Annotated in this window: 51 protein-coding genes and 1 pseudogene (1 of these 52 running past the window's edge); 38 read left to right on the top strand and 14 right to left on the bottom strand. The window is 71.8% G+C overall.

The features are described from left to right. On the top strand, positions 1–371 hold the end of the coding sequence (locus tag DOO78_RS19810) for an outer membrane beta-barrel protein (RefSeq protein WP_165838992.1). 856 nt of this gene lie to the left of the window's left edge; 371 of the gene's 1,227 nt are visible here — the last part of the coding sequence; its start codon lies off the left edge, out of view; its stop codon occupies positions 369–371. Positions 372–407: 36 nt separating this feature from the next. Here DOO78_RS19810 and DOO78_RS19805 read toward each other — a convergent pair whose 3' ends face one another. Next, complete coding sequence (locus DOO78_RS19805) at positions 408–1,406, bottom strand: glycosyltransferase family 2 protein (RefSeq protein ID WP_207802983.1); 999 nt, start codon at positions 1,404–1,406, stop codon at positions 408–410. A gap of 122 nt (positions 1,407–1,528) precedes the next feature. Beyond that, complete coding sequence (locus tag DOO78_RS19800) at positions 1,529–2,002, bottom strand: GtrA family protein (protein WP_165838991.1); 474 nt, start codon at positions 2,000–2,002, stop codon at positions 1,529–1,531. 168 nt (positions 2,003–2,170) lie between these two features. On the opposite strand from DOO78_RS19800, the gene DOO78_RS19795 reads away from it, so the two are divergent. The 16 genes and pseudogenes from DOO78_RS19795 to DOO78_RS19720 all read left to right on the top strand — a co-directional run bounded on the left by DOO78_RS19795 (position 2,171) and on the right by DOO78_RS19720 (position 20,703). Then, positions 2,171–3,760, top strand: coding sequence for an ABC transporter substrate-binding protein (locus DOO78_RS19795; protein WP_111471601.1), 1,590 nt, complete (start codon positions 2,171–2,173; stop codon positions 3,758–3,760). A 143-nt stretch (positions 3,761–3,903) separates the two neighbouring features. Next, a complete protein-coding gene (locus DOO78_RS19790; protein ID WP_111471600.1) occupies positions 3,904–5,499 on the top strand; it encodes an ABC transporter substrate-binding protein in 1,596 nt (531 codons plus the stop codon). 23 nt (positions 5,500–5,522) lie between these two features. Next, a complete protein-coding gene (locus DOO78_RS19785; RefSeq protein WP_111471599.1) occupies positions 5,523–7,103 on the top strand; it encodes an ABC transporter substrate-binding protein in 1,581 nt (526 codons plus the stop codon). Next, positions 7,100–8,677, top strand: coding sequence for an ABC transporter substrate-binding protein (locus tag DOO78_RS19780; RefSeq protein ID WP_111471598.1), 1,578 nt, complete (start codon positions 7,100–7,102; stop codon positions 8,675–8,677). The genes DOO78_RS19785 and DOO78_RS19780 overlap by 4 nt, the downstream gene beginning before the upstream one ends. Before the next feature lie 3 nt (positions 8,678–8,680). Then, positions 8,681–9,034: pseudogene (locus DOO78_RS28245) on the top strand (ABC transporter substrate-binding protein); the annotation flags it as partial. A 43-nt stretch (positions 9,035–9,077) separates the two neighbouring features. Then, a complete protein-coding gene (locus tag DOO78_RS28240; RefSeq protein ID WP_111471596.1) occupies positions 9,078–9,626 on the top strand; it encodes a periplasmic substrate-binding domain-containing protein in 549 nt (182 codons plus the stop codon). A 181-nt stretch (positions 9,627–9,807) separates the two neighbouring features. Continuing rightward, positions 9,808–11,409 (top strand): ABC transporter substrate-binding protein, encoded by a 1,602-nt coding sequence (locus DOO78_RS19765; protein ID WP_111471595.1) that lies wholly within the window; start codon positions 9,808–9,810, stop codon positions 11,407–11,409. 19 nt (positions 11,410–11,428) lie between these two features. Then, the gene (locus DOO78_RS19760) at positions 11,429–12,370 is read left to right on the top strand and encodes an ABC transporter permease (RefSeq protein WP_111471594.1); all 942 of its coding nucleotides are present in this window, start codon (positions 11,429–11,431) and stop codon (positions 12,368–12,370) included. Continuing rightward, positions 12,370–13,302 (top strand): ABC transporter permease, encoded by a 933-nt coding sequence (locus DOO78_RS19755; RefSeq protein ID WP_111471593.1) that lies wholly within the window; start codon positions 12,370–12,372, stop codon positions 13,300–13,302. Before DOO78_RS19760 ends, DOO78_RS19755 begins: the two co-directional genes overlap by 1 nt. A 3-nt stretch (positions 13,303–13,305) precedes the next feature. Then, positions 13,306–14,298 (top strand): ABC transporter ATP-binding protein, encoded by a 993-nt coding sequence (locus DOO78_RS19750; protein WP_111471592.1) that lies wholly within the window; start codon positions 13,306–13,308, stop codon positions 14,296–14,298. Beyond that, a complete protein-coding gene (locus DOO78_RS19745; protein ID WP_111471591.1) occupies positions 14,295–15,335 on the top strand; it encodes an ABC transporter ATP-binding protein in 1,041 nt (346 codons plus the stop codon). Before DOO78_RS19750 ends, DOO78_RS19745 begins: the two co-directional genes overlap by 4 nt. Positions 15,336–15,348: 13 nt before the next feature. Then, positions 15,349–15,666 carry a hypothetical protein gene (locus DOO78_RS19740; protein ID WP_111471590.1) on the top strand — a complete coding sequence of 106 codons (318 nt, stop codon included), beginning with the start codon at positions 15,349–15,351 and terminating at the stop codon, positions 15,664–15,666. 124 nt (positions 15,667–15,790) lie between these two features. Then, positions 15,791–16,294 carry a (2Fe-2S)-binding protein gene (locus tag DOO78_RS19735; RefSeq protein WP_111471589.1) on the top strand — a complete coding sequence of 168 codons (504 nt, stop codon included), beginning with the start codon at positions 15,791–15,793 and terminating at the stop codon, positions 16,292–16,294. Positions 16,295–16,409: 115 nt separating this feature from the next. After that, complete coding sequence (locus DOO78_RS19730) at positions 16,410–18,794, top strand: xanthine dehydrogenase family protein molybdopterin-binding subunit (RefSeq protein ID WP_111471588.1); 2,385 nt, start codon at positions 16,410–16,412, stop codon at positions 18,792–18,794. Positions 18,795–18,889: 95 nt separating this feature from the next. After that, positions 18,890–19,684 (top strand): FAD binding domain-containing protein, encoded by a 795-nt coding sequence (locus tag DOO78_RS19725; protein ID WP_111471587.1) that lies wholly within the window; start codon positions 18,890–18,892, stop codon positions 19,682–19,684. Positions 19,685–19,722: 38 nt separating this feature from the next. Beyond that, positions 19,723–20,703 carry a Bug family tripartite tricarboxylate transporter substrate binding protein gene (locus DOO78_RS19720; RefSeq protein WP_111471586.1) on the top strand — a complete coding sequence of 327 codons (981 nt, stop codon included), beginning with the start codon at positions 19,723–19,725 and terminating at the stop codon, positions 20,701–20,703. A gap of 16 nt (positions 20,704–20,719) precedes the next feature. Here DOO78_RS19720 and fliP read toward each other — a convergent pair whose 3' ends face one another. Genes fliP through DOO78_RS19705 form a run of 3 tightly spaced genes read right to left on the bottom strand, consistent with a single transcriptional unit; the run spans position 20,720 to position 21,996 of the window. After that, on the bottom strand, positions 20,720–21,460 hold the full coding sequence (gene fliP, locus DOO78_RS19715) for a flagellar type III secretion system pore protein FliP (RefSeq protein WP_111471585.1): 741 nt from the start codon (positions 21,458–21,460) through the stop codon (positions 20,720–20,722). Continuing rightward, positions 21,457–21,717 carry a flagellar biosynthetic protein FliO gene (locus DOO78_RS19710; RefSeq protein WP_243634630.1) on the bottom strand — a complete coding sequence of 87 codons (261 nt, stop codon included), beginning with the start codon at positions 21,715–21,717 and terminating at the stop codon, positions 21,457–21,459. The genes fliP and DOO78_RS19710 overlap by 4 nt, the downstream gene beginning before the upstream one ends. 33 nt (positions 21,718–21,750) lie before the next feature. Continuing rightward, a complete protein-coding gene (locus DOO78_RS19705) occupies positions 21,751–21,996 on the bottom strand; it encodes a hypothetical protein (RefSeq protein ID WP_111471584.1) in 246 nt (81 codons plus the stop codon). Positions 21,997–22,177: 181 nt separating this feature from the next. Between DOO78_RS19705 and flgB the strand changes: the two genes are divergently transcribed. The 10 genes from flgB (at position 22,178) to DOO78_RS19655 (ending at position 31,765) form a co-directional block, all read left to right on the top strand. Further along, entirely contained in the window at positions 22,178–22,570 is a 393-nt protein-coding gene (flgB, locus tag DOO78_RS19700; RefSeq protein WP_111471583.1) for a flagellar basal body rod protein FlgB, read from the top strand. Positions 22,571–22,583: 13 nt separating this feature from the next. Beyond that, positions 22,584–22,991, top strand: a complete 408-nt coding sequence (gene flgC, locus DOO78_RS19695; protein WP_111471582.1) for a flagellar basal body rod protein FlgC — start codon at positions 22,584–22,586, stop codon at positions 22,989–22,991. Continuing rightward, positions 22,991–23,287 (top strand): flagellar hook-basal body complex protein FliE, encoded by a 297-nt coding sequence (locus DOO78_RS19690; RefSeq protein WP_111471581.1) that lies wholly within the window; start codon positions 22,991–22,993, stop codon positions 23,285–23,287. The genes flgC and DOO78_RS19690 overlap by 1 nt, the downstream gene beginning before the upstream one ends. Before the next feature lie 3 nt (positions 23,288–23,290). After that, on the top strand, positions 23,291–23,566 hold the full coding sequence (locus tag DOO78_RS19685; RefSeq protein WP_111471580.1) for a flagellar biosynthetic protein FliQ: 276 nt from the start codon (positions 23,291–23,293) through the stop codon (positions 23,564–23,566). Then, positions 23,563–24,324, top strand: a complete 762-nt coding sequence (locus DOO78_RS19680) for a flagellar biosynthetic protein FliR (RefSeq protein ID WP_243634627.1) — start codon at positions 23,563–23,565, stop codon at positions 24,322–24,324. The genes DOO78_RS19685 and DOO78_RS19680 overlap by 4 nt, the downstream gene beginning before the upstream one ends. A 3-nt stretch (positions 24,325–24,327) precedes the next feature. Next, entirely contained in the window at positions 24,328–25,377 is a 1,050-nt protein-coding gene (locus tag DOO78_RS19675; RefSeq protein ID WP_111471579.1) for an EscU/YscU/HrcU family type III secretion system export apparatus switch protein, read from the top strand. Positions 25,378–25,438: 61 nt separating this feature from the next. Continuing rightward, on the top strand, positions 25,439–26,881 hold the full coding sequence (locus DOO78_RS19670) for an ATP-binding protein (protein WP_128080102.1): 1,443 nt from the start codon (positions 25,439–25,441) through the stop codon (positions 26,879–26,881). Positions 26,882–27,087: 206 nt separating this feature from the next. Then, positions 27,088–28,137 (top strand): recombinase RecA, encoded by a 1,050-nt coding sequence (gene recA, locus DOO78_RS19665; RefSeq protein WP_111471577.1) that lies wholly within the window; start codon positions 27,088–27,090, stop codon positions 28,135–28,137. Positions 28,138–28,601: 464 nt separating this feature from the next. Then, on the top strand, positions 28,602–31,250 hold the full coding sequence (gene alaS / locus DOO78_RS19660; protein ID WP_111471576.1) for an alanine--tRNA ligase: 2,649 nt from the start codon (positions 28,602–28,604) through the stop codon (positions 31,248–31,250). Between the two features lie 83 nt (positions 31,251–31,333). Further along, entirely contained in the window at positions 31,334–31,765 is a 432-nt protein-coding gene (locus DOO78_RS19655; protein WP_111471575.1) for a hypothetical protein, read from the top strand. A 189-nt stretch (positions 31,766–31,954) separates the two neighbouring features. Here DOO78_RS19655 and DOO78_RS19650 read toward each other — a convergent pair whose 3' ends face one another. After that, entirely contained in the window at positions 31,955–32,635 is a 681-nt protein-coding gene (locus DOO78_RS19650) for a DUF599 domain-containing protein (protein WP_111471574.1), read from the bottom strand. 147 nt (positions 32,636–32,782) lie between these two features. Here DOO78_RS19650 and DOO78_RS27650 point away from each other — a divergent pair, with 147 nt between their 5' ends. The 6 genes from DOO78_RS27650 (at position 32,783) to DOO78_RS19620 (ending at position 40,062) form a co-directional block, all read left to right on the top strand. Continuing rightward, complete coding sequence (locus tag DOO78_RS27650; RefSeq protein ID WP_165838990.1) at positions 32,783–33,403, top strand: antibiotic biosynthesis monooxygenase; 621 nt, start codon at positions 32,783–32,785, stop codon at positions 33,401–33,403. Positions 33,404–33,505: 102 nt separating this feature from the next. Further along, positions 33,506–35,518 carry a flavin-containing monooxygenase gene (locus DOO78_RS19640; RefSeq protein ID WP_111471573.1) on the top strand — a complete coding sequence of 671 codons (2,013 nt, stop codon included), beginning with the start codon at positions 33,506–33,508 and terminating at the stop codon, positions 35,516–35,518. Continuing rightward, entirely contained in the window at positions 35,428–36,747 is a 1,320-nt protein-coding gene (locus DOO78_RS19635) for an NAD(P)H-dependent flavin oxidoreductase (protein WP_279387816.1), read from the top strand. Before DOO78_RS19640 ends, DOO78_RS19635 begins: the two co-directional genes overlap by 91 nt. Before the next feature lie 3 nt (positions 36,748–36,750). Continuing rightward, positions 36,751–37,965 carry an acyl-CoA dehydrogenase family protein gene (locus tag DOO78_RS19630; RefSeq protein WP_111471571.1) on the top strand — a complete coding sequence of 405 codons (1,215 nt, stop codon included), beginning with the start codon at positions 36,751–36,753 and terminating at the stop codon, positions 37,963–37,965. A gap of 1 nt (position 37,966) precedes the next feature. Beyond that, the gene (locus tag DOO78_RS19625; protein WP_111471570.1) at positions 37,967–39,082 is read left to right on the top strand and encodes an acyl-CoA dehydrogenase family protein; all 1,116 of its coding nucleotides are present in this window, start codon (positions 37,967–37,969) and stop codon (positions 39,080–39,082) included. Then, entirely contained in the window at positions 39,079–40,062 is a 984-nt protein-coding gene (locus DOO78_RS19620) for a Bug family tripartite tricarboxylate transporter substrate binding protein (protein ID WP_111471569.1), read from the top strand. Before DOO78_RS19625 ends, DOO78_RS19620 begins: the two co-directional genes overlap by 4 nt. Before the next feature lie 44 nt (positions 40,063–40,106). Here DOO78_RS19620 and DOO78_RS19615 read toward each other — a convergent pair whose 3' ends face one another. The 6 genes from DOO78_RS19615 to DOO78_RS19590 form a co-directional block, all read right to left on the bottom strand. Continuing rightward, positions 40,107–41,771 (bottom strand): thiamine pyrophosphate-binding protein, encoded by a 1,665-nt coding sequence (locus tag DOO78_RS19615; protein ID WP_111471568.1) that lies wholly within the window; start codon positions 41,769–41,771, stop codon positions 40,107–40,109. A gap of 2 nt (positions 41,772–41,773) precedes the next feature. Beyond that, positions 41,774–42,562: an SRPBCC family protein gene (locus DOO78_RS28465; RefSeq protein ID WP_111471567.1), complete on the bottom strand. Its 789-nt coding sequence runs from the start codon at positions 42,560–42,562 to the stop codon at positions 41,774–41,776. A 360-nt stretch (positions 42,563–42,922) separates the two neighbouring features. Next, positions 42,923–44,401 (bottom strand): protein adenylyltransferase SelO, encoded by a 1,479-nt coding sequence (locus DOO78_RS19605; RefSeq protein WP_111471566.1) that lies wholly within the window; start codon positions 44,399–44,401, stop codon positions 42,923–42,925. A gap of 103 nt (positions 44,402–44,504) precedes the next feature. Then, on the bottom strand, positions 44,505–45,236 hold the full coding sequence (locus DOO78_RS19600; RefSeq protein WP_111471565.1) for an MlaA family lipoprotein: 732 nt from the start codon (positions 45,234–45,236) through the stop codon (positions 44,505–44,507). A 95-nt stretch (positions 45,237–45,331) separates the two neighbouring features. After that, positions 45,332–46,750, bottom strand: a complete 1,419-nt coding sequence (locus tag DOO78_RS19595; protein ID WP_111471564.1) for a phospholipase D-like domain-containing protein — start codon at positions 46,748–46,750, stop codon at positions 45,332–45,334. A 125-nt stretch (positions 46,751–46,875) separates the two neighbouring features. Beyond that, entirely contained in the window at positions 46,876–47,463 is a 588-nt protein-coding gene (locus tag DOO78_RS19590; RefSeq protein ID WP_111471563.1) for a hypothetical protein, read from the bottom strand. Between the two features lie 504 nt (positions 47,464–47,967). Between DOO78_RS19590 and DOO78_RS27645 the strand changes: the two genes are divergently transcribed. Continuing rightward, positions 47,968–48,138, top strand: coding sequence for a hypothetical protein (locus tag DOO78_RS27645; protein WP_165838989.1), 171 nt, complete (start codon positions 47,968–47,970; stop codon positions 48,136–48,138). A gap of 399 nt (positions 48,139–48,537) precedes the next feature. On the opposite strand, the gene DOO78_RS19580 is transcribed toward DOO78_RS27645, so the two are convergent. Continuing rightward, a complete protein-coding gene (locus tag DOO78_RS19580; protein ID WP_207802979.1) occupies positions 48,538–49,788 on the bottom strand; it encodes an alpha/beta hydrolase family protein in 1,251 nt (416 codons plus the stop codon). 650 nt (positions 49,789–50,438) lie between these two features. Here DOO78_RS19580 and DOO78_RS27135 point away from each other — a divergent pair. Further along, positions 50,439–50,795: a hypothetical protein gene (locus DOO78_RS27135; protein ID WP_128080101.1), complete on the top strand. Its 357-nt coding sequence runs from the start codon at positions 50,439–50,441 to the stop codon at positions 50,793–50,795. Continuing rightward, positions 50,792–51,316, top strand: a complete 525-nt coding sequence (locus tag DOO78_RS19570) for an RES family NAD+ phosphorylase (protein ID WP_111471560.1) — start codon at positions 50,792–50,794, stop codon at positions 51,314–51,316. The genes DOO78_RS27135 and DOO78_RS19570 overlap by 4 nt, the downstream gene beginning before the upstream one ends. Here the strand turns inward: DOO78_RS19570 and DOO78_RS19565 are convergent. Next, a protein-coding gene (locus DOO78_RS19565) for an IS630 family transposase (protein ID WP_111471559.1) occupies positions 51,296–52,235 on the bottom strand; the annotation gives its coding sequence in 2 pieces (ribosomal slippage) (positions 51,296–51,901 and positions 51,903–52,235; 939 coding nt in all). The genes DOO78_RS19570 and DOO78_RS19565 overlap by 21 nt on opposite strands. A 365-nt stretch (positions 52,236–52,600) precedes the next feature. Between DOO78_RS19565 and DOO78_RS28530 the strand changes: the two genes are divergently transcribed. Then, positions 52,601–53,272: a recombinase family protein gene (locus DOO78_RS28530; protein WP_341538245.1), complete on the top strand. Its 672-nt coding sequence runs from the start codon at positions 52,601–52,603 to the stop codon at positions 53,270–53,272. A gap of 137 nt (positions 53,273–53,409) precedes the next feature. Then, positions 53,410–56,127: a hypothetical protein gene (locus DOO78_RS19555; RefSeq protein WP_165838987.1), complete on the top strand. Its 2,718-nt coding sequence runs from the start codon at positions 53,410–53,412 to the stop codon at positions 56,125–56,127. Positions 56,128–56,213: the final 86 nt, after the last annotated feature.

Below are 56,213 nucleotides of genomic sequence, written 5' to 3'. Positions count from 1 at the left end.
CGGTCGATGCCCAGGTCACCTGGGCGCCGACCCTGCTCACCACGGTCCGCTTCAACGTGGCGCGGACGATCGAGGAATCGATCCGGCAGAATGCCGTCAGCTACACCCGCACCTATGGCGGCATCTCGGTCGATCACGAGTTCCGCCGCAACCTCATCTTCGGCGGCCAGTTCCGCATCGACTACCGAGAGTATCCGAGCCCGAACGAAACCGCGCTCGACGGCGTCTTCATCGCCTCGGCGCGCTATCTCCTCAATCGCAGCATGTCGCTGCTCGGCACCTACTCCTATATCCAGCGCTTCCAGGCGACTGGCGGATTCGAGGAGTTCGACCGCAACCTGATCCAGCTGCGGCTCCGCATCGCTCTCTGACGGCGCGGGCCGCGGGTCGGCGGGCGCCGGCGCGGCTCAGCCCGCCCGCCTGGCCTCGGCTGGCGCCGCCACGGCGAAATCGGGACCCGGGATGGCGAGGTAGGCAGTCCGCTTCGCCTCCATCCGCCCCCGCGTCACCGTGTCGAGGATCAACCCGCAGGCGAAGGCGAGGAAGGACAGCAGGACCAGCCCCATCGCCAGCACCGCGGTCGGCAGCCGTGGCACCAGCCCGGTCTCGAGGAAGGTCCAGACCACCGGCAGGCCGAGGCCAAGCCCGAGCAGCAGCAGCCCGGCGCCGATCCAGGAGAAGAAGGGCAGGGGCTTCTCCCGCTTCACCAGGCCGAGGATGGCCTGCAGGATCCGCCAGCCATCCTGGATGGTGCGCAGCTTGCTCGCCGAGCCGGCCGGCCGCTCCTTGTAGGCGGTCGGCACCTCGCCGACCGGCAGCATCAGCTCGAGCGCATGCACGGTGAACTCGGTCTCCGTCTCGAACCCCGCGGCGAGCGCCGGGAAGCTCTTGACGAAGCGCCGCGAGAAGACGCGGTAGCCCGACAGCATGTCGGTGATGCGGTTGCCGAAGATGGCGCGGACCATGCCGGTAAGCAGCCGGTTGCCGAGCCGGTGCCCCGGCCGGTAGGCCGCCTCGATCTCGCTGAGGCGGGTGCCCGTCACCATGTCGAGCCGCTCCTCGACCAGCTTCGCCACCATGCGCGGCGCCGCGGCGGCCTCATAGGTGTCGTCGCCATCGACCAGCACATAGATGTCCGCCTCGATATCGGCGAACATCCGGCGGACGACATGGCCCTTGCCCTGCAGCGTCTCGGTGCGCACCAGGGCGCCCGCGGCGCGCGCCATCTCCCGCGTCCGGTCCTGCGAGTTGTTGTCGTAGACGAAGACGCTGGCCCCCGGCAGCGCGGCCCGGAAGCTGGCGACCACCCGGCCGATCGCGACCTCCTCGTTGTAGCAGGGGATGAGGACGGCGATGCGCGGCGCATCCGGTGCTGGCGCGAGGCCCGGCAGGGCGGGGGCAGGCAGGTCGGGCACGGATCGGCTCCAGCGGCACGGAAGGCTTGGTCGCCCGGGCGGGGCGGCGGTTCGGCCATGGTGCTAGGGCATCACCATGGCGGAAGCGGGGCGACCCGGCGCGGTGCCGCGGCTCAGCTCCGGGCCGGGGCGAGCGATGCCGGGGCCGCGCGGAAGACGAGCCGCCGCGAGAGCACGAAATTGCCGGCCATCCCGGCCAGCGATCCCGCGGCGACGCCGAGCACCGGATGCGCCGCAACCAGGGGGAGGCTGGCGAGCAGCGCGGCATAGGTGCCGTAATTCGCCGCGAAGCCGACCAGGTTGACCAGCAGGAACAGCGCCCATTGCCGCAGGGGCGCGGCGCGCGGCGCGGCGCGGAAGGTCCAGGCGCGGTTGAGGGCGAAGGTGGTGGTGGCGGCGGCGAGGTAGGACAGCACCCGCCCAAGCCAGGGCCCGAGGCCGAGCCACAGCCCGCCATACAGCACCGTGGCATCGACGAGGAAACCGACCACCCCGACGATGCCGAAGCGCAGCAGCGCCCGGAGCAGCGACAGATGCGCCCGGCCGGCGGCCGCGAGGCGGGCGAGGTGGTGGCGCCCGAGGGTCATGGCGCGGGACTCGATCCAGGCATGCCGGGGGGCGATAGTCCGCCGCCTGCCCGAGGTCCAGACAAAGCCCTGCCAGCGCCGCCCGGCTGGCCCGGCCCGCGGACCCCCTTGCACCGGCGCGACGATCGGGCTTGCCTTACCGCGGCTTCACCTGACGGGAATGGGATCATGGATCGTCGCAGCTTCCTCCTCGGCACGGCCGGGGCGGCCGCCCTGCCGCTCGCCGCGCCGGCGCTGGCCCAGCCCGCCGGGGCGCGGGTGATGAAATTCATCCCGCAGGGCGATGTCGCGGTGATCGACCCCATCGTCACCACCGCCTATGTCACGCGCAACCACGGCTTCGTCATCTACGACACGCTCTACGGCATGGATGCGGCCTACAAGCCGCAACCGCAGATGGCCGAGGGCCATACGGTCGAGGAGGAGGGCCGCCGCGTCACCATCACCCTGCGGCCGGGGCTCAAATTCCATGACGGCGCGCCGGTGCTGGCGAAGGATGCGGTGGCCAGCATCAAGCGCTGGTGGCAGCGCGACGCCATGGGACAGGCCCTCGCCGCGGCGACCGAGGAGCTCGTGGCGGCCGACGACCGCCGGCTGACCTTCCGCCTGAAGAAGCCCTTCGCGCTGCTCTTCGATGCGCTGGCCAAGCCCGGCAGCCCGGTCTGCTTCATCATGCCCGAGCGCATCGCGCAGACCGACGCCAACACGCCGATCAAGGAGAATATCGGCTCCGGCCCCTTCCGCTTCAAAGGCGATGAGCGCGTGCCCGGCAGCCTCGTGGTTTATGAGCGCAACCCGGACTACCTGCCGCGCGAGGGCGGCAGCGTCGAATGGACCGCCGGGCCGAAGCGGGCGAATTTCGACCGCGTCGAATGGCATGTGATCCCGGACGCCTCGACCGCCGCCGGCGCGCTGCAATCCGGCGAGATGGACTGGTGGGAGCAGCCGACCGCCGACCTGCTGCCGCTGCTCAAGCGCAACCGCAACATCAAGGTCGAGGCCTATGACCCGACTGGGCTGATGGCGCTCTGCCGCTTCAACCACCTGCATCCGCCCTTCAACAACCCCGGCATCCGCCGCGCCCTGCTCGGCGCCACCAACCAGGCGGACTACATGACGGCGGTGATCGGCACCGATCCCAGCATGTGGCGCGACAATGTCGGCTTCTTCCCGCCCGGCACGCCCTTCGCCTCCGATGCCGGGATGGCGCCGCTGCAGGGGAAGCGCGACTACGAGCAGGTCAAGCGCGACCTCGCCGCCGCCGGCTACAAGGGCGAGAAGGTGGTGCTGCTCTGCGCCTCCGACTTCCCCTCGCTCAACGCGCTCGGGCAGGTCTGCCTCGACATGCTGCAGAAGTCGGGCATGAATGTCGACTTCGTCGCCACCGACTGGGGCAGCGTCGTCACCCGTCGCGCCAACCGCAACCCGCCCGACCAGGGCGGCTGGAGCATCTTCCTCACCTTCTTCACCGGGCTCGACTTCTTCACCCCGGCCGGGCATCTCGGCCTGCGCGGCAACGGGCAGAATGCCTGGTTCGGCTGGCCGACCATGCCGAAGGTCGAGGCGCTGCGGGGCGAATGGCTCGACGCCCCGAACCTCGGCGAGCAGCAGCGGCTCGCCCGCGCGATCCAGGAGGAGGGCATGCGCGAGGTGCCCTACATCCCGACCGGCCAGTATTTCCAGCCCTGGAGCTACCGGACCAACATCAGCGGCGTGCTGAACGGCCTGCCGATGTTCTGGAACGTGAAGAAGGGCTGAGCCGGCGGGGCGGCGCGCCAGGGCGGCGCGTCGCCCGGCAATGATCCGGATAGGGGAAAGGCGCGGCGCGCCGCCTGGAACGGCGGCGCGCCGCATGGTCTAGTGCGCCGCACGGACCAGGTGACGAAGGCGGAGGCCGGGCAATGCAGCGACGCGATCTTTTCATCGGCGGCGCCGGGCTGGCGCTGGGCGGCGTCCTCGCGGCGCCGGCCCTGGCGCAGCCGGCGGCGGCCAGGCTGCTGAAATTCATCCCGCAATCGGATCTCGGCATCCTCGACCCGCACATCACCACCGCCTATGTCACCCGCCACCACGGCTTCATGGTCTTCGACACGCTCTACGGCATGGATGCGGAGTTCCGCGTCACGCCGCAGATGGCCGAGGGCCATGTGGTCGAGGAGGACGGGCTGCGCTGGACGATCACGCTGCGGCCCGGGCTGCAATTCCACGACGGCTCGCCGGTGCGGGCGCAGGATTGCGTCGCCTCGATCCGCCGCTGGGCGGGGCGGCATCCGCTCGGGCAGGAGCTGAACGCGCGGCTGGCCGAGATGACCGCGGCCGACGACCGCCGCATCGTCTTCCGCCTCAAGCGCCCCTACGCCATGCTGGCCGAGGCGCTGGGCAGCCTGGTGACGCCCTGCTGCTTCATCATGCCCGAGCGGCTGGCGAAGACCGATGCCACGAAGCCGGTCTCCGAGATGATCGGGAGCGGCCCCTTCCGCTTCAAGGCGGATGAGCGGATCCAGGGCAGCCGCTTCGTCTATGAGCGCTTCGCCGAGTACCGCCCGCGCGAGCAGGGCACGCCGAGCTGGACCGCCGGGCCGAAGCGGGTGAACCTCGACCGGGTCGAGTGGATCGTGACGCCGGATGCGGCAACCGCTGGCGCGGCGCTGCAGAGCGGCGAGACGGATTGGTGGGAGGTGCCGACCTCGGACCTGCTGCCCGTGCTGCAGGCCAACCGCAACATCCGCATCGACAACCCGAACCCGACCGGGCTGGTCGGCTGGGGCCGCTTCAACCACTTGCATCCGCCCTTCGACAATCCGGGCATCCGCCGGGCGCTGATGGGGGCGGTGAGCCAGGAGGACTACATGGTGGCGGTGACCGGCACCGATCGCAGCCTCTGGCGCGAGGGCGTCGGCTTCTTCCCGCCGGAGACGCCGCTGGCGAGCGATGCCGGGCTGGAGGTGCTGAAGGGCCCGCGCGACTTCGACAAGGTGAAGCGCGAGATCGCCGCCGCCGGCTACAAGGGCGAGAAGGTGGTGCTGCTCGCCGCGACCGATTTCCCGACGCTGAACGCGCTCGGCCAGGTGGGCAACGACATGCTCCGCCGCTGCGGCATGAATGTCGAGTTCGTCGCCATGGACTGGGCCAGCGTCGTCGCCCGCCGCGCCAGCCGCGAGCCGCCGGAGAAGGGTGGCTGGAGCATGTTCTTCACCTTCTGGACCGGGCTCGACGTCATCAATCCCGGCGTCAACCAGCCGATCCGCGGCAATGGCAAGGATGGCTGGTGGGGCTGGTCGAGCTCGGAGCGGCTGGAGGCGCTGCGGCAGCGCTGGTTCGACGCGCCCGACCTCGCCGCCCAGAAAGCCCTGGCACGCGAGATGCAACTCGCGGCCTTCGAGGAAGCGCCGACCCTGCCGCTCGGCCAGTATTTCCAGGCCACGGCCTATCGGCGCAGCCTCAGCGACGTGCCGAAGGGCATGCCGCTCTTCTGGAGCGTGAAGAAAGCCGCCTGAAGCCGGGCGGGGCGGAGTGGGCGATGCAACGACGCGATTTCCTGGCCGGCGCGGCTGCGGCCGCTGCCCTGCCACGCCTGGCCATTGGCCAGCCCGCGGGCAGCAGCGTGCTGAAATTCGTGCCACAGGCCAACCTGACCAGCCTGGACCCGATCTGGACCACGGCCAATGTCACCCGCAACCATGCCTGGCTCGTCTACGACGTGCTCTACGGCATGGATGCGCAGTTCCGGCCGCAACCGCAGATGGCGGCCGGCCAGGTCTTCGAGGATGACGACCGGCTCTGCACCATCACGCTGCGCGAGGGGCTGCGCTTCCATGACGGCGCGCCGGTGCGGGCGGCGGATTGCGTCGCCTCGCTCCGGCGCTGGATGAAGCGCAGCAGCATCGGCCAGAAGCTGGAACCGGCGATCGAGGAGCTCTCGGCGCTCGACGACCGGCGCCTCCGGTTCCGGCTGAAGCGGCGCTTCCCGATGCTGCTGCAGGCGCTGGCGACGCCCTCCAACCCGGCCGCCTTCATCATGCCGGAGCGCATCGCCCGCACCGATCCCTATCAGCAGATCCAGGAGACGGTGGGCAGCGGGCCCTTCCGCTTCCTGGCGCGGGAATACAATTCCGGCAGCTTCGTCGCCTATCAGCGCAACCCGGACTACGTGCCGGTCAGCAGCGGCGAGCCGAGCCTGACGGCCGGGCCGAAGCGGGCGCATTTCGACCGCATCGAGTGGCACATCATCGTCGATGCAGCGACCGCCTCGGCGGCGCTGCAGGCCGGCGAGATCGACTGGTACGAGCAACCGCCGCCGGAGATCCAGCAGCTCTTCCGCCGCAACCGGCAGATCACCGTCGAGCCGATCGACCGGCTGCGCAACCCGGCGATCCTGCGCTTCAACCACCTGCACCCGCCCTTCAACGACAAGAAGATGCGCCAGGCCCTGCTGCCGGCGATCGACCAGGCGGACTACATGACGGCGATCGTCGGGCCCGATCCGGCGCTCTTCGCCCCCATGGGCGTCTTCACCCCGGATACGCCGCTGGCCAACGATGCCGGGATGGGGGCGCTGACCGGGCCGCGCAGCATCGACCGCGCCAAGGCGCTGCTGAAGGAGGCGGGCTACACCGATCAGCTCATCCGCCTGATCGGCCCGACCGACATCCTGGCGCCGGCGGCGATGACCCAGGTGGCGGGCGACATGTTCCGCCGGCTTGGCGTCAACCTCGATTTCGTGCTGACCGACTGGGGCAGCGTCATCCAGCGCCGGGCCAGCCGCGAGCCGGTGGAGAAGGGCGGCTGGAGCGTCTTCCTCACCGCCTTCGCCTCCTTCGAATTCGCCGATCCCGCCGGCAATTTCCCGCTGCGCGGCAACGGCACCGGCGCCTGGTTCGGCTGGCCGACCATGCCGCGGCTGGAGGAATTGCGCGATGCCTGGTTCGAGGCGCCCGACCTTGAGGCGCAGCAGCGCATCGCCCGCGACATCCAGCGCACCGCGCTGGACGAGCTGCCCTATATCCCGGTCGGCTCCTACACCTCGCTCACCTCGCTGCGGCGCGACCTGACAGGGCGGGTGCCAGGCTTCGCCCTGTTCTGGAACCTGCGGCGGGCATGATCGCGCGCCGCACGCTGCTCGCCGCCGGCGCCGCGCTGCCGGCGGCGCCGGCCTTCTCGCAAAGCTCTGCCCGCGTGCTGCGCTTCGTGCCGCAGGCCGATCTCGGTGGGCTGGATCCTGTCGCGGTCACCTCCAACGTCATCCGCAACCACGGCTACATGGTCTACGACACGCTCTACGGCGTGGACCTGGCCTTCCGGGTGCATCCGCAAATGGCAGCCGGCCATCTCGAGGAGGAGGAGGGCCGCAGCGTCACCATCACCCTGCGCGAGGGGCTGCGCTTCCATGACGGCGCGCCGGTGCGGGCCGAGGACTGCGTCGTCTCGCTGCGCCGCTGGATGGCGCGCAGCGCCATGGGCCAGGCGCTGGCGGCGCGCACCGAGGAACTCGCCGCGCTCGACGACAGGCGCTTCCGCTTCCGACTGCGCGCGCGCTTCCCGCTGCTGATCGAGGCGCTGGCGATGCCGGCCAATCCGCAGCCCTTCATCATGCCGGCGCGCATCGCCGCGACCGATCCCTTCCAGCAGATCCGCGACCCGACCGGCAGCGGCCCCTTCCGCTTCCGCATGGACGAGTTCCGCCAGGGCAGCCGCGCGGTCTGGGACCGCAACGCCGACTACGTGCCGACGCCCGCCGGCGGCAGCGGCCTCACCGCCGGGCCGAAGCTGGTGCATTTCGACCGCGTCGAATGGTCGATCATCCCCGATGCCGGCACCGCCGCCGCGGCGCTGAGCGCGGGCGAGGTGGACTGGCTGGAGCAGATGCCGGCCGAGATCCAGACCCTGCTCGGCCGCAACCGCGGCCTGCTGCTCGAGCCGATCGACCCGCTGCCGCTGCCCGGGCAGTTCCGCTTCAACCACCGCCAGCCGCCCTTCGACAACCCGGCGATCCGCCGCGCCCTCCTGCCGGCGATCAGCCAGGAGGATTTCATGACCGCGATCGTCGGCCCCGAGCCGACGAAATACGAGACGGGCGTCGGCTTCTTCACCCCCGGCGGCCCCTTCGCCAACGATGCCGGGCTGGCGCCGCTGACCGGGCCACGCAGCATCGCCGCGGCGCGACAGGCGCTGAAGGAGGCGGGCTATCGCGGCGAGAGGGTGCGTCTGCTCGGCACCACCGACATCGTCTCCACCACCGCCCAGGCGCAGGTGGCGGCCGATCTGCTGCGGCAGCTCGACATCAATCTCGAGGTGGTGCTGACCGACTGGGGCACGCTGGCGCAGCGGCGGATGAATCGCGGACCGCTCGATCAGGGCGGCTGGTCCATCGCCTGCTTCGCCTCCTCCGGCATGGATTTCATCAATCCCGTCACCCATGCGCAGCTCCGCGCCGATGGCGACAAGGCGGCGCCGGGCTGGCCCGACCTGCCGGAGGTGGAGCGGCTGCGCGCCGCCTGGCTGGATGCGCCGGACCTGCCGGCGCGCCGGGAACTGGCGCGGCGGATCCAGGTCGCGGCGATGCAGGGGCTGCCCTACATCCCGACGGGCGCCTATTATTCGATCACCGCCCATCGCCGCACGCTGGTCGACCGGGTGAAGGGCTTCGCCATCTTCTGGGGCATCCGGAGGGCCTGAGCCATGCGCCGTCGCGGCCTGTTGCAGGCGCCTTTCGCCTTGGGCCTGACGGCGCCCGCGCTCGCCGCGACGCCGGGAGCAGGCCGGCTGCGCGTCGTGCCGCAGGCCAACCTCACCAGCCTCGACCCGGTCTGGACCACCGCCGTCGTCACCCGCAACCACGCCTTCATGGTCTACGACCAGATCTGCGCCCAGGACGCGCAAGGCACGATCCGGCCGCAGATGGCCGAGGGCTGGGTGGTGGAGGCGGATGGCCTCGCCTGGACCTTCACCCTGCGCGAGGGCTTGCGCTTCCATGACGGCGAGCCGGTGCGGGCGCGGGACTGCGCCGCGAGCATCCGGCGCTGGGCGCGGCGCGTTCGCCTGCCACGGCCCGCTGGCGAACGAGGCCGGCAGCGAGGTGCTGAAGACGCACAGCCTCGACCGGGCCCGGGCGGCGCTGCGCGCGGCCGGCTATGCCAATGAGAAGGTCGTGCTCGTCGCGCCCGGCGACTATCCGCAAATCAACGCCCTCTCGCTCGTCACCGCCGACCTGTTGCAGCGCATGGGGATGAATTTCGAGCTCGTCTCGACCGATTGGGGCACGCTGGTGCAGCGCCGGACGAGCCGCGAGCCGGTGGAGCGGGGCGGCTGGAGCCTGATTCACACCACCGCCTCCGGCCAGTCCCTCAGCCTGCCGGTGTTCCACCTGTTCCTGCGGACGAATGGCGATGCCGCCTGGTTCGGCTGGCCGAAGGATGCCGAGATCGAGCGGCTGCGGGCCGCCTGGGTGGAGGCGCCGGATCTGGCGGTGCAACGCCAGGTGGCGGAGGCGCTGAACCGTCGGGCGATGGAGATGCTGCCCTATATCCCGCTCGGTTTCTACTGGCAGCCTTCCGCCTGGAATCGCCGGGTCACCGGTGCCTTCCGCGCGCCCGTGACGGTCTTCTGGGGCATGCGCAAGGACTGATGGCAGCGGGCCTGCCACGATTGCTGGCATGGCGCGTGCAAGTCTGCCCTCCCGAGAGCGAGCCGGCTGTCGCCGGGCCGGGGCGGCGGGCGATGGATGCTGGCGCCCTGCCTAAGCCTGAGGCAGGCTGGTTCGAAACCGGGCGCAGCGGGAGTGCCCGGGCCGGAACTGGGAGACGACAATGGACCGCAGGACCTTCCTGAAGACCGGCGTTGCGGCCGGCGGCGCCGGCCTGCTCGGTGGTCTGCCGGCGCCGGCGCTGTCCCAGGGCGCGGCGTCCCGGACCCTGCGCTTCGTGCCGCAGGCCAACCTGGCGAATTTCGACCCGATCTGGGGCACGCAATATGTCGTCCGCAACGCCGCGGCGATGGTCTGGGACACGCTCTACGGCTTCGACGAGGAGCTGCGACCGCAGCGGCAGATGGTGGAATCCGAGGCGGTCTCGGCCGATGGCCTGACCTGGACCTTCCGGCTGCGCGAGGGGCTGAAATTCCACGATGGCAGCCCGGTCCTGGCGAAGGACGCGGTGGCGAGCCTCACCCGCTGGTCGGCGCGCGACCCGATGGGGCTGATGCTGAAGGCGCTGCAGCAAGAGTTGGTCGCGGTCGACGACCGCAGCTTCCGCTGGGTGCTGAAGAAGCCCTATCCGAAGATGCTGATGGCGCTCGGCAAGAACTCCACGCCGATGGCCTTCATCATGCCGGAGCGCATCGCCCGGACCGATCCCTTCCAGCAGATCAACGAGTATGTCGGCTCCGGCCCCATGCGCTTCCTGCGCAACGAGTGGGTGCCGGGCGCCAAGGCGGTGTTCGAGCGATTCGCCGACTACCAGCCGCGGCAGGAGAAGGCGAGCTGGCTCGCCGGCGGCAAGGCGGTGCAGATCGAGCGCGTCGAATGGGTCATCATGCCGGATCCCGCGACCGCCGCCGCGGCCTTGCAGAACGGCGAGATCGACTGGTGGGAGAACCCGATCACCGATCTGGTGCCGACGCTCAAGCGCAACCGCAACATCCGCGCCGACATCGCCGACCCGCTCGGCAATATCGGCACCTTCCGCATGAACCACCTGACCACGCCCTTCAATTCGCTGAAGGCGCGGCAGGCGGTGATGGTGGCCCTGTCGCAGGAAGACTACATGCGCGCCCTGGTGGGCGATGACGACAAGCTGTGGAAGCCGCTGCCCGGCTATTTCACGCCCGGCACTCCGCTCTACACCGAGGAGGGCGGCGAGGTCCTGAAGGGACCGCGCAATTTCGACCTCGCCAAGCGCCTGCTGGCCGAGAGCGGCTACAAGGGCGAGCCGGTGCCCTGCATCGTCGCGCAGGACCAGCCGATCACCAAGTCGCAGGGCGACGTGACGGCCGACCTGCTGAAGCGCATCGGCTTCAACGTCGATTTCGTCGCCACGGACTGGGGCACCACCGGCCAGCGCCGCGCCATGAAGAACCCGGTGGGCCAGGGCGGCTGGAGCATGTTCCACTCCTGGCATGCCGGCGCCGACTGCATCAACCCGGCCGTCTACACCGCCATCCGCGCCAGCGGCGACGGCGCCTGGTTCGGCTGGCCGAAGGTGCCGGAGGTGGAGGCGGAGGTGACGAACTGGTTCGACGCCACCGACCTCGATGGCGAGAAGGCGGCGATCCGGCGCCTGAACAAGGCGGCGATCGAGAACGTCGTCTACGCACCGACCGGCTTCTTCCTGTCCTACCAGGCCTGGCGCTCCAATCTCTCCGGCATCCAGAAGGGGCCGTTGCCCATCTTCTGGGGCGTGACGAAATCCTGACGGATCGGTACACCGCAGCATGTTCGCCTATGTGATCCGCCGCGTCCTGCAGACCATCCCGGTGATGGCGCTGGTCGCCCTCTTCGTCTTCTCCCTCCTCTACATCTCGCCCGGCGACCCGGCGGCGGTGATCGCCGGCGACCAGGCGACTCCGCAGGACGTGGAGCGCATCCGCGCCTCGCTCGGCCTCGACCGGCCCTACCTCGTGCGCTTCGGCACCTGGCTCTGGGCCATCCTGCATGGCGACATGGGGACCTCGATCTTCACCAACCTGCCGGTCACCACCATGATCGCGCAGCGGATCGAGCCGACCCTGTCGCTGATGGCGCTGACGCTGGTGCTCGCCATCTGCATCGCCGTGCCGATGGGCGTGGTCGCGGCCTGGAAGCAGGGCACGCTGATCGACCGCGCGGTGATGGGCTTCGCGGTGCTCGGCTTCTCGGTGCCGGTCTTCGTCGTCGGCTACCTGCTCGCCTATGTCTTCGCGCTCGAGCTCGACTGGCTGCCGGTGCAGGGCTACACCTCGCTCAGCAACGGCGTCCTGCCCTGGCTCGAGAACCTGGTGCTGCCGGCGATCGCGCTCGGCGGCGTCTACATCGCGCTGATCGCCCGCATCACCCGCGCCACCATGCTCGAGGTGCTGCAGCAGGACTACATCCGCACCGCGCGCGCCAAAGGGGCAGGGCAGGGCAGCATCCTGTTCGTGCATGCGCTGAAGAACGCCGCGGTGCCCATCGTCACCGTCATCGGCATCGGCATCGCGCTGCTGATCGGCGGCGCGGTGGTGACCGAGAGCGTCTTCGCCATCCCCGGCCTCGGCCGCCTCACGGTGGATGCCATCCTGCGGCGCGACTATCCGGTGATCCAGGGCGTCGTGCTGCTCTTCAGCTTCGTCTATGTGCTGGTCAATCTGCTGATCGACCTCGCCTATACCCTCTTCGATCCGAGGATCCGCTACTGATGGCCTCCGCGAGCGTCCTCTCCCCCATCGAGGCCGCGCCGCCCTCGGGCGTCGCCGCCGCCGCGCCGCTGCCGGACGTGCTGCCGCCGGTGAAGCCGAAGAAGGGCTTCATCGGCTTCGTCCGACGCAACCCGACCATGGCCTTCGGCGCCGCGCTGCTGCTGCTGATGGTGCTGGTCGCCATCTTCGCGCCGCTGCTCGGGACCGTCGACCCGACGGCGCTGGCGCCGGCGAAGCGGACGCGCGAGCCCTCGGCGCTCTACTGGTTCGGCACCGACATGCTGGGCCGGGACGTCTATTCCCGCGTGCTCTACGGCGCCCGGGTCTCGCTGATCGTCGGCTTCTCGGTCGCCATCCTCGCCTCCGTCGCCGGCATGGCGATCGGCATGGTCTCGGGTTATGTCCGCCTGCTCGACAGCGTCATCATGCGGGTGATGGACGGGCTGATGTCGATCCCGCCGATCCTGCTGGCCATCGCCCTGATGGCGCTGACCCGCGGCTCGGTGCAGAACGTCATCATTGCCATCACCATCGCCGAGATCCCGCGCGTCTCGCGCCTGGTGCGCGGCGTGGTGCTGTCGCTGCGCGAGCAGCCCTATGTCGAGGCGGCGGTCGCCGCCGGCACCCGGACGCCGGCGATCATCCTGCGCCACATCCTGCCCAACACCCTGGCGCCGATCACCGTGCAGGCCACCTATATCTGCGCCGCGGCGATGATCACCGAGGCCATCCTCTCCTTCATCGGCGCCGGCACGCCGCCGATCATCCCCTCCTGGGGCAACATCATGGCCGAGGGGCGGGCGCTCTGGCAGGTCAAGCCCTACATCGTCTTCTTCCCCGCCGTCTTCCTCTCCATCACCGTCCTCGCCGTGAACCTCCTCGGCGATGGCCTGCGCGATGCGCTCGATCCGCGCATGGCCAAGAGGCTCTGATCCATGGCGCTCCTCGAAGTCGAGAACCTGCAGACCCATTTCCGCACGCCGGACGGGATCAACCGCGCCGTCGACGGCGTCACCTTCCACGTCAATGCCGGCGAGACGGTGGCGATCGTCGGCGAGAGCGGCTGCGGCAAGTCGGTCACCTCCATGTCGATCCTGCGGCTCATCCCCGAGCCGCCGGGCAAGATCGCCGGCGCCATCCGCTTCCAGGGCCGCGACCTGCTGACCCTCTCCGACCGCGAGATGCGCGCCATCCGCGGCAACGAGATCAGCATGATCTTCCAGGAGCCGATGACCAGCCTGAACCCGGTGCTGACCGTGGGGCGGCAGATCGGCGAGACGCTGCGCCTGCACCAGGGCCTCTCGGCCCGGCAGGCGGAGGAGAAGGCGGTGGAGATGCTGACGCTCGTCGGCATCCCGGAGCCGCGGCGGCGGGTGCGGGAATACCCGCACCAGCTCTCGGGCGGCATGCGGCAGCGGGTGATGATCGCCATCGCGCTGGCCTGCAACCCGAAGCTGCTGATCGCCGACGAGCCGACCACCGCGCTCGACGTCACCATCCAGGCGCAGATCCTCGAGCTGATGCGCGACCTGAAGCGGCGCGTCGGCGCGGCGATCGTGCTCATCACCCATGACCTCGGCGTGGTCGCCGAGGTCGCCGAGCGCGTCATCGTCATGTATGCCGGGCGGAAGGTGGAGGAGGCGGCGGTCGGCCCGCTCTTCAACCACCCGAAGCACCCCTACACCCAGGGGCTGCTCGGCTCCATGCCGAAGCTCGGCTCCTCGCTGCATGGCGACGAGGGGCGGCTGGCCGAGATCCCCGGCCTGGTGCCGAGCCTGAAGCAGAAGATCCCGGGCTGCGTCTTCGCCGGCCGCTGCCCGCAGGTCACCGATCTCTGCCACAAGGTGGCGCCGGCCCTCGAGGAGAAGGCGCCCGGCCATGTCGCCGCCTGCCACTACGCCCTGAAAGACGAGGCCCTCGCGGCATGAGCGCAGCCCTTCTCGACGTCACCGACCTCAAGAAGCACTACCCGCTGAAGGGCGGGCTGCTCGGCGGCACCACGGGCTATGTCTACGCGGTGGATGGCGTCTCCTTCCAGATCGCCCGCGCCGAGACCCTCTCGCTGGTCGGCGAAAGCGGCTGCGGCAAGTCCACGGTCGGCAAGGCGGTGCTGCGCCTCTTCGACATCACCTCGGGCCAGGTGGTGCTGGACGGCAAGCGGATCGACGACCTCTCGACCGGCGCGCTGCGGGCGGTGCGCCGGCGCGTGCAGGTGGTGTTCCAGGACCCCTTCTCCTCGCTCAACCCGCGGATGCGGGTGCGCGACATCCTGGCCGAGCCGATCCGCAATTTCGGCCTGGCGAAGGACGGCCGGGATCTCGAGGCGCGGGTCGCGGCGCTGATGGACAAGGTGCGCCTGCCGCGCGACGCGGTGAACCGCTGGCCGCACGAGTTCAGCGGCGGCCAGCGCCAGCGCATCGGCATCGCCCGGGCCCTGGCGGCGGAGCCCGACCTCATCGTCTGCGACGAGGCGGTCTCGGCCCTCGACGTCTCGGTCAAGGCGCAGATCGTCAACCTGCTGCAGGACCTGCAGCAGGAGCTCGGCCTGGCGCTGCTCTTCATCTCGCACGACCTCGCCATCGTCGAGCACATGACGCACCGGGTCGCCGTCATGTATCTCGGCAAGATCGTCGAGGTGGCGCCGAAGCGGAGCCTCTTCGCGGCGCCGAAGCATCCCTATACCGAGGCGCTGCTCTCCGCCGTGCCGGTGCCGATGCCCGGCAAGGCGCGGGAGCGGATCCTGCTCAAGGGCGACGTGCCGAGCCCCATCAACCCGCCCAAGGGCTGCCGCTTCCACACCCGCTGCCCCTACGCCTTCGACCGCTGCCGGGCCGAGGAGCCGCGGCTCAACCATGTGGCGACGGCGCTCGATCCCGGCCATGTCGCCGCCTGCCACCTGCACGACCTCCCGGCCGCGGAGAACCCGCTGGCGGTGGCCAAGGGCGCGGCGCTGGTTGCCGCCTGAGGCGGGTCCTGCCATGCCAGGGCCGGTGCTGCTGGAGGTCAGGGAGCGCCGCGGCCGGGTGGGCCGGGTGGTGCGGGGGACCTTCTGGACCTTCCAGGCGCTGATGCTGCTGGGCAGCCTCGGCACCTGCGCCGCGGTCGGTCCCTTCCTGTCGCGGCCGGACCCGGAGGTCGCCCTGGGCGCCGGCATGTTCGGCGCCATGGCGCTCGGCACGATCTGGCTGCTGTGGCCGCTCGGCACCCTGGTGCTGGGCGTGCTGCTGCTTCTCACCCGCGGCCGCAAGCGGCTGATCGAGGCGCCGCCGCCGGGCGCCGCCGGGCCGCGGCCCTGATCCCCCCGCCGGGCGGGCGTCCCGGGCCGGTCTTCACGGTGCCAGCGCTTGACGGAAGCCCGGGCCGGGGCAACCTTTGAGACGATACGCGGCCGGTCGGCCGCTGGAATCGGGGAGGTGCGGGATGCCGCAAGTCACACTGACCGTGAATGGGGCCTCCCATACGGTCGAGGTCGAGGGCCGGACCCTGCTGGTCGAGCTCTTGCGGGAGAAGCTGCGCCTGACCGGCACGCATGTGGGCTGCGACACCAGCCAGTGCGGGGCCTGCGTCGTGCATGTGAACGGCGACAGCGTGAAGTCCTGCACCCTGCTCGCGCTGCAGGCCGACGGCGCCGAGATCACGACGATCGAGGGCCTGGCCAAGCCGGACGGCACGCTGCACCCGATGCAGGAGGCGTTCCGGGAGTATCACGCGCTGCAATGCGGGTTCTGCACCCCCGGCATGGTCATGTCGGCCATCGACCTGGTGCAGAAGCACCCGCAGGGGCTCTCCGAGAAGGAGATCCGCGAGGGGCTGGAAGGCAATCTCTGCCGCTGCACCGGCTACCACAACATCGTCAAGGCGATCGCCGCGGCGCAGGACGTGATGCACGGCCGCCGCGCCGAGCTCGCGCCCGCCGCCGAATAGGCCTCGCGGCGCGCCCGGCGCGCCGGGCCCGTCCGCGGAGTGACTGACGGGAGTGTCCGACCGCGCGGGCTGGCACCGCCGGCGAGGCAGTCCTGCTGCGTTGGGAGGCGTGGCGATGACGGTGGTGACGCCCTTCGAGGGCATCGGGGCAAGCGTGAAGCGCAAGGAGGATCTGCGCTTCCTCTCCGGCCGCGGCCGGTACACGGACGACATCAACCGTCCGGGGCAGGCCTATGCCCATATCCTGCGCAGCCCGCATGCGCATGCCGCGATCCGGGGGATCGACCTCGCGGCGGCGCGGGCCATGCCCGGGGTGGTGGCGGTCTTCACCGGCGCCGACATGGTGGGCCTAGGCGGCCTGCCCTGCGGCTGGCAGATCCACAACAAGGACGGCTCGCCCATGGCCGAGCCGCCGCATCCGGTGCTCGCCCAGGGCAAGGTGCGCTTCGTCGGCGATGCCGTCGCGGTGGTGATCGCCTCGACCCGGGCGGCGGCGCGCGACGCGGCGGAGGCGATCGAGGTCGAGTACGAGGTCCTGCCCGCGGTCGCCACCATGGAGGCGGCGCTCGCCCCCGGCGCGCCCGCGGTGCATGACGGCGTCGCCGGCAATCTCTGCTACGACTGGCATATCGGCGACCCGGCGGTGAACGCCGCGGCCTTCCAGGGCGCGCACAAGGTCGTCGAGTTCGAGCTGGTCAACAACCGGCTGGTGCCGAACGCCATGGAGCCGCGCGCGGCGATCGGCGATTTCGACCCGACGACCGGTGACTACACCCTCTACACCACCAGCCAGAACCCGCATGTCATCCGGCTGCTGATGGGCGCCTTCGTCCTGCAGCTGCCCGAGCACAAGCTGCGGGTGGTGGCGCCCGATGTCGGCGGCGGCTTCGGCAGCAAGATCTTCCATTATGCCGAGGAGGCGATCGTCACCTGGGCGGCCGGCAAGATCGCCCGGCCGGTGAAATGGACCGCCGACCGCAGCGAGAGCTTCATCACCGACGCGCATGGCCGCGACCACGTGACGAAGGCGCGGCTCGCCCTCGATGCCGAGGGGCGGTTCCTGGCGCTGCACGTGCAGACGCTGGCCAATATGGGCGCCTATCTCTCCACCTTCTCGACCAGCGTGCCGACCTATCTCTACGCGACGCTGCTGGCCGGCGTGTACACCACGCCGACCGTCTATGCCGAGGTGAAGGCGGTCTTCACCAACACCGTGCCGGTCGATGCCTATCGTGGCGCCGGGCGGCCGGAGGCGACCTTCCTGCTCGAGCGGCTGGTCGATGTCGCGGCGCGCGAGATGGGCATGGACCGCATCGAGATCCGCCGGCGCAACTTCATCCCGAACGACGCCTTCCCCTACCAGACGCCGGTCGCGCTGCAATACGACAGCGGCGACTACGTGGCGACGCTGGAGGAGGCGCTGAAGGTCGCGGACTGGGCCGGGTTCGAGCAGCGCCGGCAGGCGGCGAAGGCAGCCGGGAAGCTGCGCGGCATCGGCATCTCCACCTATCTCGAGGCCTGCGGCATCGCCCCCTCGGCGGTGGTCGGTGCGCTCGGCGCCCGCGCCGGGCTCTACGAGGTGGGCACGATCCGGGTGCACCCGACCGGCAGCGTCACGGTGCTGACCGGCACCCACAGCCACGGCCAGGGGCATGAGACGACGCTGGCCCAGCTGGTGACGGACCGGCTCGGCGTGCCGCTGGCGCAGGTCGACATCGTCCATGGCGACACGGCGAAGATCCCCTTCGGCATGGGCACCTATGGCTCGCGCAGCCTCGCCGTCGGCGGCAGCGCCATGGTGAAGGCGATGGACAAGATCGTCGCCAAGGCGCGGCGGATCGCGGCGCACCTGATGGAGGCCTCGGTCGAGGACGTCGAGTTCGACCGCGGCACCTTCCGCGTCGCCGGCACCGACAAGACGAAAAGCTGGGGCGAGATCTGCCTGACCGCCTATGTGCCGCACAACTACCCGATCGAGGAGATCGAGCCCGGCCTCGACGAGACCGCCTTCTACGACCCGAAGAACTTCACCTATCCCGGCGGCTGCCATATCTGCGAGATCGAGATCGATCCCGATACCTGCCAGGTGGCGGTGGTGAACTTCACCGCCGTCGACGATGTCGGACGGGTCATCAACCCGATGATCGTCGAGGGCCAGGTGCAGGGCGGCGTCGCCCAGGGCATCGGCCAGGCGCTGCTCGAGACCGCGGTCTATGACGAGAACGGCCAGCTGCTCTCGGCCAGCTTCATGGACTACCAGATGCCGCGGGCGAACGACCTGCCGCCGGTCAGCGTCGCCACCCACACCACGCTCTGCACCCACAACCCGCTCGGGGTGAAGGGCTGCGGCGAGGTGGGGGCCATCGGCTCGCCGCCCGCGGTCATCAACGCCGTGGTCGATGCGCTGCGCGACTACGATGTCCGCCATATCGAGATGCCGGCGACGCCGGCCAAGATCTGGGGCATCATCCATGCCGGCCAGAGGCTGGCGGCGGAGTAGGAGATCACCCGCCCGGTCGCCGGAGGGAGGCGCGGCGGCGCGCCGGCCTCCCGGAGGTGCGGACCGGGCGGCCCGTGCGAGGAGGAGCCTTTCCCATGTATGATTTCGCCTATCACAAGCCCACCACCGTCGCGGATGCCGTCAAGATCCTCTCGGCCGATCCGGAGGCGCGGCCGATCTCCGGCGGCCAGACCCTGCTGCCGGCGCTCAAGCACCGGCTCAACAAGCCGACCGCGGTGGTCGACCTCTCCGGCATCGCCGAGCTGAAGGGCATCCGGCGCGAGGGCGACAGGCTCGTCATCGGCGCGCTCGCCAAGCATGGCGAGGTGGCGAACAGCCCCGAGGTCAAGGCGGCGATCCCGGCGCTGGCCCAGATGGCCTCCACCATCGGCGACACCCAGGTGCGCAACCGCGGCACCATCGGCGGCAGCGTCTCGAACAACGACCCGGCCGCCGACTACCCGGCGGCGGTGCTCGGCCTCGATGCGACGGTCGTCACCGACAAGCGCCGCATCGCGGCCGACGACTTCTTCCAGGGCATGTTCACCACGGCGCTGGAGCCGGGCGAGCTGCTGGTGGCGATCGAGTTCCCGATCCCCGAGAAGGCCGGCTACGCCAAGATGCGCAACCCGGCCAGCCGCTACGTCATGGCCGGCGTCTTCGTCGCCAGGACCAAATCCGGCACGCGCGTCGTCGTCAACGGCGCCGGCCCGGGCGTCTTCCGCCAGGCGGAGATGGAGACGGCGCTCGCGGCCAACTGGTCGGCGGATGCGGTGGCCGGCGTCAAGCAGTCGCCCGACGGGCTGAACGGCGACATCCACGGCAGCGCCGAATACCGCGCGCATCTGGTCACCGTCATGGCGAAGCGGGCGGTGGCGAACGCGGGCTGAGGCGGGCCGGAGGCAGGGCGGGGGGCGGCCCGGTGGCGATGCGCCGGCGCCCGATGCTGCTCGGCGGGGCCGCGCTCGCCCTGCCGGCGCTCGCGCGCGCCCAATCAGGCAATCAGGCGGACTGGCCGCAGCGGCCGGTCCGCATGGTCATCCCCTATCCGCCGGGCGGGGCGAGCGACATCATCGCCCGCCTCCTCGCCCCGCAGCTGACCGAATCCCTCGGCCAGACCCTGGTGGTGGAGAACCGGCCGGGCGCCAACGGCTTCATCGCCGCCGAGCTGGTCGCCCGCAGCGCGCCCGATGGCTACACCCTGCTGATGGGCAATGCCGGGCCGAACGGCATGGGGCCGGCGCTCTATGGCAGCCGCACCCCCTTCGACGCGATGCACGACTTCGCCCCGGTCATGGCGGTCTCCATCGTGCCGCAGATCATGGCGGTGCATCCCTCGGTGCCGGTGCGGGACATGCCGGGCTTCCTTGCTTATGCCCGGGCGCAGGATGGGCGGATGAGCTACGGCTCGGCCGGCGTCGGCTCGGCCGGCCACATGGCGATGGAGCTGCTGAAGAGCCTCACCGACATCCAGCTCACGCATGTGCCCTATCGCGGCAGCGCGCCCTCGACGGCGGATCTCATCGCCGGGGTGATCCCGGTGAATTTCGACACCGTCCCGGTCCTGCTGCCGCATGTGCGGGCCGGCCGGGTGCGCGGCATCGCCGTCTCCTCGCTCCAGCGGGTGCCCGAGGCGCCGGAGCTCGCCGCCATCGCCGAGACCGTGCCGGGCTTCGAGACCGTGAGCTGGGGCGGCGTCCTGGCCCCGGCCGGCACGCCGGCGCCGATCATCGCCCGGCTGAATGCCGCGCTGCAGCTCGCCATGGCGCGCCCCGAGGTCGGCGGCGCCCTGGCACGCCAGGGCATCCAGCCGCAGAGCGGCTCGCCGGCCGCCTTCGGGGCCTATCTGGCGGCCGAGATCACCAAATGGACCGGCGTGGTGCAGCGGATGGGCCTGACGCCGGACTGAGCGGCGGCCGTCGCCGTCAGGGGCCGAAGCCCTGCACCAGGCTGCCCGCCACCAGCCGCCAGCCATCGATCAGCACGAAGAAGATCAGCTTGAAGGGCAGCGCCACGACGTTCGGTGGCAGCATCATCATGCCGAGCGACATCAGCAGGCTGGCCACCACCATGTCGAGCACGAGGAAGGGCAGGAAGAGCAGGAAGCCGATCTCGAAGGCGCGCTTCAGCTCGCTCACCAGGAAGGCCGGCAGCAGCGCCCGCCAGGGGATCTGATCCGCCGCCGCGCCCTCGGGCACCGGCGGCAGCCTGGCGAGGTCGAGGAAGAGCGAGAGATCGGGCTCCGTCACCTGCCCGGCCATGAAGCGGCGGAAGGGCTCGGCCGCGGCGGCGAGGCCGTCGAGCTCGCCGATGCGGCCTTCCATCAGCGGCTGGAGGCCGCCGGTCCAGCTCTGGTCCAGCACCGGCTGCATGACGAAGAGGGTGAGGAACAGGGCGAGCCCGATCAGCACCGGGTTGGGCGGCACGCCCTGCGCGCCGATGGCGCTGCGCAGCAGCGAGAGCACGATGACGATGCGGGTGAAGGCCGTCGCCATCACCAGCAGGGAGGGGGCGAGGGAGAGCAGGCCGACCAGCGCCGTGAGCTGCACCAGGCGCGAGGTGGCGCCCGGCTGCCCAGCGGCGCCGAGGTCGATGGCGACGCTCTGGGCCGCCGCGGGCAATGCCAGGGCGCAGAGCGGCAGCGCGATCCAGCCGAGCCGCCTCATCGGGCGCCGGGCCCCGGCAGCCAGCCGATGACGGCATCCTGGCTGCCGCCGGTCAGCAGCAGCAGCTCCCGCCCGTCGCAGCGCACCAGCAGGAGGCGGCGACGGGGGTCGAGGGCCAGCGACTCCGCGAGGGCGAGGCGATGGCCGGGGCGGCTCCGCCGGCGGCCGCGCAGCGCCCGCGTCGCCAGCCAGAGCGGGACGACCAGCACGGCGAGGGCGCCGCCCGCACGCAGCATCAGGTCGGTATCGGGGATCACGCCGTGGCCTCCTGCCGCGGTGGGGGTGGATGCTCAGCCCGGCTGCAGGGCGCAGCGCAGCCCGTCGATCTCGGCGACCAGGGAGAGCAGGGCGGGCAGCATCGTCCGGCCCTGCTCGCGCGGCAGCAGGCTGATGGCGGCGCAGAGCGCGGCCGCGCCGCCATCGAGCCCGACGAGATCGACCTGACGGCCGGAATCGACCAGGGCGCGGGCCATGGCGAGGGTGCCGCGCATCGACTCGATGGCGGTGAGGGTGGGGACGGCTTCGGGCATGCTCATGCCGGCAGCTTTTGCCGGGAAGGGTTAAGAACTCCCCCCACACACCCGCTGCGCGGCTTTGCGGGGACCCCATGGAATCCCCTCCTGCGCAGGGAGCATCACCGCCAGCCGCGGCGGGGCCATGGCCAGCGCCGCGCCCGGGTTTACCGAATCTTCGCCTGGCGCCGGCGAGGATCGCGGCATGGACCCGTCGCAGAGCCCGACCCTCGACCTCGCCGAACGCCGGCTCGCCTGGCTCGATGCCCGGCAGCGCGTGCTGGCGCAGAACATCGCCAATGCCGACACGCCGGGCTACCGCCCGCGCGACCTGCCGGATTTCGCGCGGCTGCTGGCCCGCCAGGGCGGCGCCGGGGTGGACATGGCCCGCACCGATGCCCGCCATCTCGGCAAGGCGGGAACGGACCGGGCAGTGGCGGACCGGCACCTGGCCGAGGTGGCGCCGAACGGCAACGCCGTCTCGCTCGATGTCGAGGCGATGCGGGTCGCCGATACCGACAATGCCCATGCGCTGGCCATCGGCCTGCACCGGCGCTGGCTCGGCCTGTTCCGCACCGCCCTCGGCCGCGGGCAATAGGAGCTGACCCGGCATGGATCTCGAACGGGCGTTGCGCATCTCCGCTGCCGGCATGGCGGCGCAATCCACCCGGCTGCGGGTGGTGGCGGAGAACCTCGCCAACCAGGACAGCACCGGCGAGGCGCCGGGGGCCGATCCCTACCGGCGCCGGACGGTCACCTTCGGCAGCCATCTCGACCGCGCCCTCGGCGCCGAGACGGTGGAGGTGCGGCGCATCGGCACCGCGCCCGGCGATTTCCCGGAGGTGCACGATCCGGGGCATCCCGCCGCCGACGCACGCGGCTACGTCAAGCGGCCGAATGTCGACAGCATGGTCGAGATGATGGACATGCGGGAGGCGCAGCGCAGCTACAGCGCCAACCTCTCGGTGCTCGAGGTCACGCGCGGCATGCTGACCCGCACCATCGAGGCGCTGCGCTGATGCCGGCCGCGCTCGCGCCGGCGCAGGCGGCCGCCGCCTATCGCAGCGTGCAGGCGCAGGCCGGCGGCGGGGAGGGGGCGGGCAGCTTCGGCGAGACGTTGCGCCGCGCCGCCGAGGGGGCCGTCGAGGTCGGCCACGCCGCTGATGCCGCCAGCACCCAGGCGCTGCTCGGCCAGGGCAGCGTCACCGAGGTCGTCCTCGCCGTGTCGCGGGCCGAGCTGGCGCTGCAGACCGCGACGACGCTGCGCGACAAGGTGGTCTCCGCCTACCAGGACGTCATGCGGATGCCGATCTAGCCGATGGAGAGCGACCCGACCGCGCTGGCGCTGCGCGAGGCGCTGTGGCTGGCGCTGCACCTGGCCTGGCCGCCCCTGCTGGCGATGCTCGGCATTGGCCTCGTGGTCTCGGTGCTGCAGGCGATGACGCAGATCCAGGAGCAGACCCTCGCCTTCCTGCCGAAGCTCGCCGCCATGGCGGTGGTGCTGATGCTGCTCGCGCCGCGCATGACGCTGGCGGTGCAGGGCTATGCCGGCCAGCTCTTCGAGCGGATGGTCGAGCTCGGGACGATGCGGTGAGCGAGGCGCTGCCGCTTCTCGCCTTCCAGGCCATGCTGGTGCTCGCGCGCATCGGCGGGGCAGTGATGCTGCTGCCGGGCCTCGGCGCCGCCGAGGTGCCGGCGACGATCCGTCTCGCCCTCGTCCTCGGCCTGACCGCGCTGGTCCTGCCGCTGGCGCAGCCGGCGCTGCCGCCGATGACCGAGGCGGTGCCGGCGCTGCTGCGCCTGCTGGCGATCGAGACGGTGATCGGCCTCTGGCTCGGCCTGCTGGCGCGGCTGCTGGAGCTGGCGCTCTCCCAGGCCGGGCAGGTGATGGCGCTGATGGTCGGGCTGGCCAGTCCCTTGCAGGGCGACATCGCCTTCGGCGCGCAGGGCACCGTGCTCTCCCGCTTCTTCGGCCTCGCCGCGACGGTCCTCGTCCTCTCGACCGGCCTCTACGCCCTGCCGCTGCGGGCGCTGGCCGAGAGCTACGCGGTGCTGCCGGCGGGCGGCGGCCTGCCGGTGCCGGCCCAGGCCGCGAGCCTGGCGCAGGCGGTGGCGGACAGCCTCTCCCTGGCGTTGCGCCTGGCGGCGCCCCTGGTCCTGGCGAACATCCTCGGGCAGTTCGCGCTCGGCCTGCTGGCGCGGCTGGCGCCGCAGATCCAGGTCTTCGCCCTGGCCGCGCCCGGCCAGATCCTCGGCGGCCTGCTGCTGCTGGCGATGCTGCTGCCGGCCCTGCTCGCGGCCTGGCTGGCCGCCATCCGGGACGGGCTGGCCTCGCTGCCGGGGCTGCCCTGAGCCATGGCCGGCGGCGGGCAGGATGCCGAGGACCGCACGGAAGCCCCGACACAGCGCCGGCTCGACAAGGCGCGCGAACAGGGGCAGGTGCCGGTTTCGCGCGAGGCCGTCGCCTGCGCGACCCTGCTGGCCGCAACGCTCGCCGGCATCCTGACCCTGCCGGCCGCCGGCCTGGCCTGGCTGCAGGCCCTGCAGGTCCTGCTCGAGGCGCCGGTGCCGGACGGCGCGGCGGCGATCGCCCTGCTGCGGGCCGGGGCGCGGCTGGCCCTGCCGGTGATCGGCGTCGCCGCCCTCGCCGTCATCCTCGGGCATCTCGCGCAATCGGGGCTGCTGCTGCGGCCCGAGGCGGTGCTGCCCGACCTCGCCCGGCTCAACCCCGCCAAGGGCCTGCAGCGGCTGATCGGCAAGGAGGCGTGGTTCGAGCTGCCGCGCACCCTGCTCAAGCTGGCCGTGGTCGGCGGCGCGCTCTGGCTGGCGATCGACCTGCGGCTGCTGCCGGCGGCGCTGCACCAGCCGATCGGGGCGCTGCCGGAGCGCATCGGCCGCGAGGTGCTGCATCTGCTGCTGGTCGCGCTCGGCGCCTTCGCCGTGCTCGCCGCCCTCGACCTGCTGCTGGTCCGCTGGCGGCATCTGCGGCAGCTGCGCATGAGCCGGGAGGATCTGAAGGAGGAGATGCGGGACGCCGAGGGCGATCCGCAGGTGAAGGCCCGGCTGCGCCGGCTGCGGGAAAGCCGGGCCCGGCAGCGCATGCTGGCCGCGGTGCCGAAGGCAACCGTTGTCATAACGAACCCAACACATTACGCTGTGGCCTTGTTCTACCAGCAGGGGCAGTCCGCGGCACCGCGGCTGGTGGCGAAGGGGGTCGACGCGATGGCGGCGCGCATCCGGGCGGTGGCCGAGGAGCATGGCGTGCCGCTGGTCGCCAACCCGCCGCTCGCCCGTGCCCTCTACCGGCTGGAGGTCGATGCCGAGATCCCGGCCGAGCACTGGCAGGCGGTGGCCGAGATCATCTCCTATGTCTGGCGGCTGCAGGGCCGCGCGGCGCGTGGCTGAAGCCGGGCCGGAGGGCCCGGCCGTCGGTCTCCTGGCGGGGTTTCGCATCCTCGCCGATGCGGTGGAGGAGGGCCTTGCGCTGCTCGACGACGCGGCCCGCCTCGTCACGGCCAATGCCGCCCTCGCGCGCCTGGCCGGCAGCGCGCCGAGGCCGGGCCTGCCGCTCGACGCGCTCTTCGCGCCCGCGGCGGGCCCGGACCTGGCCGCGGCCCTCGCGGCGGCCCGGGCCGGGGGCGCGCCGCCGGCGCTTCGTCTCGCCCCGGCCGCGGCGGGGGCGGTGGCCTGGCGGCTCACGCTGCATCCCCTGCCGGCCGGGCTGGCGCCGCGGCGCTGGCTGCTGCTGCGGGTGGTCGCGGCGGACGGCGCGGCGGCGCCGCGGCCCGACGAGCTCGACCGGCTGGCGCAGCTCGGATGGCTGGCCGGCGGCGTCGCGCATGACGTCAACAACCTGCTGGCGGTCATCCTCGCGGGCGCCGCGGGGGTGCGCGAGGCCGGCCTGCCGCCCGCCGCCGCGCGGGCGCTCGAACCGGTCGAGGAGGCTGCCCGACGCGGCGGCGGGATGCTCCGGCAGGTGCTGGCCGGGCTGCGGCGGGAGACGCCGGCGCCACAGCCCGTGGCGCTGGATGCGGCGCTGCGCGGCATGGCGCCGATGTTGCGCCATCTCCTCGGGCGCGCGGTGCGGCTGGAGCTGGCGCTCGCGGCCCCGGAAGGCTGGCTCCGCTTGGTGCCGGCGCAGCTCGACCAGCTGCTTCTCAATCTCGCGGCCAATGCCCGGGACGCCATGCCGGGGGGCGGGCGGTTGCGCATCGCGACGCGGTTCCATCCGGCGGGGCGGGCAGGCCTGCCGCCGGGCGACTGGCTGGCGCTGGAGGTGAGCGATACCGGCATCGGCATCCCGGCCGAGCGTCTGCCGCGCCTCTTCGAGCCCTTCTTCACCACGCGGGCGGCGGCGGGCGGGACCGGCCTCGGCCTCGCCACCGTGCAGCGGATCGTGGCGGGGCTGGGCGGCCATGTTTCCGTCGAGAGCCGGGTGGGCGAGGGCAGCCGCTTCCGCATCCTGCTGCCGCCGGCGCCGCCCCCGCCGCAGGCGGCGCCCGGCCTGCCGCCCGCGGCACTGCCCCAGGCGGCGGATGGTCTGGTGCTGCTGGTCGAGGACGAGGCCGCGCTACGCCGGCTCGGCACTCGGCTGCTCGAGCGGGCCGGGCATGCCGTCCTGGCGGCGGAGAGCGGCGAATCGGCGCTCGCGCTGCTGGAGGGGCAGCGAAGGCCGGCGCTGCTCGTCAGCGATCTCGCCTTGCCGGGGATGGATGGGCTGGCCCTGGCGCGCGGCCTCCGCCAGCGCTGGCCCGGCCTGCCGGTGCTGCTGCTGTCGGGCTATGGCGCGAGCGGCGTGGAGACCCGGCCCGACGAGGATTTCCCCATTCTGGCCAAGCCCTTCGAGCCCGCGGCGCTGCTGCGCGCGGTGGCGCTGGCGCTGCGGCGCGTGCCGGCGCCGGCGGCATGACGCGAGCGGGGCGCCGTGGCCGATGTTTACTAAATGTTCTTGTTTTCGGGCGTCGCCCGGGCCATAGTCCTGGGAACGCCGCCGGGGGCGGAGCGGAACGGCCATGGTCCCGCGACCCGGCACGGCGTGTTAGGTTTCGAGCGAAACAACGGTGGGCATACATCGCCCCGGTTGTATTCGGCGGATCGAGGACAGGGGCAGCCAGTATGGACAAGTCGAAGGCGCTGGACGCCGCGCTCAGCCAGATCGAGCGGTCGTTCGGCAAGGGCTCGATCATGCGCATGGGCGCGAAGCAGCAGGCCGAGAACGAGATCGAGGTGATCTCGACCGGCTCGCTCGGCCTCGACATCGCGCTCGGCATCGGCGGCCTGCCCAAGGGCCGCATCGTCGAGATCTACGGCCCGGAAAGCTCGGGCAAGACCACCCTGGCGCTGCATGCCATCGCCGAGGCGCAGAAGAAGGGCGGCACCTGCGCCTTCATCGATGCCGAGCACGCGCTCGACCCCGGCTATGCCAAGAAGCTCGGCGTCGATATCGACAACCTGCTGATCAGCCAGCCCGATGCCGGCGAGCAGGCGCTCGAGATCTGCGACACGCTGGTCCGCTCGGGCGCCGTCGACGTGCTGGTGGTGGACAGCGTGGCGGCGCTGGTGCCGCGGGCCGAACTCGAGGGCGAGATGGGCGACAGCCATGTCGGCCTGCATGCCCGGCTGATGAGCCAGGCGCTGCGCAAGCTGACCGGCACCGTCTCCCGCTCCAATTGCCTGCTGATCTTCCTCAACCAGATCCGCCTCAAGATCGGCGTCATGTTCGGCAACCCGGAGACGACGACGGGCGGCAACGCGCTGAAATTCTATGCCTCGGTCCGCATGGAGATCCGCCGCATCGGCGCCATCAAGGACCGCGACAGCGTGGTCGGCAACCAGACCCGGGTGAAGGTGGTGAAGAACAAGATGGCGCCGCCCTTCCGCGTCGTCGATTTCGACATCATGTATGGCGAGGGCATCTCCAAGCTCGGCGAGCTCATCGATCTCGGCGTCAAGGCCGCCATCGTCGAGAAGTCGGGCGCCTGGTTCAGCGCCGAGGGCCAGCGCATCGGCCAGGGCCGCGAGAACGCCAAGCAGTTCCTGCGCGACAACCCGGACGTGGCGAATGCTGTCGAGCAGAAGGTGCGAGCCCAGGCCGGCATTGTCGCCAATGCCATGCTGGTGGGCGGCGAGAGCGAGGAGGCCGAGGAGAGCGCCGCGGCCGAGTGACCGCCCGGCGCGTGGCCCGGCCGCCCTGCCGGGTGCGGGCGGCGGGCCGGGCGCCGCGCCGCCGGCGGCAGGGCGACGGGCGGGGCGGGGTGACCCGCCCGGCCTGAGTTGCCCGCCCCGAGCCGCCGCCCCGAGCCGCCCTGGCCGGCTCCTGCCGGCCCGATGCCGGCGCCGCCCCCTGGTCTGCCCCCTGGTGCCCCCTGGCCGCTGCCGCCCCTCGACGCATTTCCTGCGGCGCGCTAGAGCGGGTCGCGGATGGGCGTGACCGCCCGGGAGCCAGGCTCCGCCCTGCCGACAACGGCCCCTGGCGGCATGGCGCCCGATCGCGGGCGCGGGCCGTCGCAGGGCGTTCGCCGCGGGGCCGGCTCGCGGCGCCGGCGAACCCCGTCCCATGGCAACGCCCTTGTCGCGCCCCTTGGGCCGGGGCTGGAGACGGACCCTCCCGCAGGGCATCAGGGACAGAGATGACCAGCAGCAACGATATCCGCGCCACCTTCCTCGACTACTTCGCCCGCAACGGGCACCAGGTGGTCGAGAGCTCGCCGCTGGTCCCGCGCAACGACCCCACCCTCATGTTCGCCAACAGCGGCATGGTGCAGTTCAAGAACGTCTTCACCGGCCAGGAGAAGCACGCCTACAGCCGCGCCACCACCGCCCAGAAATGCGTCCGCGCCGGCGGCAAGCACAACGACCTCGACAATGTCGGCTACACCGCCCGGCACCACACCTTCTTCGAGATGCTGGGCAATTTCTCCTTCGGCGACTACTTCAAGGAACAGGCGATCCACCACGCCTGGAGCCTGCTGACCAAGGATTTCGCCCTGCCGAAGGACCGGCTGTTGGTCACGGTCTATTCCGAGGACGAGGAGGCGCCGCTCTTCTGGAAGAAGGTCGCTGGCCTGCCGGACAGCCGCATCATCCGCATCCCGACCGCGGATAATTTCTGGCGCATGGGCGATACCGGCCCCTGCGGCCCCTGCTCCGAGATCTTCTTCGACCATGGCCCCGCCATCCCCGGCGGCCCGCCCGGCAGCCCGGACGAGGATGGCGACCGCTTCATCGAGATCTGGAACCTCGTCTTCATGCAGTTCGAGGAGGGGCCGCCCGGCACCCGCGTGCCGCTGCCGCGGCCCTCGATCGACACCGGCATGGGGCTGGAGCGCTTCGCCGCCATCCTGCAGGGCAAGCACGACAATTACGACACGGACACGCTGCGGGCGCTGATCCTCGCCTCGGCCGAGGTGACGGGGCAGGACCCGGATGGCCGCTTCAAGGTCAGCCACCGCGTCGTCGCCGACCATCTCCGCGCCGGCACCTTCCTCATCGCCGATGGCGTGATGCCCTCCAACGAGGGCCGCGGCTATGTGCTGCGCCGCATCCTCCGCCGCGCCATGCGCCACGCCCATATGATGGGCTCGCGCGAGCCGCTGCTGCACCGGCTGGTGCCGACCCTGGTCCGCCAGATGGGCGCCGCCTATCCCGAGATCCAGCGCGCCGAGGCGCTGGTGACGGAGACGCTGAAGCTCGAGGAGACGAAGTTCCGCAACCTGCTCGAACGCGGCCTCGGCCTGCTCGCCGAGGAAAGCGGCCGGCTCGGCGATCGCGGCACCCTGCCGGGCGAGGTCGCCTTCCGCCTGTACGACACCTACGGCTTCCCGCTCGACCTGACCCAGGACGCGCTGCGCGCCGAGGGCAAGACGGTGGATGTCGCCGGCTTCGAGGCGGCGATGACCGAGCAGCGCCGCCGCGCCCGCGCCGCCTGGGCGGGTTCGGGCGAGGCGGCGACGGATGCCGTCTGGTTCGACATCAAGGAGAAGGTCGGGGCGAGCGAGTTCCTCGGCTATTCGACCGAGACGGCCGAGGGCGAGATCCTCGCCATCACCCGCGACGGCGCCCCGGTCGAGAGCGCCCCGGTCGGCGCCGAGGTGGCGGTGGTGCTGAACCAGACGCCCTTCTATGGCGAGAGCGGCGGCCAGGTGGGCGATGCCGGCCTGATCTCGGCCGGCGAGGCCTGTCGCATCGTGGTGCGCGACACCCAGAAGAAGCTCGGCGACCTCGTCGTGCATCTCGGCACCGTGGCGCATGGCGAGGCGCGGGTCGGGCTGGCGGTGCAGGCCGAGGTCGACCACGCCCGGCGCTCCCATGTCCGGGCGCATCACAGCGCCACCCATCTGCTGCACGAGGCGCTGCGCCGCCGCCTCGGCCCGCATGTGGCGCAGAAGGGCTCGCTGAACGCGCCCGACCGGCTGCGCTTCGACGTCTCCCAGCCCACCCCGATGAGCGATGACGACCTCGCCTGGGTGGAGGAGGAGGTGAATGCCCGCATCCGCCAGAACACTGAGGTCACCACCCGGCTGATGTCGCCCGAGCAGGCGGTGGCGGAAGGCGCCATGGCGCTGTTCGGCGAGAAATACGGCGACGAGGTGCGGGTGGTCGGCATGGGCCACGACCCGGACTCGGCCAACAAGGGCGGCATCTACTCGCTCGAGCTCTGCGGCGGCACGCATGTGCGCCGCACCGGCGATATCGGCCTGTTCCGGATCGTCTCCGAGGGCGCCGTCTCGGCCGGGGTGCGCCGCATCGAGGCGGTGACCGGCCCCTTCGCCGAGCGGCTGGTCGAGCAGGCCGATGCCCGGCTGCGCGAGGCGGCGGCGGCGCTCCGCGTCGCGCCCGCCGAGGTGCCGGCCCGCATCGCGGCGCTGCTCGAGGAGCGGCGCAAGCTGGAGCGCGACGTGGCCGAGCTGCGCAAGCAGCTTGCGACCGGCGGCGGCGGCGCCGAGGTCGAGACGCTGGGCGGGCTGCGCGTCGCGCTGCGCCACCTGGGCGAGGTTCCGGCGCGCGACCTGAAGGGGCTGGCCGAGGCCATCCTGAAGGGCGGCACGGCGGATGTCGTCGCCCTGGTCTCGACCGCCGAGGGCAAGGCCAGCATCGTCGCCGGGCTTGGCGAGGCGGCAAAGGGCAAGGCGGATGCCGTGGCCCTGGTGCGCGCCGCGGCGGCCGCGGTGGGCGGCAAGGGCGGCGGCGGCCGGCCGGAGATGGCCCAGGCCGGCGGCCCCGAGGGCGGCAAGGCGGAGGAGGCCCTGGCGGCGGTGCGGGGGCTGCTCGCCGGCTGACCGCCGCGGCAGGGTTGCGCCATGACGCCGGGGCCGGGCCCCTTTAACCGCCTGGCCAGCCGCCTGCGGCAGACTGCCGGCGCATGGTCGAGCTTCTCGGTCTCCTGCTCGCGCTCGTGCTGCTCGGCCTCGGCCTGTCGGCCTGGCGGCTGCTCCGGCGCGGGGCGGCGCTGTTGCGTCGCCTTGCCGCGCCGGCGCGCCCGGCCGTCGCGGAGCGGCGCCGCGCCTGGCGTCGCGGCCGGCGGCTGCGCGTCGCGCGCGCCCAGGCCCGCGCCCAGGCGGCCCGCATCGCTGCCCTGACGGCCGAGCTGGAGGCGAGCCGCCGGGCCCTGCGCCTCGCCCGGGTGGCGATGGCCCGGCCCGGCCCGCCGGAGCCGCGCTTCCTCCGGGCGAAACGCGCCTTCGCCCGGCAATTCCACCCCGACCGGTTGCGCTGCGCCGAGCCGGAGCGCGGCATCCGCGGCGCCATCTTTCGGCAATTCTGGCAGGAGCTGCGGCGGATCGAGCGGGAGTGAGCGCCGGGCGCTGCCTCCGGTTTGCCTGGGCCTTCGCGTCGCGCTGACGGGCGCGCCTGACGGCGCGACCGGCGGCGCCCATCCGGGCGCTCGGCCCTGCGGGCCGCAGGCCGAAGCGCCCTAGGCTCCTGTTGTCAGAGCATCGTCACCCGATCAGGTGAATCCACCTGATCGGGATCGGCTCTGGCCTCAGCTCTCCCGCAGCGCCTCGCGCACCACGCTGCGGAACTCGCGCCGGTAGAGCTCGCGCAGCACCACCAGGCTGGCGACGATCAGCGCCAGGGGATGCAGGATCCAGGCCAGCGCGGCGAGGCCGAAATAATAGGCCCGCAGCCCGGTGTTGAAGTGCCGCGCGGCGCGGTTGGCGACCTTGGCCGCCATCGTCGCATGGCTCTCGCAGGTCGGGTCCTGCGGGTCGTGCGAAATGCCGCCGATGACGATGGAGCAGTAATTGAACTGCCGCAGCGCCCAGGTCAGCTCGAAGAAGGCGCGGACGAAGATGAAGAGCAGCAGGGCGATCTTCATCTCCCAGGCCGCCGGGTCGGAGGGCGCGGCGAAGGGCAGGGCGCCGAACACCCGCGCGCCGATCTCCGGCGAGCCCATCATCGCCACCAGCCCGCCGAGGATGAAGATGGCGGTGTTGGCGAGGAAGCTGGTGCTGTTCATCAGGTTGCCGATGATGTTCGTATCCATGATGCGGTTGTCCCGCGTCACGGTGACCTGCAGCCAGCGATGGCGGTGCGCGTCCATGGCGGCGATGACGCTGCGCGCCCGCAGCGCCGGATGGTGGTCGACGAGCGCGGCATAGCCCATCCAGCAGCAGGTGAAGACGAGGAGGGCGGCCCAGTCGAGCAGCGACAGCGAATGCATGGGCCGAGCTTATCCCGGATCGCCGGCTCCGACAGGCCGGAGCCGGGGAGGGTGGCGCGCCGCGCCTCCAAAGCTGTGCTAGGCTGGCGCGGTGGAAGCCACCGCGCCCAGGGGGAAGGGCGCATTGCAGCAGGACTGGGAGGCGGGATGAGCGACGCCCTGTGGACCCTGACGATCCGCCGGTTCAGCAGCACCGGCGCGCCGGAGGAGATCGCCCAGCGCATCCGGCAGGGGCTGCTGCCCTCGCTGCGGCAGGCGCCTGGCTTCCGGGCCTATTACGTGGCCCGCGTCGATGGCGGCGGCGGCATCGTCTCGGCCACCATCTTCGAGGACGAGGCGGCGGCCGACCGGGCGACCGAGCAGGTCCTCGCCTGGACCGCGGCCAACCTGGCGGATCTGGTGACCGGCGCGCCGGTCGTCACCCGGGCCACCCTGCACCTGCATTTCGATGCCGAGCGCCCCGGCCTCGACAGCTACATGCTGGTGCGGATGACCGAGGGGCTGGGCCCGGCGAACGGCAACCTGCCGGTGGTGCAGGAGCGGCTGGTGCCGATCTCGGCCGAGCAGCCCGGCTTCCGCCACCTCTATATCGGCCGCGACCGGGACCAGGCGGGGCGTGGCTTCGCCGTCTCCATCTTCACCAACCGCAGCACGGCGACAGCGGCGCATGCCCAGGTGGCGGCCGCCATGGCGCAGCGCCGCGACCTCTGGCCGCAATCGCCGCAGGTGCTGGCGGCCGGCGAGGTCATCGTCGCCGCGGTCGCCTGACCGCCGCGGCCGCCCCGGGGGCGCAGGCCCGGGGCGCCTACCCTTCGCCACGGCATGGGGTACACTCGGCCAGGGGATCGGGACGGCCGGGAGAAGCAGGCGATGCGCAATTCATTCCAGGAGCAGGTGCGGCGCGCGGTGCGCGACGAGGCGGCGCTGCGCCAGGCCCTCGCGGATGCCGATATCGCCCCGATGCTCATGGTGCTGGTGCAGCTCACCGGCGACCTGGCGATCCTCGACGAGGTCGCGCCGCATATCCATGGCGCCTGGAGCTTCCTCGAATCCGTGCCGGAGCCGCTGAAGCAGCGGGTGCGGGACCGGCTGGTGGAGGCGCTGCAGGATTACGCGGTGGCGGACCGGGCGCCGCCGCCCCTGCCGCCGGCCGAGACGCTGCAGCGCATGATGAGCGGCGGCGTCGGCCAGACCGTGCCGGAGGAGTACATCCCGGTGCTGGTCGAGGAGACGCGGCTGGCGGAGGAGGATCCCCGCGCCGTGCACTGGCGGCGCGACCCGGCCGGGCTGCCGGTCGGGGCGATGCAGGTCGTCATCGTCGGCGCCGGCTTCGCCGGGCTCTGCATGGGCATCCGCCTGAAGCAGATGGGCATCCCCTTCACCATCCTGGAGAAGAACCCGACCGTCGGCGGCACCTGGCTGGAGAACCGCTATCCCGGCTGCGCGGTCGATACGCCGAACCACTTCTTCTCCTACTCCTTCGCGCCGAACCATGCCTGGACCCGGCATTTCTCGCAGCGGCCGGAGATCCACCGCTACATCGAGGACTGCTTCGAGCGCTTCGACATCCGCCGCTACGTCCGCTTCGGCGTGGAGGTGACGCGCGCCGCCTTTGACGAGGCGACGGCGCGCTGGGCGGTGACGATCCGCCCCAGCGCGGGCGGCGCCGAGGAGAGCCTCTCCTGCCGCGCCCTCGTCACCGCGGTCGGCCAGCTCAACAGGCCCGCCATCCCGTCCATCCCGGGGCTCGACGACTTCAAGGGCCCGCTCTTCCACACCGCGCGCTGGGACGAGGCGGTGCCGCTCGCCGGCAAGCGGGTGGCGATGATCGGCACTGGGGCGAGCGCCATGCAGGCGGCGCCCGCCATCGCGCCGGAGGTGGCGGAGCTGGTGGTGTTCCAGCGCACGCCGCATTGGGCGGTGCACAACCCGAACTACCACAAGACGGTCAGCGCCGGGAATCTCTGGTGCCTGGAGCACATCCCCTATTTCGGCCAGTGGCTCCGCTTCCAGCTCTTCTGGGCCGGCTCGGACGGCTTCCATGCCTCGCTGCAGGTCGATCCCGACTGGACGCAGCCCGATCTCTCGCTGAACGAGGCCAACCACCGGATGCGCGAGATGCTCACCGAGCATGTCCGCAAGGAGCTCGCGGGCGACGAGGACCTCCTCGCCAAGGTGATCCCGGGCTATCCGCCCTATGGCAAGCGCATGCTGCGGGACAATCACTGGTACCGCATGCTGAAGCGCCCGAACGTCACGCTGGAGACGGCGCAGATCGAGCGCATCACCGAGAACGCCATCGTCATGCGCGACGGCCGGGTGCACGAGGTCGATGTCATCATCCTCGCCACCGGCTTCCAGGCCTCGAAGATGCTGGCGCCGATGGAGATCGCCGGGCGCGGCGGCCGCACCATCCGCGCCGCCTGGGGCGAGGACGACCCGCGCGCCTATCTCGGCATCACCGCGCCCGGCTTCCCGAATTTCTTCATGATCTACGGGCCCAACACCAACCTGGCGCATGGCGGCAGCATCATCTTCCACCACGAATGCCAGGTCCGCTACATCTGCCAGGCGCTGCGCGAGATGGTCGAGGAGGGCTATGCCTCGCTCGAGGTGCGGCCGGAGGTGCACGACGCCTACAACCACCTCCTCGACGAGACCTGCCGCCGCATGGTCTGGACGCATCCCGGCGTGACGAGCTGGTACAAGAACAAGGCCAACCGGGTGACGGTGACCTCGCCCTGGCGGCTGCTCGACTACTGGAAGCTGACGCAGCATTTCGTGCCGGCGGAATTCCGCGCCGCCCGGCCCGGCGAGCCGATGCAGGTGCCCGGCCAGGCGCGCGCGGCGGTGGACAGCGCCGAGCGGCTGACCGTGAGCTGAGAACCCGCCCGCGCGGCCGCGCGGGCCACGACCAGGCAGGCCGCCCGCAAGAGGCGGCCCGGGAGGAGATGACCATGGCCCTTCACACGCGCGTCTGCGCGCTGCTCGGCATCGAGACGCCGATCCTGCTCGCCGGCATGGGGCGCGCCAGCACGCCCGAGCTTGCCGCCGCCGTCTCCAATGCCGGCGGCCTCGGCGTGCTCGGCGCCGCGAGCTGCGGGCCGAACCAGCTCCGCGCCTGGATCCGCCGCATGCGCGAGCTCACCGACCGGCCCTTCGGCGTCGATACGCTGCTGCCCGCCTCGGTGCGGCGCGGTGGCGGCGGCAATGCCGGCGGCCCCCCGGCCGAGAGCCTGCTGCCGCAGCATCGCGGCTTCGCGCAGGAGTTCATGGCCCGCGAGGGGCTCGATCCGCTGGACGAGGCCGGGCTCGCCGCGGCGCTCGGCCGCGACCCGGCCGACCGCGACGGCCCAGTGCCGCTCTCCCGCGCCTTCTTCGAGGCGCAGATGGAGGTGGTGATCGAGGAGCGGGTGCCGGTCTACGCCGCCGGCCTCGGCAACCCGGCACCCTGGCTGGAGCGGCTGCACGCCAACGGCACCAAGGTGATGGCGGTGGTCGGCACCACCCGGCATGCGCGGCAGGTGGTCGAGTCCGGCATCGACCTCATCGTGGCGCAGGGCCATGACGGCGGCGGCCACAACTCGCCGATCGGCACCATGGCGCTGATCCCGCAGGTGGTGGATGCGGTCGGCGGCCGCGTGCCGGTGCTCGGCGCCGGCGGCATCGGCGATGGCCGCGGCATCGCCGCGGCGCTGATGCTGGGGGCCGAGGGCGTCTGGATCGGCACCGCCTTCCTGGCGACCGAGGAGGCGGGCATCGGCCCGGGGCAGAAGCAGGCCCTCGTCGCCGGCAATGACGAGGGCACCACCGTCTCCCGCTCGGTCACCGGCAAGCCGGCGCGCATGGTGAAGAACCGCTGGGCCGCCGCCTATGCCGAGGCGGGGCTGGAGCCGCTGCCCATGCCCTATCAGGGCCTGGTCTCCGCGCCCGTCACCGCCGCCGCGCTCGCCGCCGACCGCGCCGAGATCTGGGGCGGCTTCGCCGGCCAGGGGCTCGGCATGGTGCGGGCGGTGCGGCCGGCGGCCGAGGTGCTGCGCGACCTCGCCACGGGGGCGGAGCGGGTGCTGGCCGGCGCCGGGCGCTTCACCGGCCCGGCCGCCGGGGGCTGAGCCATGGATCTGGGCCTTTCGGAGCGGCACCGCGCGCTGCAGGCGGCGGCGCGCGACTTCATCGCCCGCTTCGGCCATCTCTCGCCCCCGGTCGGCGGCGGCGGCGGCCGCAAGCGGCCTGATCGCAAGGCGCTCGACTGGCAGGCGCTGCTGATCGAGCATGGCTTCGCCGCCCGCGCCGTGCCGCGCCGCTATGGCGGCTACGGCGCCGAGCCGGACGTGTTCGAGGCGGCGATCATCACCGAGGAGTTCAACCGCGCCGGCATCAGCCTCGGCATCCAGGGCCAGGGCATCCGCATGCTGGTGCCGACGCTGCTCGAGGTCGGCACCGAGGCGCAGCGCGAGCGCTGGATCGGCCCGACCATCCGCGGCGAGGTGATCTGGGCCCAGGGCTATTCCGAGCCCGAGGCCGGCAGCGACCTCGCCGCGCTGCGCACCCAGGCGCGGCTGGAGGACGGGCAGTTCATCGTCAACGGCCAGAAGATCTGGACCAGCTCGGCGCATTTCGCCGACATGATGTTCCTGCTCTGCCGCACCGAGCCGGACAGGCCGAAGCATCTCGGCATCTCCTACCTGCTGCTGTCGATGGACAGCCCGGGGATCGAGGTGCGGCCGCTGCCGACCATGACCGGCCACGCCACCTTCAACGAGGTCTTCTTCACCGATGTCCGCGTGCCGGCGGACCAGATCGTGCTCGGCCGCGGCGAGGGCTGGCGGGTGGCCAACGTCACCCTGAAGCATGAGCGCATGCTGCTCGGCGATGCCAGCAAGCTGATGCACCGCCTGCACCGGCTGCAGGCGCTGCTGGCGGAGACGCGGGTGGAAGGCCGGCCGCTGCTCGCCAGCCCCGTCTGGCGCGACCGGCTGATGCGGCTGCAGGGCGAGGTGCTCGCGGCGAAGTACCACCAGATGCGGCTGCTCGGCGAGGCGGCGCGCGGCGAGGAGAGCGGGCTCGGCCTGCTGGTGGTGAAGTATTACGGCTCCACGCTGGCCTGGCGGCTGGCCGCGCTCGCCGTCGATGCGCTGGGCGAGGCCGGGCTGGTCTACGACCCGCATGACGACCTGGCCGAGGACGATGCCGCCACCGCCTGGTACGCCGACTGGATGTACGACCTGGGCCTGATCATCGGCGGCGGCAGCTCGAACATCCAGAAGAACATCATCGCGGAGCGCGGCCTCGGCATGCCGCGCGAGCCGAAACTCCAGGGCGGGGCGTGAGATGGCATTCGGGCTGAGCGAGGAGCAGCGCCTCTTCGACACCTCCCTGCGCGGTCTGCTGGCGGCGCGGGTGACGCAGGCCGCGCGGCAGGCGGCGGCGGAGGCGGGCAGGGAGGGGGCAGGCGATGCGGCGCTCTGGGCGGCGCTGACGGAGCTCGGCCTGCCCGGGCTGCTGCTGCCGGAGGCGGCGGGCGGCGCCGGGCTCGGCCTGGCCGATGCCGCGCTCGCCGCCGAGGCGCTGGGCTACCATGCCGCGCCCACCCCCTTCCTCGGCAGCGCCGTGCTGGCGCCGCTGGCGCTGCTCCGTCTCGGCGATCCGGCGGCGCGGGCCGAGTGGCTGCCGGCCCTTGCCGCCGGGCGGATGCGCGTCGCCTTCGCCCTCGGCGCCATCGCCGGTGGCACCGGGCCCTGCACCCTGCGCTGGGACGGCGAGCGCCTCTCCGGCGAGGTGGCGCCGCTGGTCGAGGCGGCGGGGGCGACGCATGCGCTGCTCGCCCTGCCGGCGGGCGGGATGGCGCTGCTGGCGCTCGATGCGCCCGGCGTCGCGCTGCGCCCGCGCCCGGGTCTCGACCGGCTGCGGCCGCTCGCCGCGCTCACGCTCAGCGAGGCGCCGGCGCGGCGGCTGCCCGGCGATGCGCGGCCGGTGCTCGATGCCGGCCGGGTGGTGCTGGCCGCCGAGACGCTGGGCGCGGCGCGGGCGATGCTCGACCAGGCCGTCGCCTATGCCGGGCAGCGCCGGCAATTCGGCCGCGTCATCGCCAGCTTCCAGGGCGTGAAGCATGTCTGCGCCGAGATGGCGGCCTGGCTGGAGCCCTGCCAGGCCTTTCTCCGGCATGCCGCGGCGGCCCAGGACGCGGCCCCGGACGCGGCCCCGGACACGGCCCCGGACACGCGTGATGCCGAGGCGCGGATGCTCGCCTGCCAGATCAAGGCGCATGCCGACGAGGTCGGGCGCGACGTCGCCCGGCACGCGACCGAGGTGCATGGCGGCATGGGCTTCACCGAGCTGCTGGGCCTGCCCTTCTGGTTCAAGCGCATCGCCGGCAACCGCCAGCTCCTCGGCGGGCCGGAGCGCTGCCGCGAGGAGGCGGCGATGGCCCAGGGCCTCGCGGCATGAGGCGACGCCGGCGCGCCGCCGCGCTGCTCTGGCTCGGCCTGATGCCGGCGGCGGCGGTCGCCGCCGATCCGCCCGCCGGTCCGCCCTGGCCGGCGCGGCCGGTGAGCCTGGTGGTCGCCTATCCGCCCGGCGCGATCACCGACACGGTGGGCCGCCGCGTCGCCGAGCAGCTCGGCACGGCGCTCGGCGCCGCCATCGTCGTCGAGAATCGCGGCGGCGCTGGCGGCAATGTCGCGGGGGCTTATGTGGCGCGCGCCGCCCCGGATGGGCACACGCTGCTCTTCACCTCCTATGGCAACCTCATCATCGCCGCGGCGGCGAAGCTGCCGGTCGGCTTCGATCCCTTCAAGGACCTGGCGCCGGTCGGGATGGTCGGGCCGATGACCGTGGTGCTGCTGGTGCGGCCCGACCTGCCGGTGCGAAACCTCGCGGAGTTCGTCCGCCATGTCGCGGCGCATCCCGGCCAGCTCAATTTCGCCAGCGTCGGCTTCGGCAGCTCCTACCACCTGCTGATCGAGCAGATGATGGCCCATGGCCGGCTGAGCATGAACCACGTGCCCTATCGCGGCGGCGCGGCGGCGATGACGGATTTCCTCGGCGGCCGGGTGCAGGCGACGCTCGCCACCTGGCTCTTCGCCAGGCCCTACATGACCGATGGCAGCGCCCGGCCCATCGCCGTCGCCAATGCCGCGCGCGCCCCGGTCGCGCCGGAGCTGCCGACCGTGGCCGAGGCGGTGCCGGGGGCGGCGATCGCCGAGGGGCTCGGCCTCTTCGCGCCCGCCGGCACGCCGGCGCCGGTGATCGCCCGGCTGAACGCGGCGCTGCGCGCCATCCTCGCCGCGCCGGCGATGCATGGCTGGCTGGAGACGAACGGCGTCACGCCGCAGCCCGGCCCGCCCGAGGCCTTCACCGCCGAGATGCGGCCGGCCGCGGAGTCGCTCGCCCGGCTGCTGCGCGAGACGCAGATCCGGCTGGAATAGGGCATACCCCCAGGACGTCGCTACGCGCCGCCGTGGGGACCCCGTCACGCCTCGCCGTAATGCACCCGGCGATAGGGGCGGGAGACCACCGTGTCGTCGGTGTGGATGTCCCACAGCGTGGTGCCGTTCGCCGCCTGGTGCGCCTCGAACAGCCGCCCCATGCCGCCGAGCCCGGTGACGGTGTCGCCGCGGATGCCGAAGCCGCCCGCCACCGCCGCGAGGTCGCCGCGGCCATGAATGACCAGCGCCGGGTCGAGCCCCGTGGCGCGGAATTTGTGGATCTCGGCGCCGTAGCCGCCGTCGTTGATGGCGGCGATCAGCATCCGGTGCCCCTCGCGCCGGATCGTCTCCAGCTCCTGCGCATGCATCAGCAGGCTGCCATCGCCCTCGATCAGCAGCACCTTGCCGTCGCGGCGCGCGGCGGCGACGCCGATCGCCCCCGGCAGCCCGTTGCCGATGGCGCCGAAGTCGCAGACCACGTTGATCCGCTCCGGCGCCCGGCCGCGCAGATGCGTCATGGCGATGCCGAGGAAATGCCCACCGCCGATCACCACGTCCCAGTCCTTCGGCACGATGGCGTCGAGTTCGAGCATCGCCTTGCGCGGATCGACCAGCCCGGGCGCGATGGCGAATTCCTTGCGGTCGGGCAGGTCCTCCGCGATTTGCGCGGCCATGGCGGCGCTGCGGAAGCCCGCCTTGCGCAGGCCGCGCCGCGCCAGGGCATCGGCGATCGCCGCGGCGCCGCCCGCGGCATCGGCGACGACATGCAGGTCGGCGGTGCGCAGCCCCTGCCACAGCCCGCGCGGCCGGGTGTCGATCTGCACCACGCGGGCATTGGGATAGAGATAGCCGCTCTCGGTCGTATAGGCGCCGAGCCCGACGCCGAGGCCGATGACGAGATCCGCCTCGGCGAAGCATTCGCGCGCGAAGTCGGAGGCGAAGGCGCCGGCGATGTCGAGGGCGAAGGGGTTGCCGTCGAACAGCCCCTTGGCCTGCAGCGAGGTGGCGAGCAGCGCGCCGCTCGCCTCGGCCAGCGCCTCGATCTCCGCCCGGGCGCGGGCCAGCCGGGCGCCGCGGCCGGCGATGATCACCGGCTTCTCCGCCTCGGCGATCATCTCGACCACGCGCTCCACCATGGCCGGGTCGGGCATGGGGCGCTGCGGCATCGGCAGGTAGTCGGCCGAGGGGATGTAGTCGGCCATGTAGGGATAGGCCTGCTTCTGCAGGTCCATCGGCACCGAGAGCACCACCGGGCGGCGCTCCAGCGCCGCGGTGTGGAAGGCCTCGCGGACATTGTCGAGGGCGCGGTCGAGCGAGCGGATCGGGATGTAGTGCGCGCCGGTCGCCTGGGCGAGCGGCGCCATGTCGATCTGCTGCAGGTAGAAGGAGGCGAGCAGCGGCGAATCGCCGGCGAAGACGACGAGCGGCACGCCCGCCCGCGCGGCGATGGTGAGCGCCGTCATGATCTGGGTGAAGCCGGGGCCGCAGGTGGTGGAGGCGACGCCGACCTTGCCGGTGGCCCGCGCATAGGCATCGGCCATGGCGACGGCGCAGTGCTCGTGCCGGGCATTCACCACCCGCACCCCCGGCTGCCGCGACATGGCCTCCGACCAGTACATGTTGGCGTCGCCCATCAGGGTGAAGAGCACCTCGCAGCCCTCGGCGGCGAAGGCCTGGGCGAGGACGTCGGAGAGCTTGGGGTCGGCCATGGTCAGGGGGTTCCTTTGCCGAGGAGGCTGCGCAGCCAGGAGCGGAAGGCGAGCCAGGCGAGGCGGAGGGCGCTGAGCTCGCGGGCCGGCGCCGGGGGAGGGATGGGCGCGCGGGCAGGGGCGCGGGCAGGGGCGCGGGCAGGGGCGTGGCCCTGACCGGAGGCGGGCGCCGCCGCGCCGGTCGCAGGGGCCGTGCCGGAGGAGGCCGGCGACGGCGCGGCGACCAGGGGGGCGACCGGGGGGCCGACCGGGGCGGCAGCGACCGCCGAAGGCTCGGGCGCCGGCGCCGCCTCCGTCATCGCCGGGGCCTGCATCGCCGGTGCCTGCATCGCCGATGCCTGGCCGCGCTCGGCCACCAGCCTCGCCATATTGGCGGAGAACTCGCCGAGCAGGGCGCGCGCGACATGCACGCCGCCGGCATTGGCGAAGGTCTCGAGTGGGCCGGTCACGGTGAAGCGCCCCTCGACATCGAGCAGCGTGTCCGCGCCATCGGCGCGCGCCGCGACCGTGCCGGAGGAGAGGGCGCGCGAGGCGCCGCGCTGGTCGATGCCGCGGCCCTCGATGCTGCAGCGATGCGCCGCGTGGTCGAAGGTGAGCGTCGCCTCGCCGCGGAAGGTGGCGGTGGTCGGGCCGAAGCGCACCTTCACCGCGCCGCGCCACCTCCCGTCGCCCTGATCCGGCGCGAGGCTCGCCCCGGGGATGCAGCTTGCCACCGCGGCGGGATCGCTCAGCAGCGGCCAGACGGTATCGAGTGGCGCCGCAATGCGCGTCTGTTCCGCAAGCTCAGGCATGGACGTTCCCGGATCCGGCTCCCGGACGCAGCCTGCGGAAGCCGGCGCGATCGCGCAACCCGGGGGCGGCGCCCCAGGGCGCGGCACCCTCCGCCCGGTCCGATCCGCTCCGGGCCAAGGGCGATGCCGGTGATGACGGGAGCGGCGACCGGGCCGTCGAGAGTGAGGCTCTCTATTCCGTGATAATTGTATCCTGGAGTAATTCTTGTTGAGCTGCGGATTTGTGACATAACGCGGGCATCGCAGCCCGGGGAGGGTGCGGTCCCATCGCAGAACAGCCCTGATCCAACAGGAGCAAACGGCCCTGGCATCCCGCGATGCCGGGGTCGTCGCGCGTTCGGGGGGTGCCGCGCGCGGCCCTCAGGTGCCGCAGAAGGTCTGCAGCACGCGCTCCTCCTCGCGTGGCGGCTGCATGAAGCGCTGCATCTCCGGCCGCTCCTCGAAGGGATGCGCGACGGCCGCCAGCAGCGCCTCGAAGGGCGCCAGATCCTCGCGCTCGACCGCCGCGGCGATCGCCGCCTCGACCTGGTGATTGCGCGGGATGACGGCCGGGTTCGCCGCGCGCATGGACGCGGCCCGCGCCTCCGGCGCATCGGGCCGGAGGGCCAGGCGGGCGCGCCAGGCCGGCATCCAGGAGTCGATGGCGGCCGGGTCGCGGAACAGCGCCCGCAGCGCCGCGTCGCCCTCCGGTCCCGCGGCGGCGTCGCAGAGGCGGCGGAAGGTCAAGGTGAAGTCGGCGCCGTTCTGCGCCATGCGGTGCAGCAGCGCCTGGACCAGCTCCAGCTCGTCCGGCTCTCCGCCGGGCAGCCCGATCTTCTGGGTGAGGCCGAGGCGCTGCTCGGCCTCGAATTGCGTGGCGAAGCCGCTGAGCGCCGCCTGCGCCACCTCCACCGCCGCCTCCTCCGTCTCGGCGAGCAGCGGCAGCAGCGTCTCCGCCAGCCGGGCGAGGTTCCACTGCGCGATGCGCGGCTGGTTGCCGTAGGCGTAGCGGCCGAAGCTGTCGATCGAGCTGAAGACCGTCGCCGGGTCGTAGGCATCCATGAAGGCGCAGGGGCCGTAATCGATGGTCTCGCCGGAGATGGAGCAGTTGTCGGTGTTCATCACGCCATGGATGAAGCCGATCCGCAGCCAATGGGCGACCAGCGTCGCCTGGCGGCGCACCACGCCCTCGAAGAAGGCCCGATAGGGGTTGTCGGCCGTCGCCGCCGCGGGATCGTGGCGGGCGATGGCGTGGTCGGCCAGCAGCCGCACCGCCTCGGCATCGCCGCGCGCGGCGAAGTACTGGAAGCTGCCGACGCGGATATGGCTGGCGGCGACGCGGGTCAGCACTGCCCCCGGCAGCGCCGTCTCGCGGAAGACGGACTCGCCGGTCGCCACCGCGGCGAGGCTCCGCGTGGTCGGCACGCCGAGCGCCGCCATGGCCTCGCTGACGATGTATTCGCGCAGGACCGGCCCCAGCGCGGCCCGGCCGTCGCCGCCGCGCGAGAAGGGGGTGCGGCCGGAGCCCTTGAGCTGGATGTCGCGCCGCCGCCCGTCGCGGTCCCGCACCTCGCCGAGCAGGATGGCGCGGCCATCGCCGAGCTGCGGCACGAAATGTCCGAATTGATGTCCGGCATAGGCCAGCGCCATCGGCTCGGCGCCGTCGGGGATGTGGTTGCCGGCGAGGATCGCCACCCCCTCGGCCGATGCCAGCGCGGCCGGATCGAGCCCGAGCTGCTCCGCCAGCGGCAGGTTGAGCCGCAGCAGGCGCGGCGCCGCGACCGGGATCGGGTCGAGCCGCGCGTAGAAGCGCGGCGGCAGGCGCGCATAGCTGTTGTCGAAGGCGAAACGAGGGGCCATGCGGGGCGCTCCCGGACGGAGGGGCGGAGGCCCGGCATATGGGGCCCGCCCCGCCGGGATGCGACCCGCCCCGGCCAGATAGGGGCTGGGGCGGGGGATGGGGCTAGGGGGCGCTCGGATCCGCCTCCGCCGCGGCCCGGTCGGTGGGGCAGGCGGCGGCGCGGCGCTGCTGGAAGGCGCTGCGATAGACCGCATAGGGATCGAGCGCCTCGGCCTCGATCCGCGTCAGGCTGTCATGCAGCCCGGCATAGCTCACCAGCGCATCGCCGCTGCTCCAGGCGAGGAAGAGGTCGGAGCCGAGCGCCTGCGACAGGGTGGCGCTGGTCGCGGCCAGCGCCCCGGCATCGCGCAGCGTCGAGGGCCCGAGCAGCGGCAGCACGAGATAGGGGCCGCTCGGCACGCCCCAGCGGCAGAGCGCGTCGCCGGGGGTGAGCGGCTGTCGCGGATAGCCAAGGCCCGCCGCCCGGTCGCGCAGGCCGCCGAGGCCGAGGGTGGTGTTGATGCTGAAGCGCGCCGCGGCGTTCCAGGCGAGCCGCGGCTCGCCGGCGGCGAGGCTGCTCGCCAGGGTGAGCGGCTCGTTCAGGTTGGCGAAGGCCTGCGCGATGCCGCGCCGAACGCGCGGCGTGGTGGTCGCCTGATAGGCCTCGGCGAGCGGGGCGAGCACCCAGCGCCGGGCGAGGCCGTTGAAGGCATGCACCTGACGGTTCACGCCCTCGAAGGGATCGGCCTCGGCCCGCGCGGGCCCGGCCGGCGATGCGAGCGCGAGCCCGCAGGCGGCGAGGAGGGGCAGGCCGAGACGGGGCGGGGCTGGGTGGGGCAGGGCTGGGCGGGGCATCAGGTCTCTCCCTGCGGGCGGGCCGCCAGGCTGCGGCCGCCGAACCGCGGCTGCCCGGTCGATCCGCGAACGCGGCGCCGGAGGCGAACATGGCCTCAGATATAGGGCAGTGCCAGGCGCATCGCGGCATCCCGGAGCCGGGCCGGCAGCGAGCGTCCGGCGAGCATGCCGCCGACCAGGCGCCGGCGGCGCCGCGCCTCGATCAGCCCGGCGATCAGCCGCGCCGTCCCGGCATCGTAGATCTCGACATCGAGCTCGAAATTCAGCCGCAGGCTGCGCAAATCCCAGTTCGAGCTGCCGACCAGACTCCAGGCATGGTCCACCACCATGAGCTTGGTGTGGTCGAAGGGCGGCGCGTCGAGCCAGATGCGGCAGCCCGCATCGAGCAGCGGCCCGACATGGGCGCGCATGGCCCAATCGACCGCGCGGTGGTTGCTGCGCTCCGGCACCACGATATCGACCTCGACGCCGCGCATCGCCGCCAGGGCGAGGGCGGTGATCAGCCGCTCGTCGGGCAGGAAATAGGGCGTCATGATGCGGATCGAATCCTGCGCGCAGGCGATGGCCTGCAGCAGCACGACCTCGATCTTCTCGAGGTCCTGGTCGGGGCCGGAGGTGATGACGCGGGCGGTCGCGGCGCCGTCCGGCACCGCATCGGCCATGGGCGGCGGGGCGGGCATGGGCGCGCCGGTGGCGAAATGCCAGTCGGCGTCGAAGGCCGAGGCGAGCTGCGCCACCACCGGCCCGCGCAGCGCGAAATGCGTGTCCCGCACCGGATGCGCCGGGTCCGTCGCCAGCAGGTTCTCGGCGCCGATGTTGAGGCCGCCGGCGAAGCCGAGGGCGTCGTCGACGACGAGGATCTTCTTGTGCGAGCGGAGATTGAGGAAGGGCATGTTCCAGGGCAGCGGCGAATGCAGGAAGCGCGCCGCCGCGACGCCGTTCCGCCGCAGCCGGTGATAGGCCGGGGAGAGGAAATAGCCGCCGCCGATGCCGTCGATCAGCACCCGGGCCGCGACGCCGCGGCGCTGCGCCCGGATCACCGCATCGAGGATCGGCGCCCCGGCCGCGTCGTCGCGCAGGATGTAGCTCGAGAGCCGGATGCTGCGAGCCGCGCCGTCGATGGCGGCGAGCATGCGCGGATAGGCCTCGTCGCCGCAGCGGAGCAGGGTGACGTCGTTGCCGGGCAGGGCAGGGCGGCGGCTGATCTGCCAGGCGGTGCGGTCGATCGCCGTCAGCGTCGCATCGAGGCCGGGAGGCGGCGGCGCCGGGGCGGCGGATTGCGGCGCGTCCTCGCCCCGGTCGAGGGTCCGGGCGCGGCGCCGGACGCGGTTGATGCCGAGCAGGTAGTAGAGCGCGCTGCCGAGGAAGGGCGAGAGCCAGGCCAGCCCGATCCAGCCCATGGCCGTGCCGATCTCGCGCTTGCGCAGCAGCACATGCGCCGTCACCAGGCTGGAGAGGGTGACATGCAGCAGCGTCAGCCCGGTCGCGGCGAACGTGGTGGTCGGGCTGGTCATGCCGGGGGCTGCGTCCTCTGCGTCGATGGCGCAACGCGCCTATGGCGGATTGCGTTCAAGGCTCGGCGCGGCCGGCGCCGCTGCTCCGCGCCGCCCCTGCCGCGGGCTGGCCTGTTGGGGCCGGGCTACCAGCGGACCTTCCATACGCCCCCGCCGGTGCACGATCCGCAGTGTTGCAGGCTCTTCCAGTTCTGATGCCGGCCGAGGAGGCGTGCGAGCCCCTTCCTGGCCTTGTCGGCCCTGGTGGCGTTCTGCCAGGCGTTGTGGCCGCAAGCGCCGATGCGCACCAGCACGTCGTGGGCCGCCGCCGCATGCGTCTTCTTGTAGTAGCGGATCTCACCGGGGAGCGGTGGCTGGTCCGCTTCGTCCCGCCCCGGCGCGAGGGGCTCGGTCCCGGCGCGGTCGTCCGCGAGGGCCCTGACCTGGTCAAGTTTGAACAACAGCGTCCGCTTGTCGGCGGTGAGCTGCCGCACCTCCGCGCGGGCGCGGTCCAGCTCCGCGTCCCGCGATGCCAGCTGGTGCCGGAGCCTGTCGTTGTCCGCCGCGTAGGAGTCCGCGATGTCCCTGAATTCCTCGAGCGAGCTCGCCTTCGCCTTGAGCGCCTCGAGCGCCTCCGCCTTGGCCTGCAGCGCCCGGTAGTCCGACCGCGCGGCCGCCCCCCTGATGTCGTCGATCTCGTCCGGGCGCACCACGCCGGCGGCCGAGGCCCGCATGATGATCGTCCGGACCTGACGGCGGATGCGATCGACCGCGATCCGCGGGTTGGGGTCGATCGCCCGAAGCCTGGCGGCCGTCCAGAGCGGGTGCCGGGACGGGTCCTCGTCGAGGGCGAGCCGGGGCCAGTAGATCCGGAAAGCGCCGCATAGGTCGAAAGCGGCTTGCGCAAACCGCCGGTCAGGGCCCAGGACGCCGCTTCATCGACGCTGTGGACATTGGCGAGGCCGGCAAGGTCGTGCGCCAGCCTCTCGTCCAGCCTGGGCAAGGCCAGCCGCCCCTGGACCCGCGACAGGACGACGACGGGAATGGTGCGTTCCCGGCGCTGTATCTCGAGGGCCAGGCCGTGGCCCGCCTCGGAGCCGGCCATCTTGGAGGCGGCCCGCAGGAGGGAGGCTCCATGCGTCCAGCGGCCGGGCTGGGCGAGCAGGTCGCGCACCACCTTGGGGCATCTCGCATCCACCTCGAGGCGGGTGATCAGCGTGGCCACCGCCCCCACGTCCATGGCCGCGAAGACGAAGACTCTCCCGTGGCCGACCGTCACCGAGACGGTCGTGACGAAGCGGCGCCCCTCCTGCGTCACCTCCGACAATTCGAAGGCGACCGAGGAGCGCTCGCCGCTGACGGCCGTGCTCACATGGCACCGGGCATCGCTGCCATCGATCGCCGCGTAGGTGCCCGGCCCATCGACCGAGGTCGCGCCCTTGCCCCGCAGCCAGGCCTCGATCACCGCGCGGAGGCGTTCGCCCTCGGCCCGTCTGGCGTCCGGCGACGGGAAGATCTCCGCCCGCTCGAGGAGATAGGCCGCGACCCGTTGCATCCGACCTCCCGGAGCATGATCCGGCATGGATCATGCGTCATGCCCTTGTCCGGGCGCCGGGGACACGCAGCCCGGCGCGACGAGGGGCAAGCAGGATGATCCTTGTCGCAATCGAGGCCCGGGAAAAGCGCCCCCGAGGCCGGGGCCGGGCCTGTCGCCCACCCATCGGTTCGGGGCGCCGCGCCATCCTGCCGGCCCCGGCGTCCGGCAGGACGTGAGGCTCCCGGCCCCGGGATGCGCGGGCGTGCCGGCTTCAGCCCGCCGCCAGCGCGTCGAACCAGGCCTTCCAGCCGGGCACGGCGCGGGCAAAGGTGCCGCGATGGGAGGTCGCGCCCGTGGAGAGGGCCTCGACCTTGTCGTTGCCGATCGCCTTCTGGAAATCCATTGCCAGTCGGCCGAGGCCGATGCTGATCACCTCGTCCTGCTCGCCGTAGTAATTGCGCAGCGGGGTGCGGATGACCCAGCGATAGGCTTGGCTGTCGGCCAGCAGGCGGCCGAAGGCGGAGGCGGCGAAGAAGCGCGGGTCGAAATAGGCCTCCGCCAGCAGGCTGCGCAGCTCGGTCGGGAGCTTCGCCGGATCGACCGCCTGGCCCTGATAGGCGCGCAGGCAGATGTCGTAGTGCTCGGGCTTCAGGAGGGAGCGCGCGAGCCCCGGCAGGCCATAGTAGTGCTCGAAGGAGAAGGACGAGAGGATGAACAGCGTGCCGATCCAGGGCGCGTCGATCGGCCGCGGGAAGTTGAGGAAGCCGTTCAGCGCGGCCCAGGGGTCGACCGGCGCGCTGGCCGTGGCGGCGGCGTGCACGGGCATGCCGATCCGCTCCAGGCGTTCGAGCAGCGCCATCGTGACGTAGCCGCCCTGCGACCAGCCGGCGAGGAACAGATGCGAGTCGGAGAGCCGGTTCGCCTGCAGCACCGCCCGGGCGGCGGTGAGGAGATCGGCGGTCGCCTGCTGGTGGCTCCCCTTCACCATGTAGCCCTGCGCCTCGGTGGAGCCGCCCATGCCGATGTAGTCGGCGCCGATCAGGGCGTAGCCCTGCCCGGCGAACTGGGCGACCATCAGCCGCGTCTCGGGCGATTGCGCGGGGAAGGACGGCACCTCCTGCTTCCCGTAGACCGTGCCGTGCTGATACGAGACGAGGGGCAGCGTGGCCTGGCCGGTCTCCGGCAGGGCGAGCAGGCCGGTGAGGAGGACGGGCCTGTTGCCGCGCTCCGGCGCGACCGAGGGGTAGCTGACGCGATACAGCCGCACCGCGTTGCGCGCCGGGCTGTAATCGACGGACAGGCCCGCGAAGGCGGGCGTGTCCACCGAGAGGATGCGGTTGAGCTGCTCGATATCCCAGCGCGCGACGAGGCGGTAGTCGACGCCGCCTGGCGCCTGCTGCGCCGCCTCCGGCTGGGCGGTGGCGGGCGCGGACGCCAGGGAGGCTGCCCCGAGGGTGAGACCGGCGGCCGCGCCGACCATCTGCCGGCGGTTCAGGTGGCGCGGCAAGGGAGCCTGGTCCATGTCGTCCTCGATCGGTCTCGTCCGCCGCCCGGCGAGGCGCGGCGCGTCCGGCCGGCAATACGATCCCGAAACGTCGATCGGCGCAACATGAGTGTTGCTGGGCGCGGCGCAGGGGCGCCTGCCGTGGCCCGCACGGTGCCGGCGGCAGCGCGCAGGGTCGAGGTGACCGCACATGAGATGCAGGAGGGTGGGGCGCGGAATCCCTGCCGGCCGCCGGGCGGAGGCGTGCAAGGCCGAAGGCTGTTTGGATCCGGGTCGTATCCGAACGGTGCTGGCGGAGGGAGTGCAACTGGATGCGAATCTATCGTCGCTTAATCGAACAATCAGTGGTTCTCCAGTCCACAGCTGTCCGGAGCCCGCAGCGCATACGGTGACCAGGGCTGAGCTTCGCTGAGACGACGTGCCCCCGTCCTTGTGTGCCGAGTAGCAGGTTGCAACGAAGCCAGGTTGACGAACTTGACGAGAACCCGTCGATGCCCTGCAATTCCGGCATGCCGTCCGGCGCCAATTCTCACGCCCCTCGTAAGCCAGCCAGATCCGGTGCGGCGCGGCAAAGCACCGCCCGGGCGACCCGGGTCGAGGTGCCACCCGGCCTCTCGGCTGAGGAAGCACGGCGTGCCCTTGCTGCCTTCGCTAGCGGCGCCGCCACGGTGCAGCGCACCGGCCGTGGCCTGATCCTCGGCGTCGAACCCACCTCGGGCAGGAGCCCGAGCCGGTTCCGCATCGTCAGGCTGCCGCAGCGCGCGTCCGCAGCACCGCAGGACCGAGCCGAGACGGCCGAACTCCCACCCGATGCGGCCCGCGCCGCCTTGCAGCGTGCCTATGCCCGCGGCGCCCAGGCCGCGGCCGAACTGCTGGCGGGACCGGACATGCTGTCCTCCGATGCCATCGCGGAGCGGCTCGGCATGCAGACCGGCCTTGAGGTCGCCGCCGATCCGCGCCGCGCGGCCGAGGCGGTTGCGCTCGCCCGCCGCGTCGGCGGCGGTTTCAGCCCAGGCGGGGCGTGACCGACCGACGGGCGCGAGCCCGTCCGCCCCGCCGCGCAGCCGATCTCCGGCCTGCCACCACCATCATCCCGGTGGGCGCCCGTTTGGCCCGGTTGGTGCGGAGCGCGTACCCCGATGTGCTCGGTGTCGGCCCGGGGCCCTCTCGCTTCTCCGACCCGATGCTGGACCGGGGGCGCCCACCCCGGTGGCTCCCGCTCTACCTCGGCCAGTCCTTCACGCTCTGCCTGCAGGAGGCGCTGCTGCGCGACCGTGCCGTTGCCGCGCCGCCCGGCCCCTTCCTGGTCGCGGAGGCGGAGCTGGCGCTCTGGGACTGGGCGGAGATCGAGGTGACGCGGCCGCTGAGGCTGGTGGATCTCCGGGGGGCAGCCCTCGCCCGCTCCCGGGTACCGACCGATGTGGTAGGCGCCGCTGAACACCGTCTTGCCCGCGCCTGGGCGGCAGCCTTCCACTGGCATCCATCCGGCCTCGACGGCATCGCCTTCCCCTCGAGCATGCTGTGTTTACACGGAAGCGTAGCCTGAGTTGACGAGGTAGTTGGCGCATTCGGCTGGGCTGACCAGGTCGAGGATGGCGCCGGCCTTGCGCCATGTGGTTTCGACTGTTCTTGGCTCGGCGGCCCGCATGAGGTGCTTGAGCTTGGCGAAGAGCTGCTCGATGGGGTTCAGGTCCGGGCTGTAGGGCGGCAGGAACAGCAGGTGTGCGCCGGCCTGGCGGATGGCGCGGCGGGCGCGGTGTCCCTTGTGGCTGCCGAGGTTGTCGAGGATGACGATGTCGCCTGGCGCCAGCGTGGGGACCAGCACCTGTTCGACATAGGCGGTGAATAGCTCGCCGTTGATTGGGCCGTCGATCACGCAGGGGGCATCGATGCGGTCGTGCCGCAGGGCGGCGATGAAGGTCAGCGTCTTCCAGTGACCATGCGGCACGCGCGCCTTCAGCCGTTGCCCGCGCAGGCCCCAGCCGCGCAGCGGCGCCATGTTGGTCTTGATCCAGGTCTCGTCGATGAAGACCAGCCGGTGCGGGTCGATCCTGCCCTGGTGGGCCTGCCAGTGGGTGCGCTTGAAGGCGATGTCAGGGCGCGACTGCTCGGCGGGCAGCACAGTTTTTTTTGAAGCTCAGCCCCTCGGCATGCAGGAACACCCACACCGCACGCCGATCGGTCTTGATGCCCCGCATCGCCAGCTCCGCCGTCAGGCCGCGCGTGGTGAACGGGCCTTCGGCGACCCGCGCCCGCAACCACTCGGCATGCTCGCCCACCAGGGTGCGCGGCTTGTACCCACCCATCTGACCAGGCGTCAGCGAACCCGTCTCGCGTTGCCGCTTGCGCCACTTCGATACGCAGGACGGGCTGATCCGCAGGGCGGCAGCAATCTCGCGGATCGTCTCGCCCGCCTCAGCACGCTGCACCGCGCGCTCTCGCAGATCCTCAGAATAAGGCCGCATCCAGGCTGGCCTCCTTCGTCCAGCCCTGGGTTTGAATCAGAAATCAGCCCGCGCCCGAATCCCGATTCCGATCAAACACAGCATGCTCTCACGCTTTCGCACGGGGACAGCTTGGCGCTATTCCCTGATCGAGTCGCGGGCGCGCTCCGCGTCGTGTCGCGCCGGCACCTGCTGGACAGCCCGGTCGAGCTCGTCGGGCCTGTGACGCGCTCGACCTCGCCATCGTTGCGGCAGCACCGGATCCGGAGACGTGAGACAGGCAGAGCGGTGGCTCCTCTCCGGGTCCCCATGGGCATCCGGGCGTCGGACTGATCGTCGGAAGCGTTTCCGAATACACTTCTGGAGATCGCCAGCGAGTGCCTGCCATGCCGATCAAATCCAAGCCTCAGCCCAAATCCGCCGTCGCGGAGCACCGCCGTCGGCTGCGCAGCCGTGGCCTGCAGCGGGTCGAGGTGCAGGTGCGCGGCGAGGATGCCCCGTTGGTCCGGGCAGTGGCCGCGGCTTTGGCCGACTCCGAGCGAGCCGCTGAGGCGCGTGCCCTGCTGCGCGGCGGCTTCGCCCCGGCCCCCTTGTGCAAACTTATCGAGCTGGCTTGGGTACACTTGGACAGATTTGCCGATCTTGCCGGCAGCAGCGCCATCCGACCCGGCGCACAGTTCAAGATGGCCCAAGCCGGCTCTTTAAAGAGCCCATCGTCTCGGCTCCCCTCGACGGCGTCAAACTCGATCGCTTCCGCTACACCGGGTGCATTGATGGCGTGTGACCCGCCTGACATCGAGGAGCTGAGGGCTCGGGTGCTGAGCCTATCGGCCAGCGCAGCTTCTCGGCCGCTGATCGGGGAGGCTAGCCGAGTGGCGCAGCGACGCCACACAAGGCGGGGTGATGCTGGGCGCAGCAGATCGACGCCTGCGCGGGCCGTCGCCTACGTGCGGACGTCGACCAAGCACCAGCAGTACTCGATCGAGAACCAGAGCGACGCGACTCGGCGCTACGCCGGGCAGCGTAGGATCAAGATCGCCCGGACCTGTGCCGACTAGGGCAAGAGCGGCGTCACCATTGCAGGTCGTGACGGTCTCCAACAGGCTTATGCGCGATGTGCAGTCCAGCGCGACCACTTCACCTCAAATGGCGTCTACTGCTAGGCTTCGCGAGCAGCTCTGCACGAGGGGTGCGGGTGCCTCACCTTGCGAAACGCCATATCTCTCAGTACGTCCGGCGCTCCTGCAAGCGTCGCCTCCGGTTTGACCTCTACAGCAGTTCCCGCGGTGATGAAATCGTCCGTGACGCCTCCGGCAACTTTATTGCCAACCCCCCGCCTGAACGGGACACCGCAAGGCCAGGCTTACCGCTTTTGGCAGAGGAAGGACGGCGAAACGAAGCAGAGCGCTACGAGGAACTGGCTGAGATCTTCCCGGCGAGCACCGCGCGGCCCGTCGAGGGAGACCCCGATGCCAGACCCCTGCCGCATGGCGATGGGCTGATCTTCAAGCTGGAGACGGTCTGGACGCGCCTTCTGCAGACCCCGCGCTTCCTGATCGAGACCGAGTATGTGGTGCCGCAGGCCTTCCAGGAGATGATCGGCCTAGACGAGATAGTGGCATCTGCCCTCTCAAACCGAGCGGTCGCGCAGACCCTCACGCTCGGGAACGCCCGCCCTGATGTCATTCAGGCTATGGCAGCGAGTCCGCTCGGCGCCATGGGCAAGGCTAACCTACCGGTGCAGGAGATCACTGCATCCGGGGAAATTGTGGGGCTGCCGGAGGGGGATGCCCGCGTCGGCCTTCGGGTGATCGACTGCAAGCTCGCCGCCGAGGCGTCGGAGGCGCATTTCGCGGAGATAGCCTACTACTGCATGACGCTCGCTGCCTGGCTCAGGACCACGGTCGACGAGGACGGACGCTCCCTATCCGAGCGCTTCTTCGTCCGGGCTGACGCCGCGGTGTGGCCGGGACGGCACGGCGGTTCGACCATGGAGACCATGCTCCGGGAGGCCCAGGCCGCCGGGCGCGAGCCGACCGAGGCCCAGAATCTCGCGGCCTTCGAGGTGGATCTGGACTACCTGCCCGCTTCAGTCTTCTCGGCCCGGGTCCGGCGGTTCTTCGAGGCGGATCTACGGGACGCCCTGACCCCGGAGGACTGGAAAAACATCAGCTACCACGTGGACTCCCGGTGCGTCGGATGTGAGTTCCTCGGGCATCACTGGAACCATCAGCACGAGAACGAAGCCCTCGAAACCGATCCGACTCGGCTCCTCTACTGCAAGCCCATGGCGCGGGCCGAAAGCCATATCAGCCGGATACCGGGCATCACGGACGGTGCGCGCCGGATGCTCGAGAGCCAGCACGTGCGTACGGTTGCCGACATCGCGGCGAGACAGCCGGGAGATGCGATCTTTGATGGCCACGGATCGTTGAGGGGTATTCGGGCGCTCGCCGGTGCCCGGGCCCAGGTACTAGGTACCCGGACTGTGACGGTGGTGCCGGGGGCCGGGAGCACGGCGGTGCTGCCGAAATACGTTGATGTGCGGATCCACATCAACGTGGAGTTCGACCCGGCCAGTGGCATCACGGGCTGTTTCGGCTGGATGGTTGAGCATCGGGGCCTGGCGGGGAACCAGGCCCGCGTCGCTGAGGTGCTGAACAAATCGGTGGATGCGGAGCGGAACGCCCTTGTCGCGATGCTCAACGCCATCCAGCAGAGCCTCACTCTGGCGCTTCAGCAGAACTGGACGTGGCCCAACGGTACGCCGAAGCGACCGACAGCACAGGTCTACTTCTGGGACCGGATCGGATACGAACACCTCCGGCGGGTCATCGGCCGGCATCTCTCCTTCCTCGTCGGCGCGCCGCAACTCCGCGAACTGGCGTGGCTGTTTCCACCAGAGCAGGTGATCCCGAATCCGGATCTCCTATCCCTCCGGAGTCCGGTCTCGATCGTCTCGGACGCCTTTCGCGCCCTGACGGCGGCAGACTCGCCGCACTTCTACTCGCTCCTAGGCTGCGCTAGGCTTTTCCACCCGGCACGACTGGCCGCGCTTCCGGGATACGTCCGGTTCAACGTTTCCCCGGTCTACGAGGATCCGCTCACGGACTACGTCCCGGTCGAGCGCATACACGAAATCTGGCAGGACCCTGCCGAGATCAATGCGCGTAATCTCCGCCGTACCGCGCGCGGCTTGCGTCCCCTTCCGATCCCTTCGGACGTTCGGGACCAGCTACGACGAACGACTGAGGTGAAGCTGCGCGCCCTCTCCGCTGTGACCGAGCGGCTCACGGCCGACCTTCGTGGTGCGCTGGAGGCCAGCGCGCCGGAACTGCAGGACATCACAACAGCCAGCTCGACGACTTCCGGGATCTCGGCCGACGGCCTCGTCTGGCTCGCCCACCGCAAGCTTCAGGCGGCGTCGGAGCAGTTCGAGAATGACATGCTCCGTGCCCTTACGTCAGAACAGCGCGAGGCGAAGTTCGAGTCGGCCAGGGTCCGTCGCCTGCTCCTTGGAGCCGAGCGTACGAACGCTCTCCACGACCTCGGGCTAAGCGACGTCGGCGGGGACAGGCTGGTCTTTGAGATGGCAGCGGGGTCGCGCGACGCGAAGCTGAGGCTCGGCATGGGGTGGTCCCTCATGACCGAAGCGATGCTTCCGCTCCAGTACGCGACGGTGAGCGCGATGCTGCGGCCAGGCAGCAACGTCCACGCCATGCTGCCTCCAGGCTTCGTCGCTGACCTTGCCGGCGTTGATCCCCGGCACCTGAGAAAGCGTCTATTCGAGGTCATGAAGGTCAACATCGCGGCGGTAGACCGCTCGCGCCGGCTCGTGGCCGTGGACCTCGATACCTTTGCTCACGTCGGCGGTGTCCCGATCTGTCGCCTAGCGATTGGCCTGCCCCCGTAGAAGTGGTCCGCCGGTGATGTAGCCTGGCGACTGCGGGGGGAGGTTCGGGGATGGCGAGGAAGAAGGCCCACACGCCCGAGGAGATT

It is taken from the genome of Roseicella frigidaeris, assembly GCF_003258945.1.
Classification (GTDB): Bacteria; Pseudomonadota; Alphaproteobacteria; order Acetobacterales; family Acetobacteraceae; genus Paracraurococcus; species Paracraurococcus frigidaeris.
The sequence above is the reverse complement of the archived record's forward strand: the minus strand, read 5'-3'. Positions and strand labels throughout refer to the sequence as shown.

What these genes read in the sequence shown, in the direction of transcription:
- DOO78_RS19800 (WP_165838991.1), bottom strand. Translation starts at nt 2,002, where the DNA reads ATGACCCTCGGGCGCCACCACCTCGCCCGCCTCGCGGCCGCCGGCCGG.
- DOO78_RS19795 (WP_111471601.1), top strand. Translation starts at nt 2,171, where the DNA reads ATGGATCGTCGCAGCTTCCTCCTCGGCACGGCCGGGGCGGCCGCCCTG.
- DOO78_RS19790 (WP_111471600.1), top strand. Translation starts at nt 3,904, where the DNA reads ATGCAGCGACGCGATCTTTTCATCGGCGGCGCCGGGCTGGCGCTGGGC.
- DOO78_RS19785 (WP_111471599.1), top strand. Translation starts at nt 5,523, where the DNA reads ATGCAACGACGCGATTTCCTGGCCGGCGCGGCTGCGGCCGCTGCCCTG.
- DOO78_RS19780 (WP_111471598.1), top strand. Translation starts at nt 7,100, where the DNA reads ATGATCGCGCGCCGCACGCTGCTCGCCGCCGGCGCCGCGCTGCCGGCG.
- DOO78_RS19765 (WP_111471595.1), top strand. Translation starts at nt 9,808, where the DNA reads ATGGACCGCAGGACCTTCCTGAAGACCGGCGTTGCGGCCGGCGGCGCC.
- DOO78_RS19760 (WP_111471594.1), top strand. Translation starts at nt 11,429, where the DNA reads ATGTTCGCCTATGTGATCCGCCGCGTCCTGCAGACCATCCCGGTGATG.
- DOO78_RS19755 (WP_111471593.1), top strand. Translation starts at nt 12,370, where the DNA reads ATGGCCTCCGCGAGCGTCCTCTCCCCCATCGAGGCCGCGCCGCCCTCG.
- DOO78_RS19750 (WP_111471592.1), top strand. Translation starts at nt 13,306, where the DNA reads ATGGCGCTCCTCGAAGTCGAGAACCTGCAGACCCATTTCCGCACGCCG.
- DOO78_RS19745 (WP_111471591.1), top strand. Translation starts at nt 14,295, where the DNA reads ATGAGCGCAGCCCTTCTCGACGTCACCGACCTCAAGAAGCACTACCCG.
- DOO78_RS19740 (WP_111471590.1), top strand. Translation starts at nt 15,349, where the DNA reads ATGCCAGGGCCGGTGCTGCTGGAGGTCAGGGAGCGCCGCGGCCGGGTG.
- DOO78_RS19735 (WP_111471589.1), top strand. Translation starts at nt 15,791, where the DNA reads ATGCCGCAAGTCACACTGACCGTGAATGGGGCCTCCCATACGGTCGAG.
- DOO78_RS19730 (WP_111471588.1), top strand. Translation starts at nt 16,410, where the DNA reads ATGACGGTGGTGACGCCCTTCGAGGGCATCGGGGCAAGCGTGAAGCGC.
- DOO78_RS19725 (WP_111471587.1), top strand. Translation starts at nt 18,890, where the DNA reads ATGTATGATTTCGCCTATCACAAGCCCACCACCGTCGCGGATGCCGTC.
- DOO78_RS19720 (WP_111471586.1), top strand. Translation starts at nt 19,723, where the DNA reads ATGCGCCGGCGCCCGATGCTGCTCGGCGGGGCCGCGCTCGCCCTGCCG.
- fliP (WP_111471585.1), bottom strand. Translation starts at nt 21,460, where the DNA reads ATGAGGCGGCTCGGCTGGATCGCGCTGCCGCTCTGCGCCCTGGCATTG.
- DOO78_RS19705 (WP_111471584.1), bottom strand. Translation starts at nt 21,996, where the DNA reads ATGAGCATGCCCGAAGCCGTCCCCACCCTCACCGCCATCGAGTCGATG.
- flgB (WP_111471583.1), top strand. Translation starts at nt 22,178, where the DNA reads ATGGACCCGTCGCAGAGCCCGACCCTCGACCTCGCCGAACGCCGGCTC.
- flgC (WP_111471582.1), top strand. Translation starts at nt 22,584, where the DNA reads ATGGATCTCGAACGGGCGTTGCGCATCTCCGCTGCCGGCATGGCGGCG.
- DOO78_RS19690 (WP_111471581.1), top strand. Translation starts at nt 22,991, where the DNA reads ATGCCGGCCGCGCTCGCGCCGGCGCAGGCGGCCGCCGCCTATCGCAGC.
- DOO78_RS19685 (WP_111471580.1), top strand. Translation starts at nt 23,291, where the DNA reads ATGGAGAGCGACCCGACCGCGCTGGCGCTGCGCGAGGCGCTGTGGCTG.
- DOO78_RS19675 (WP_111471579.1), top strand. Translation starts at nt 24,328, where the DNA reads ATGGCCGGCGGCGGGCAGGATGCCGAGGACCGCACGGAAGCCCCGACA.
- recA (WP_111471577.1), top strand. Translation starts at nt 27,088, where the DNA reads ATGGACAAGTCGAAGGCGCTGGACGCCGCGCTCAGCCAGATCGAGCGG.
- alaS (WP_111471576.1), top strand. Translation starts at nt 28,602, where the DNA reads ATGACCAGCAGCAACGATATCCGCGCCACCTTCCTCGACTACTTCGCC.
- DOO78_RS19655 (WP_111471575.1), top strand. Translation starts at nt 31,334, where the DNA reads ATGGTCGAGCTTCTCGGTCTCCTGCTCGCGCTCGTGCTGCTCGGCCTC.
- DOO78_RS19650 (WP_111471574.1), bottom strand. Translation starts at nt 32,635, where the DNA reads ATGCATTCGCTGTCGCTGCTCGACTGGGCCGCCCTCCTCGTCTTCACC.
- DOO78_RS27650 (WP_165838990.1), top strand. Translation starts at nt 32,783, where the DNA reads ATGAGCGACGCCCTGTGGACCCTGACGATCCGCCGGTTCAGCAGCACC.
- DOO78_RS19640 (WP_111471573.1), top strand. Translation starts at nt 33,506, where the DNA reads ATGCGCAATTCATTCCAGGAGCAGGTGCGGCGCGCGGTGCGCGACGAG.
- DOO78_RS19630 (WP_111471571.1), top strand. Translation starts at nt 36,751, where the DNA reads ATGGATCTGGGCCTTTCGGAGCGGCACCGCGCGCTGCAGGCGGCGGCG.
- DOO78_RS19625 (WP_111471570.1), top strand. Translation starts at nt 37,967, where the DNA reads ATGGCATTCGGGCTGAGCGAGGAGCAGCGCCTCTTCGACACCTCCCTG.
- DOO78_RS19620 (WP_111471569.1), top strand. Translation starts at nt 39,079, where the DNA reads ATGAGGCGACGCCGGCGCGCCGCCGCGCTGCTCTGGCTCGGCCTGATG.
- DOO78_RS19615 (WP_111471568.1), bottom strand. Translation starts at nt 41,771, where the DNA reads ATGGCCGACCCCAAGCTCTCCGACGTCCTCGCCCAGGCCTTCGCCGCC.
- DOO78_RS28465 (WP_111471567.1), bottom strand. Translation starts at nt 42,562, where the DNA reads ATGCCTGAGCTTGCGGAACAGACGCGCATTGCGGCGCCACTCGATACC.
- DOO78_RS19605 (WP_111471566.1), bottom strand. Translation starts at nt 44,401, where the DNA reads ATGGCCCCTCGTTTCGCCTTCGACAACAGCTATGCGCGCCTGCCGCCG.
- DOO78_RS19600 (WP_111471565.1), bottom strand. Translation starts at nt 45,236, where the DNA reads ATGCCCCGCCCAGCCCTGCCCCACCCAGCCCCGCCCCGTCTCGGCCTG.
- DOO78_RS19595 (WP_111471564.1), bottom strand. Translation starts at nt 46,750, where the DNA reads ATGACCAGCCCGACCACCACGTTCGCCGCGACCGGGCTGACGCTGCTG.
- DOO78_RS19590 (WP_111471563.1), bottom strand. Translation starts at nt 47,463, where the DNA reads ATGCGGGCCTCGGCCGCCGGCGTGGTGCGCCCGGACGAGATCGACGAC.
- DOO78_RS27645 (WP_165838989.1), top strand. Translation starts at nt 47,968, where the DNA reads ATGGCCGCGAAGACGAAGACTCTCCCGTGGCCGACCGTCACCGAGACG.
- DOO78_RS19580 (WP_207802979.1), bottom strand. Translation starts at nt 49,788, where the DNA reads ATGGACCAGGCTCCCTTGCCGCGCCACCTGAACCGCCGGCAGATGGTC.
- DOO78_RS28530 (WP_341538245.1), top strand. Translation starts at nt 52,601, where the DNA reads ATGCCGATCAAATCCAAGCCTCAGCCCAAATCCGCCGTCGCGGAGCAC.